Below are 57,671 nucleotides of genomic sequence, written 5' to 3' on the forward strand. Positions count from 1 at the left end.
TCAAAATCCAAATACTAAAAAATACAATTAATAGAAAATGAATATAATTTATATTAATGTTAGGTATTAATGTTGCTTTATGTGTACCTATTACGGTGTATATGGTTAAGATTCTCGATGTATTTTCCTTAATGATGTTTTATTTGTCTAAAGGAATATACCAGGTGGATGTATTATTTTATTATTATAATATTATTTAATAAAAATACTTTATAAGTATTAAGGGTAATTTTAACAGGAGATGTATAATCTAAATTCGTTTGAAGAATGTAATTTAAGGAGGTAGAGAATTATAATATAAAAAAGCCCAAATTGTTTTAACAATTTGGGCTTTTTAAATAGAGAATTTTAACTAATTAATCTCTAAGAATACTTCTGGAAATTACAATTTTCTGTATTTCACTGGTACCTTCATATATTTGAGTGATTTTTGCATCTCTCATTAAACGTTCTACGTGGTATTCTTTTACAAAACCATTACCACCATGAACCTGTACAGCTTCAACAGTAACATCCATTGCAGCCTGAGATGCTGCTAATTTTGCCATTGCGCCAGATAAATCATAGTTTTCATGATTGTCTTTGTCCATAGCAGCTTTATATACTAGCATTCTGGCAGATTCGATTTGAACATGCATATCTGCAAGCTTAAATGCAATTGCCTGATGGTTCATGATTTCTGTACCAAAGGCTTTACGAACTTTAGAATATTCTTTTGCCAATTCATAAGCTCCTTGAGCAATACCTAAAGCCTGCGCAGCAATACCAATACGACCACCAGCTAAAGTTTTCATAGCAAATTTGAATCCGAATCCATCTTCACCGATTCGATTTTTTTTAGGGACTTTTACGTCATTAAATATAAGGGAATGCGTATCACTACCTCTAATACCTAATTTGTCTTCTTTTGGACCAATTTCAAAACCTTCCCATCCTTTTTCAACAATGAAGGCATTGATACCTCTATGTTTCTTTTCTTTATCGGTTTGAGCAATGACTAGGTAATAATCAGAAGTACCTCCATTAGTAATCCAATTTTTAGTTCCATTTAAAATATAATGGTCTCCTTTATCAATTGCTGTTGTTTTTTGTGAAGTAGCATCACTTCCAGCTTCAGGTTCTGATAAACAGAAAGCTCCTATTGATTGTCCAGTAGTTAGTTTACTAAGATATTTTTCTTTTTGCTCTGGAGTGCCATAAGTATCAAGGCCCCAGCATACCAAAGAATTATTAACAGATACGATTACAGAGCAAGATGCATCTATTTTGGATAGCTCTTCCATTACGAGTACATATGAAAGTGTATCCATACCACCACCACCATATTCTGGTGATGCCATCATTCCTAAAAACCCAAGCTCTCCCATTTTTTTGACTTGTTCAGTAGGGAATTCTTGCTTGTTGTCTCTTTCAATGACTCCTGGTAATAACTCTGCTTTAGCAAAATCACGAGCAGCATCGCGTATCATTAATTGTTCTTCGGATAATTTAAAGTCCATATTTGATCCTTATTTACTGTGCGTGCATAACACGCGAATTCAACTTTTCGATGAAAATAAATCGAGATAAACTCGATATTTTTATTAATTCTACAAATATAAGTTATAATACACAAGTTTTGATGTTTTTTTCATTTTTTGGTAATTTCTTTTAGAGATTGATATTTAATAGTGTTTTTCATTTTAGATGTCTTATTTTTCTTGGAATATTTGTCTGTTAAGACAAGAAATAATTTTGGTTTATTATTTTTTTTAATTTAAGGTTTCTCCCTATTTAGTTTTTTATATTTGTGAAGTCACTTTTGGGTGATAATTATTCAATTTATTTAAAAACTTTTTATGAGACAGCACTAACTCCGTAATGGAGGGATTATTTAATTAGAAGTTAGGAAAGATAAAATCTTTAGTCAAAGTGCATTTGTATAAATTGAAGTTTTAAAAAATGAAAGAATTATTAAAAAAATACGAAAATAAAGCCCCTGAAATAGTTTTTAACTGGAAAGATTCTGAAACGGAAGCTGAAGGATGGACAGTTATTAATTCATTAAGAGGAGGAGCCGCTGGTGGTGGAACACGAATGAGATTAGGATTGGATATGAATGAGGTTCTTTCTTTGGCAAAAACCATGGAGGTTAAGTTTACAGTTTCAGGCCCAGAAATAGGAGGAGCTAAGTCAGGTATTAATTTTGATCCAACTGATCCAAGAAAAAAGGGAGTTTTAGAGAGATGGTATAAAGCAGTTTCTCCATTACTTAAGAGTTATTATGGAACAGGAGGGGACTTAAATGTTGATGAGATCCACGAAGTAATACCTATAACTGAGAACTGTGGAGTATGGCATCCACAAGAAGGAGTTTTTAACGGGCATTTTCAACCAACAGAAGCTGATAAGATAAATAGAATTGGACAATTACGCCAAGGAGTTATAAAAGTTTTGGAGAACACAACTTTTTCTCCTGATGTGTCAAGAAAATATACGGTAGCCGATATGATTACTGGATATGGAGTAGCGGAAGCAGTAAGACACTATTATGATATTTATAGTGGTACTGTAAAAGGTAAAAAGGCGGTTGTACAAGGTTTTGGAAATGTAGGGTCTGCAGCGGCATATTATCTTTCAGAAATGGGAGCTAAAGTTGTTGGAATTATTGATCATGCTGGTGGATTAATAAATGAAGATGGTTTTTCTTTTGAAGAAATAAAAGAACTTTATCTTAATAAAAAAGGAAATAAATTATATAGTGAAACACTAATTCCTTTTGAAGAATTAAATAATAAAATATGGTCTTTGCAAACGGAAATTTTTGCTCCTTGTGCTGCATCTAGATTAATTACAAAAGATCAGATTGCGCAAATGATAAATTCTGGTTTGGAAGTGATTTCTTGTGGAGCAAATGTACCTTTTGCAGATAAAGAAATATTTTTTGGTTCTATTATGGAGTACACGGATGAGCAAGTAAGCTTAATTCCTGATTTTATTTCTAATTGTGGAATGGCAAGGGTATTTGCTTATTTTATGGAGAGAAGAGTTTTGATGACAGATGAAGCAATTTTCAATGATACATCTCTAACAATAAGAGATGCGATACAAAGAATATTTGATAAAAATAATTCTAATAAGAATATAAGTAGAACAGCGTTTGAGATTGCTTTCAAACAGTTAGTTTAATTATTATACAAATTAATTACATATACTATGTTTAAATATTTTCTAGGTAATAGTCCTAAATGGTTTAAAACCGTAATGATAGGATTTCTAATCTTTAATGTGTTTTCGTTTTTTTTCCTCGGTAAGACAATTACGTCTTGGATATTTATTGCAGAATTCATTTTTACATTGGCGATGGCATTAAAATGTTATCCCTTGCAGTCAGGAGGACTATTAGCAATAGAAATTTTAGCACTTAACCTTACTACTCCAAAGAATGCCTATCACGAAGTGGATCAGAATTTAGAAGTAGTATTACTTTTGGTATTTATGGTGGCTGGAATTTATTTTATGAAGCCATTATTAATGTACATCTTTAGTAAAGTATTTACTAAAATAAAATCAAAAATGATATTGTCCATGCTGTTTGTTTTTCTAGCAGCAGTACTTTCAGCTTTTCTGGATGCATTAACCGTTACGGCGGTGTTAATTAGTGTTGCTGTTGGTTTTTATGGAGTGTATCATAAAATTCATTCTATGCCCGCTTCTGATTTTGATCAGGATGGATCACTGGATCGAAAAGAACTTAGCGGTGAAACATTGGAGGAGTTTAGAAGTTTTTTAAGGAGTTTAGTTATGCATGGTGTAGTGGGAACTGCTTTAGGAGGAGTATGTACTTTGGTAGGAGAACCTCAAAATCTGTTAATAGGAGAAAGAATGGGATGGGATTTTATAGAATTCTTCATTAAAATGGCTCCTATCACATTACCGGTATTAGCAGCAGGATTATTAACTACCGTAGTTCTAGAGTTAACTGCCTCGTTTGGATTTGGAGCTAAGTTACCAGAAGTGGCAAGAAGAATTATTGAGAATTATACTGATCAAGAAGATGCAAATAGATCAGATAAGGCAAAATATGGATTAATAGTACAAGGAGTGTCGGCTATACTTCTTATTATTGGTTTAGCATTGCATTTAGCACCTGTAGGATTTATTGGTTTGGCATTGATAATTATACAAACTGCCTTTATGGGAATTACAGAAGAACATCAATTAGGAAAAGCTTTTGAAGAGGCGCTTCCGTTTACAGGATTGTTGGTAGTTTTCTTCGTTATCGTAGCTATGATTCATGATCAACATCTTTTTTCACCTATAATTGATTGGGCATTATCTCTGGATCCATCTAAACAACCTTCTATGTTCTATGTGGCTAACGGATTGCTATCCATGATTAGTGATAATGTATTTGTTGCTACTGTATATATCGGAGAGGTAAAACAAGCATTTGATAATGGTGTTATAACAAGAGAACAATTCGAAAAATTAGCTATTGCTATAAATACAGGAACAAATTTACCTAGTGTTGCAACACCTAATGGTCAAGCGGCGTTCTTATTCTTACTTACTTCTTCTTTAGCTCCACTTATTGGTTTGTCTTATGGAAGAATGGTTAAAATGGCATTACCATATACTATCATACTTGGTGGTGTAGGTCTTTTAGGAATAATTTATGTATTATAACAATCATTAAAAATATACTTAACCTATAGAAATAACGTTAGTATACTAACACTAAATTAACAAGAACAAATATGACCCATTTATTGATGCTTGGTATGTTTGCCCAAAATACCAAAGAAATTGATCCGGAAGCAGAAGAAAAAACATTGTCCATTATCGATTTATTGCTTAGTGGAGGAACAGGAGGAGTAGTTATTATAGCTATACTTTTTGTTTTGTTATTTGTAGCAGTTTATATTTATTTCGAAAGAATTTTTGCAATTAAAGCAGCATCTAAATATGATGAAAGTTTTATGCATCAAATTAGAGATAATGTTGCAAGTGGTAAAATTGAAGCTGCAAAAATTTTATGTGCGCAGACTAATAATCCTGTTGCTAGGTTAACCGAAAAAGGAATTTCAAGAATAGGAAATCCTTTAGAAGATATTAATAAAGCAATAGAAAACGCAGGTCGACTAGAAGTTTATAAATTGGAGAAAAACGTAAGTATTTTAGCTACGGTTGCTGGTGCTGCTCCGATGATAGGATTTCTAGGTACTGTAATTGGTATGATTTTAGCATTTCATAATTTGGCATCAAGTTCAGGAAGTGCAGACATGGGATCGTTGGCAGAAGGTATTTATACCGCGATGACGACTACAGTTGCTGGATTAGTAGTTGGTATTGTTGCTTACATAGGATATAATCATTTAGTTGTAAGAACAGATAAGGTTATTCATCAAATGGAGGCAACTACAGTGGATTTCCTTGATTTATTAAACGAACCTGCTTAATATGAATTTAAGAGGAAGAAATAAAGTCAGTCCAGAATTCAGTATGTCGTCTATGACGGATATTGTGTTTTTGTTGCTGGTGTTCTTTTTACTAACATCTCCAACAATTACGCCTGAAGCGCTTGATTTAATATTGCCAAAGGCTAAAGGTAAGAGTTCTAACGTTCAAAATATATCAGTTAGTATTACTAATAAGTTACAGTACTATGTAGATAATGAACGAGTGAGTCAGAGTAGATTAGAATCTACTTTGTTAACTAAGTTGTCAGGTAAAAATGAGCCTACTATTATACTAAGAGCTGAGGAAGGAGTTCCTATTGAAAAAGCTGTTGGAGTAATGGATATAGCAAATAGAAATAAATTTAAAGTAATCTTAGCTGTAAAACCAGAATAATTTATGTTGAAACTAGATACAAAACATAAAAAAAAGTCTTTTATAATAACCATAATATTACATGTGGCTATTATCTTTTTATTGTTTTATCTAGGATTAAGCCAGTTAGATCCAGACCCTGAAGGCGGTATCGCTGTTAATTTTGGAACAACACTAACTGGATCAGGAGATATTCAGCCGACCGAGGCAATAAAATCATCTCCAAAACAAACAACTCCAGAATCTGCTTCGGATGTTCCCGAACCGGAACCTGAAACTCCTGAGATTACAGAAGAAGTGGTTACCCAGGATATTGATGATGCTCCTGTAGTAGAGGAAAAACCAAAAAAAGAACCTCAAAAAAAGGTAGAGAAACCGAAAGAAAAACCAAAAAATAAGCCAGCAGAAAAAAAAGTTGAAGAAAAGCCAGTAGAAAAAGTAGAGGAAAAGAAACCGGACCCTAAACCGGATAAATCGACTTTGGATATATTAGATAGCTTTTCTAATGGTCCTAAGAGTGATGGCAAAGCTAAAGGAGGAGAAGGAGATGACGGAAAGCCTGGAGATAAAGGTAATCCTAATGGGAATCCTTATGCTACTAGTTATTATGGACAACCAGGTCCCGGAGGTACAGGAGGCGTTGGATATGGTCTTAACGGGAGAGGAAGACCTACAAATTCTAAAGTAGTACAAGAGTGTAATGAAGCTGGACGAGTGGTAGTGAAAATTATCGTTAACAGATCAGGCAAAGTTGTTCAGGCTATTCCTGGAGTTAAGGGTACTACAAATAGTGCTAAGTGTCTTCTAGACCCTGCTAAGAAGACAGCGCTTACTTTTAAGTGGAAAGCTGATCCAAAAGCTCCAGTCAAGCAAATTGGTTTCGTAGAAGTGACTTTTGGGTTAGGTGAGTAACTACATTTATATTGATAATTTTAAACTTTTCTTCATATAAATAATAAGTTCTTTTTTTAACTTTAAAAATGGAACAAATTTTATAAATCAATAATTAAAGAATTTAATATCGACTATCAAGCAACTTTAGAGTGGATGTTTGCACAGTTACCAATGTATCAGCGTCAGGGTGCAAGCGCATATAAAATTGATTTAACAAATACAGTTAATTTAGTAACTTATCTTAAAAATCCTGAAAATAAATTCAGGAGTGTCCACGTAGCTGGAACTAATGGAAAAGGATCGACTAGTCATATGCTTGCTTCTGTTTTACAAGAATCAGGATATAAAGTCGGTTTGTATACTTCACCGCACCTTAAAGATTTTAGAGAACGAATTCGTGTTAATGGAAAAGTTATAAGCAAAGAGTATGTAGTGAATTTTGTTTCAAAGCATAGGTCGTATTTTGAAGCAAATCAATTATCATTCTTTGAAATGACCGTTGGCTTGGCTTTTCAATATTTTTCTGAATCCAATGTAGATATCGCAATAATCGAAGTCGGTTTAGGAGGTAGGTTGGATTCTACAAATATTATTATACCAGAGGTTTCTGTTATTACTAATATAGGATTAGATCATACGCAGTTTTTAGGAAATACATTAAGAGAAATTGCAAGAGAAAAGGCAGGAATTATTAAAAACAATGTGCCTATTGTTGTAGGTAGAACAACTGAAGAGACGAAGAGCGTATTTGAAGAAAAGGCTTTAGAGCACCATAGTGATATCTATTTTGCTTTTGATTACCAAGGTGTGGTTTTTAGTACGGATCTAAAAGGCAGGTATCAGGACGAAAATATGAAAACCGTATTGCAAACGATTCTTGTTCTAAAGGAAAAAGGATGGAGTATTAGTAATGAGAGTATGGAGAATGGGTTTGCAAATGTTGTAAAAAACACAAGTCTATTAGGTAGATGGCAAATATTAGGAGAAAAACCAAAAGTTATATGTGATACTGCACATAATGAAGATGGCTTAACTTATGTAATGAAACAGTTGTCAGAGGAAAAATATGATACTTTGCATATAGTTCTAGGTGTGGTTAACGATAAAGATTTACAAAGTGTTTTACCTTTATTTCCTGTAAACGCGATTTATTATTTTGCAAAACCTGATATAGGAAGAGGATTAAAAGCGAAAATATTACAGGAAGAAGCGTTAAATTTTAATTTGAAAGGAAAAGCTTATAGTTCTGTGTTGTTGGCTTATAAGACTGCTTTACAGGAGGCTAGCAATAAGGATTTGATCTATGTTGGAGGTAGTACATTCGTAGTTGGAGAAATAATTTAATTTTTCTTTCAAATTCTTTTGGTAGACTGTAAAACTGTGTTATATTTGCATCCGCAATCACGAATAAGGGTTGTGAAACATAAAAGGGCAATTAGCTCAGTTGGTTCAGAGCACCTCGTTTACACCGAGGGGGTCGGGGGTTCGAATCCCTCATTGCCCACCAAGAAAATCCATTCATTTCTGAATGGATTTTTTTATTTTTAAATTATCCTATGATAAATTGATTGAATTAAAAAATAGACTGATCTTAAGGTCTAAAATAGGATAAAGATTGTTGTACAAAACCTGAGTTAATCCTAAAGAAGTAGTCTTAAATTAGAAACTAATAGGGTGTAGTAGTATTATTTGATAAACAGTGTAATGAAAATGAAATCTTTGACGAGGTTATTTTTTTTCAATAAAAAACATTATGGGAATACACTTATTGTTAGGGTGTCTAAAAATTATCATTATAACAAAAAATTGATTATTTCGATTGATAATCTGGATGACCTGTTTGCCATAGTAAAAAAGTCATTATTTTTGATAATTCTGTACTTTGTTTATTAACAGAAGCTTCAAATCCATGGCCTCCTTCAAAATCAATATCCAATAAGACTGGATTATTAGAATTGCCTTCTTCCTGTAATTTTGCAGCAAATTTTGCAGGTTGCCAGGCTGGTACACGAGAATCGTTCATCCCAGCAGTGAGATAAATTGCCGGATATTGTATTCCTTTTTTAAGATGGTGATAGGCATCCATTTCTAATAACGCTTGAAACTCTATAGAATCTTTAACGGTACCAAATTCTTTTACGTTATTTTGTCCATTAGGGCCAAATTCGGAACGTAACATATTTAATGTTCCCACTCGAATCGCAGCGGCTTTATATAAGTCCGGACGTTCTGTAATTGCTCTACCAATCGTAATACCTCCTGCACTAGCTCCCCAAAGTGCTGTTTTATCTTTATTGGTATATTTATGATCGATTAGATAAGTTGTGCAAGCAATCAAATCTTTCCAAGAATTGGGTTTGGTAACTTTACGACCTCCTAAATGCCAATCATCACCTTTTTCTCCTCCTCCCCGAACATGAGCGGTTGCATAGATACCTCCTTCTTCTAACCAATGTAATAAATAGTTATATAAGAAGGGAGAATTAGACCATTTATAGGCACCATAGGCGTTAATGAGCATTCTATTTTGACCATCTAATTCCGTCCCTTTTTTATAGATAATAGATAAAGGAACCATTACCCCATCATGCGATGGAATTTCAATTTCTTCAACTATTACATTTTTTAAAAAATCGTATTGAGTCAATGAAGCTAAATCTCTTGATTCAAATTGCTTTGTTTCGTGATTTAGAATATACGTTTCTTTATAACTAGTCCAACCTTCTATTGTAATTCTTAGTTCAGAAAAATCGATTCCATGTGAAGACAAATTGATGTTACCAGAAGGTTTGGGAAGCTTAATTTCGGATTCTTTTGTAGTTAGATGATCTCGAAAAAATAATTTAGCTTCAACTCCATTTTTTGTTTTTACGTAATAAATTCCGTCTTTAGTTACTTCAAAATCTGATATTACGGAATAGCTTTGTTCTGGAACTAATAATGTGGGATTTTCAAAATTAGGTTTCTTTAAATTAGCTTTACAAATTTTGAAATTCGAGGCTCCTTTGGCTGTTCGATAATATAGTTCATTACCATAAAGGAAAAACTGTTTAATCTTTTCCTGTTTTCCATAAAGCTTTTTCCAATTTATCTTTTGTTGGGATATATTTTTTATTTCTTCGTAATAAGTATCTCTATAAGACGATACTCCAGCAATAGAAGCAAGAACATAATTATTTTTAGGGTTTGTGAAATAGATAATAGGAAAATCCTCTTGTTTGATATTAATTTTTGGGTTATTCTTTTTAGAAAATATAGTTTTAAGTTTATCTACTTTTTTATTTAAATAATAGATTTTAGCCTCAGCTAGAAAAGAATAATCTTTGTTTTTGGTATCTGTAATTGGAGTGTAGGTATAAATGAACCCTTCATTATTTGGTAGCCATTCGACTCCTCCTAAGGAATTCGGTAATGCATTAGGTAGCGTATCAGAAACTATTTTTTTTGTTTTTACATCCATCACAAAAAGTTGAGAAAACTCTTCATCATTTTTAGTTATACTAACAACTATCATATTTGAATCCCAGCTTGGCTGAATGTAATTAATCGAATAAGATTCCTCAGAAGACGGTTTAAAACTTTTGGGATCATATAAAAGTTCTTCAGATCCAAAAAAACCATTTCTTAGATACAACTTAGCTGTCGTTTCGTTTTTTAAGCGCTTTAAATAAAAATAAGTATCATTTTGACTAATTTTCAATTTAGAAATAATACTTTCATTATCGTTTCTCTTTTTTTCAATGGACTTTTGAATTTTAACTATTCCTGGATTATGACCAAAAGCTTTCTCAGTTTCTGTTTTTTGGTCTTTTAACCAACTTATAGTTACTGAATCATTTAAATTCTCTAGTCTTCGATATGTATCTTCAATTTTTTGCCCATAATACTCATCTACAATATTTGAATCTTTCAAAGCTTCAGTTTTTTCTTTTTCTTTACATTGAATTGCGACTACCAGAAGTAGAAATACATTTAATTTTCTTATCATACATTTACTAAAAAAAAAGCCATCTGATACTTATTAAGTAATCAGATGGTTTGATGTTGTTACCAAAATTAACATAATTGCTGGGTCAATTGAGTATTTTGACCGGAATCATCGTCATCAAGCAGCGCAGCAAATCCTCCTTTGATTGTTCTGGAGTTATTTAATTTTGAAATTTGAAATTTTTCGAAACTTAATTTGTTTTTTTTTCTGTCTTTTTTCATTGTGTGAATTTAAATAGGGTTAACTGATTTCTGTCACAAATGTAATGGGATTTTTAACTAAATTTTAAGCCTATATGCTTAAATTCATGAATTTCATCACCTATTTTCCGCTATTTTGTTCTTTAAATTCTTTAAAAAATAAGAAGGGTAGATCCCAGTGTTTTTGTGGAAAGCGGTAGTAAAAGATTGTGCCGTATTAAAACCAAATTCTTTGGCAATGGCCTTTATCGTATAAGATCTTAATTTAGAATCCTCGGTTAGTCTTGTTACTGCATAATCGATCCTGAGATTATTAATGTATTGAGAAAAAGAGGTCTTTTTCTTAGCGTTTATTATTTTTGATAAATAACCATTATTGGTATTTAATTCTTTGGCAAGTAAGCTTAAAGTGTATTGTTTTGTTACAAATTGATTGCTTCTTTCGAATTTGTCAAGCTTACTTAGAATCGTATCGACTACTTCAGATGGTAAATCAATATCTTCTCTTTGACTTTTCTCTTTAGGATGCGTACTATTTTTCTTTACTGCATGTTCATTCAGGTTTTCTAATAAGATTTTAAATCGTTTTTTGTTTATTAAATTTCTTCTACCAACATAAATAATAATCGCTGACAAAATCAAAACGAATAGAACTAAAAACCAATTTATCAATTTTTCTGTTTTTTTCTCCGTTTCAAGTTTTGTTATCAGTTTTTCTTTTTCCGAAATTAATTTTGGAGTATCATATTGTTCTGCTATCTGTTTACTTAGATTCGTAGGTCTAGTTTTAAGAATACTATCCACGGATAGTAATTTCTTTATGATTTCTAATTGTTTTTCCGCATTGTCTTCATATTTTTTGAATAAAGCTTCATAGGCATCTCGTGCTTGAAGAATTACTTGAGGACTTTTTTTATAGGTAGAATCAACTTTATCAAGATAATATATGGACTTTGTTTTATCATTAATCGAATCATAAATACTGCTAATATGTATGTAATTCATAGCAAGTGAAATTTTTTTGTCTTCTATTAATGAAGTCCCTTTAATCATACTGTCTAGGGCGATTTTGTATTCCTTTTGTATCAATTTAGCACTTCCATACGATAATAAAAAAAGTGGATACAAATATTTATCCTCAGTATCCGAGCTTACTTGTATCCCTTTCTTGCTATAGAATTGAGCAGAATCTGCCCTTTTATTAAGTATGTAAGCATTAGAAATAGCGAATAAAGATTTTAAATACTGTTTTTTATGTTTTTCTTGATGCTCTAGCTTTTTAAAAAAAGACATATTTTCCTTAAAAATATTAAAGGCCTCATTGTTTTCATGAATCTTACTTTTAAGTAATCCTATGTAATGTCTTATAATTAACTGTTTGAATTCATCTTTTTGCTCACTATAATATTCATTCGCTTTTAGATAATTTTTTAATGCTTCGTTATATTCTACTACATAATAAAGCTGTATTCCTTTTTGTAAATAACCTTTAGCCAGATAAGCTTTGTCTTTAAGGTTTTGTGACACTTGGATGATACTATCAGAATATTTAACGGCATCCTCAGAATGACTAAATATTTCAGAAAGCGTGTAATAAGCCTCTGCAAGCTCAGCAACATTATTATTTTGTTTGACCAAATTTAGGTATTGATTCGCTAGTGATTTTTTGCGAAATTCATTGCTTTCACTCTTTATTTTATTGGAGTATAAGATTGATAATGAATCTTGTTTTTGTATTTGATTTGCACATAAAATATTAACAAAAAATAATAGTAGTATTAAAAAAGAAAACTCATTTCTCATACATTCAATTTCGATATAAAATTTTAGGTTTAAAGGTAAAAATAGAATGGTTATTGAGAATTAAAGAAAAGTTAAATTCGTGTTTTTATCCATTTTTTAGCCTGTATACTTATTACAAAAATAATTAAAGTCTTTATTAATGTCTTTTTTTTCTGTAAAGTTTTGATATACAGGTTTTTTTAAGTTGAAAATATGAATTGAAATTCATGAATTTCAAGCTTATATTCATGAATTTCAGTTGTATCTATTTTCATATTCCACATAATATATAGACTTTTGAATTATTAACGATTTATTAATGATTTTAAAAAGGAATCATTTCAAATGTTTCTTGAAATTTGTTGAACAGCTAGGTTGATTTATGTTTTACATTAATAATATAAATTAACACTTATGATCGGAAAATAAATTGTTTTATTTGAAATTATAAAATTTTAGAATAGGTTATCCTATTCATGAAATAATCTTTGGAAGTATTTTTTTGAATAGAAAAATTATATAATCCGAAGATTATAATATAACAAATTTTGATATAAAATAGCTCAACTTTAAAAGGATACAGCATTACAAATTCTGTTGAAAGTTAAGTTGTGAAGAAGACATAGTTTTTCGAAATAATCCCATTTTTTGGAAAAGTCACGCATATGTCACTTTTAAAAATTTCTAGAAATAGAGATTTTGGGAGTGCAGGAGGCGAAGCCATATCAAAACCTCATTTTAATATACATTTTTTTAAGTTTTACATTCTTGTTGACACAGGAGTGTATGTAAATATCTCACATATAAATCATTAACTCATGTCAAAAACTTTTAAAACCGGTTGGTATGTCCTGTATGTTAAATCATGTCAGGAGAAAAAAGTTCACGATCTTTTACAAGAAGATCAATTAGAATCTTTTTTACCCGTAGTAAAAACTATTAGAAAATGGAGTGATAGAAAAAAGATTGCTTTTAAACCTCTTTTTACTTCTTATGTATTTGTAAAGATTAATTCACCTTTAGATTTTCATAAAGCACTTTCCGTAAATGGCGCTTGTGCTTATATCCGATTTGGGAGTGAATATGCAATAGTAAAGGATCAAGAGATTTTAAACATTAAATTATTTTTAGGATCTAACGAAATTTCTAATGTAGAAACTTCTAATAGAACATTTAAAATAGGTGAAATCAAGAAAATTAACTACGGATCACTAAGTGGCCTGGAGTGTGAGATCTTAAAAGTTAACAATACCAATAAACTTATCGTAAGGATAGATTCATTGCAACAGAGTATTATAGCTACAATTCCTTCTTGCCATATTGTAGATATTCATAAGGTAGCATAATATTAATCAAGCTATTTAAACTACAAATCTACTTACATTAAATTCCTGAAAAAATCAAGTTTATATCATCTAAGTAAATTATATAGATGATATAAACCTAGTAAAATATTATGTTCGATTGAGTTTCCAATTGATATGATAATAGTTTAATTTTTGGAGCGTACTAAATAATTAGAATGGATATGATTCAGAAAAAAATTACAACAAAATATTGGGTTAATAAACTGGAAGGTTTTTCTTCTGACCATTTAAATACTTCTATGGAGTTAATTTCATCTGAAGATAGTATTTCAATAAAAGCAGAGGATTTATCCTATTTTTATAAATTAACCTCAGATAATCATATTGCTGAATTTACGATTCTTTTAACCGTTTTCAATACGCTTTTACAACGTTATTTTGGGGAATGTTATATGATTTTCTCGGATGATTTGATTCCCGATGAAGATATTTCATTGTTATATCGTTTTTCAGCTATAAACAATAAAATATTTAAACAGTTTCTTCAAGAAGTTAAGGAAGAAGTTCAGGATGTATACAAGCATAAGGGTTATGATTTAGATACGTTTGAAGGAAAAGAATTTGTAAAATATACGCCATATGGATTTTCTTATAATAGCGATAAAAATAGTTCTTCTTCATTTTCATTAAACGTAACTAAACAAGAAAATAAGGACATCATAATTTCTATCCTTTTTTCAGAAAATTTTGTAAAGAAGGAACTTGCAAATCATTTCCTGAATAGATTTAGTATTTGGATTAAGAGATTAGAAGAAAACATAGAAAAGCAGGTTTCTCAAATTGAAATCATATCCGAAGAAGAAAAAGAAAAACTTATATATGTAGGAGATACTTATGGTAATATGGATTCTTTGTCTGATACAATTATTTCATTATTTCAATCACAAGTTGCCAAAACTCCTAATGACATTGCTCTTGAATATGAAGGAAAGGAATTCACTTATAAAGAAATTGATGACCAATCTAATCAATTAGCTCATTATTTGGTAGAAAAAATAGGTGTTTCTTCTGGTGATTTTGTTGGAGTGAAATTAGTAAGGACTGAAAAATTATTAATTTCACTTTTGGCTGTACTTAAAACAGGAGCTACGTATGTGCCTATTGATGTAACTTATCCTGAAGAGAGAATTGCTTACATAGAAAGTGATAGTAATTGTAAATTGGTCATTGACCAGCAACAAATAAATCAGTTTGAGAAAGATCGACTTAAGTATTCAAAACAGAATATAAAAACTGATACTAAATCGAGTGATTTAGCCTATATCATTTATACTTCAGGAACTACTGGAAATCCTAAAGGTGTAATGATTACCCATCAGAATGCGGTTGCTTTAATTAATTGGGCAAAGGATGAATTTAAAAACACTGATTTTGAAGTAGTATATGCAGCTACATCACATTGTTTTGATCTCTCTGTTTTTGAATTCTTTTATACGGTATCAGTAGGGAAGAAAATAAAACTATTGGATAATGCACTAGAAATAGGAGAGCATTTAGAAAACGATAGCAAGGTGTTATTAAATACAGTTCCTTCCAGTATTCGAAACGTACTAGAAGAAGCTTATGACCTATCAAGCGTAAGTGCTGTGAACTTAGCTGGAGAACCTTTTCCTGTAGATATAGCTCAAAAACTTTTAACTACAAAAGCAGAGATTAGAAATCTTTATGGTCCATCAGAAGACACTACTTATAGTACATGCTATAAATTATCAAATACAGAAGTATATAAATCGATTCCTATAGGAAAACCTATAACCAATACTCAAGCATATATTCTGGATGAACATCTACAGTTGTTACCATCTGGTGCGATTGGAAAATTATATGTTTCTGGAATCGGAGTAACAAAAGGGTATTTGAATCGTCCAGAATTAACCGCTGAAAAGTTTATAGAAAATCCCTATTGTTCTGGAGAACGAATTTACGACACTGGAGATTTAGCAAGGTGGCTTCCAGATGGAAACATTGAATTTTTAGGACGAAAAGATCATCAAGTAAAGCTGAGAGGATATCGTATAGAATTAGGCGAGATCGAAAATTCGATATCAGAGTTTTCCGAAGATATTTTACAAGCTGTTGTAGCGGTTAAAAAAGTTAAGGAAAAAGAAATTTTAGTTGGTTACTATGTCGAGAATAGTGTTATTGATAAATCTCAATTAAGAGATTATTTAAGCAGCCGATTACCATCGTATATGGTTCCCACTTATTTTATTGCAATAGATTCCGTTCCTCTTACCCCAAATGGAAAAGTAAATAAAAAAGCACTTTCCGAAATTACTACGGTAGATATCGTTAAAAAGGATTATGTAGCACCCAGAGATAAAACAGAGCAAGATTTAGTGAATATATGGGAAGAGGTGTTAGGAATAAAAAACATTGGTGTTAAGGATAATTTTTTTGAATTGGGAGGTCATAGTCTTATGATTTCACAAATTATAAATAAAGCTTATAAGGTTATGGGCGCCAATATTCCTTTTAAGTCTTTTTACACTAATCCGACAATTGAAGATATAAGGAAAACTTTAAAAAATGATACGTTTATTTCTATAGAAACAGCACCTATTTCGGATTCATATCCAATTACGTCATCACAACATCGTTTATGGTTGTTAAGTCAAATAGAAGAGAGTACACAAGCATATCATATTAGAGGCGCTGTATCTTTAGAAGGAAATGTGGATATAGAAAAATTTGAAGAGGCATTTCATTATGTAATTGGTCGTCATGAAATACTACGTACATATTTTGAAACTAATGAAGAGGGTATCCTAAGACAGTACGTATTATCAAAAGCAGATTTTGATTTTGAATTAATAATAAAGGATTTTTCTAAATCGGATCTGCCTTACGAAAAAGTTGAGAATTATATAAAAGAGGAAAAAGATAAAGGATATGATTTGTCTAAAACTCCTTTATTTGATGCCTCATTATTAAAAATTAATGATGACAACTTTGTGTTTTTCTTATCAATGCATCATATTATTAGTGATGGTTGGTCATTAGAGATTTTAACTTCGGAGATTGTAGAAAGCTATAAACAACTACAGTCAGAAAATTCTTTAAAACTACCTGATTTACCAATACAGTTTAAAGATTATGCAGTTTGGTTGGAAGAAACAAATACTGAGAATGCGTTAAAGAAAGCAAAGGAATATTGGTTAAATGTTTTTCAAGGAGAATTACCAGTGCTGTATTTACCTACTTATGAAAATCGTCCACTTGTAAAGACATATACAGGTAAAGAGCTGAACTATCATTTTTCGAAAGAAATGTTGTCTAATCTAAAGGTATTTTCACAAAAACACCATGTTACCTTGTTTATGACTTTGATGTCTGGAATTAAAACCTTGCTTTCAAAGTATAGTAATCAGGAGGATTTTATCATAGGTACACCTATCGCTGGAAGAGAACATCCTGATCTTGAACCACAAGTAGGTCTGTATTTAAATACACTAGCAATAAGAACTCAGTTAAATAAAGAGGATAGTTTTTTAGATGTACTTCAAAAAGAAAAACAACAATTGTTAGGAGCATATTCACATCAGAAATATCCTTTCGATAAACTAGTAGAAGAGCTTGGGGTAGCAAGAGATCCTTCCAGATCACCATTATTTGATGTAATGGTCATATTACAAAACCAAAAACAATTATCAGATTTCCAAAATAGAGAAGATCTTCAGGAATTAGTGGTAAGCCCGTTTAATATAACGCGTGAGACTTCTCAATTTGATCTTTCTTTTGCCTTTATAGAGAAAGAAGATTTGTCACTTCATATAACGTATAATACAGATATTTATGAAGAGTCTTTTGTAACAGAAATCTTTTCTCATTTAGAAAATTTATTTGAACAAATATTAGTTTCTGATCATGTTAGGCTAGAAGATATAGATGTACAAACAACCATAGAAAAGCATAAAATATTAGTAGATTTTAACAATACTAAAATAACTTATCCAAAGGATAAAACTACTGTAGATCTATTTAATGATCAAGTTAAAAAAACACCTGATCAAGTAGCTATAATTTTTGAAGAAAAAGAGGTCACATATGGGGAACTTGATAAGTTGTCTAGTCAATTAGGTAATTATCTAATAGCTAATTACAAAATAGATGTTGAGGACTTAGTAGCAGTACAATTAGATAGAAGCGAATGGCTTGTAATTTCATTGCTTGCTGTATTAAAAACAGGAGGAGCTTATGTGCCAATTGATCCTACTAGTGATGCTTATGAACGTTCGTCATTTATTGAAAATGATAGTAATTGTAAAGCTGTAATTAATAATGAATTACTAACCCATTTTAAATCTCAGCAAAACAATCATGACGAGAGATTACCAGAAGTACCTTTGAAACCGGAGCATCTTATGTATGTAATTTATACCTCAGGTTCAACAGGTAGACCAAAAGGTGTAATGGTTGAGCATAAGAGTTTGGTGAATTATATAAAAAATCAGTCTTTAGAATTTGATTTTGATAGTACAGAGCGTGTTTTATTATTTTCTAATCCAGCATTTGATGCATCCATAGAACAATTGTTTTTAACCTTATTGAATGGAGCATCATTAATCATAATATCAAAAGATTATATCATTGACCCTTCAATGTTTGTAAAAGCTTTAAACGAATATGAGATAACACATTTTCATTCTACACCAACTTATTTACAACATTTAAATGATCTTAAATTTTGTAAGAGCATAAAAAGAATTGTCTCTGGAGGTGAAGCATGCTCAAGAGATCTAATTATGAAAATGAGTAATGTTTCAGATTTTTATAACAAGTATGGACCTACAGAAACAACGATTAGTTCTACACTTTGTAAGATTAATAAAAATCAATTTGAAGGAAACATCGTATCTATTGGAAGTCCAATAGCAAATACTCAAATATATATATTATCAGAAGGTCTTGGATTGTTACCTGTTGGAGTAGTAGGAGAAATATGTATTTCAGGAGAAGGACTATCAAGGGGATATTTAAATCAGCCAGAGTTAACAGCTACAAAGTTTGTGGAAAACCCTTATTTATTAGGGGGAAAAATATATAAAACAGGTGATTTAGGTCGTTGGTTGCCAGATGGAACAATAGAATTCATCGGAAGAAAAGATGATCAAGTTAAAATTAGAGGGTATCGTATAGAATTAGGAGAGATTGAGAATGTTATGTTATCTCAAAATTTTATAAATCAGTGTTCTGTTGTAACACAGAAAATTGAAGGTGAAGAGGTAATTGTAGCTTATTTGGTAGCCGAAAAACCGTTGGATAAAAAAGATTTACGTTTATCTCTAAGTAAAGAATTACCTGATTATATGTTACCGAGTTATTATGTAGAGATAGATGCTATTCCATTGACACCAAACGGTAAAGTAGATAAAAAAGCATTACCTCTAGTAGGGAATCAGGATGTAGCCCTTCAAGAATATGTAGCTCCTACCAATGATTTACAAGTAAAGTTAGTGTCTATTTGGGAAAATGTGTTAGGCGTAGAAGGTATTGGTATCACTGATAACTTCTTTGAATTGGGAGGGCATAGCTTAAAAATAACGCTGCTGGTTAATAAAATCAAACAACATTTAGATTTAGAAATATCCGTAAGAGACATGTTTCTAAATCCTACAATTGAAGGAGTAGTTTCCAAATTAGAAGCGAGTATTTACCATAGTATTCCAAAAGCATCTCAGAAAGAAAGTTATAGTTTAACATCTTCTCAGAGACGTATATGGGTTATGAGTCAATTTGAGGAAGGAAATGTAGCATATAACATACCTAGTGCATTTAAACTAAAAGGTAGATTTCATCCAGATAAGTTATTTCAGGCTTTTACTAAGATAGTTGATAGACATGAAGTACTACGTACCGTTTTCAGGGAAAATGATCAAGAAGAGGTAAGGCAGCATATTTTAGATGCTAACTCAATGGATATAACATTAGAATTTGTGGATATAAGTTCAGAATCAGATTCTTCTGCACTATTAGAAGATTTAGTTGTTTCAAATCAAAACCATGGTTTTGATTTATATAATGGTCCATTATTCAAAGGAATGGTTATTAAGTTAACTCCAGAGAATCATGTACTGCTGCTAAATATGCATCATATTATTGGAGATGGTTGGTCGATGGAGATATTGAGCAAAGAATTTATAACAGTCTACAACAGCTTAGTTACCAGTCAAGAAGTAGATCTTTGCGAATTATCTATACAATATAAAGACTATGCTGAATGGCAAACAAGTAAAGAACAACTTCAACAATTAGATAAAGAAAAAGAATATTGGCATAAGAAATTATCTGGTAATTTACCTGTATTAGAGCTTCAAGTAAATAAGATGAGGCCGAAAATGAAGACATATAATGGAGATTCATTTTCTTATAGTTTTTCTAAGGATTTAAGTACATCTATACAATTGTTTAGTAAGAAACGTGGAGCAAGTTTATTTATGACTTTGATGTCAGGAATTAACGGCTTGTTATCACGATATGTTAATACAGGTGACATTATTATTGGTACACCAGTAGCTGGACGAAATCATTTAGATTTAGAACAACAAATAGGACTGTATTTGAATACTTTAGCTATTCGTACTCAATTTGATAAGAATGCAAGCTTTGAAGATTTGTTGTCAATTCAAAAATCTACACTATTAGATGCCTATTCCAATCAAAAATACCCGTTCGATACTTTGGTTGATGAATTGGCTACTAATAGAGATACCGGAAGATCAGCACTATTTGATGTTATGGTGGTCTTACAAAATCAACATAATTTACTAGGTTCTTCAGATCTAGGATTAGAAGAATTATCATTAGAGCCTTATTTAGATATTCAAAGGAAAGTAACTCCGTTTGATCTTAGTTTCATTTTCTCCGAGCAAGAAGGAAAAATTTCTTTACATCTGGAATATAATACTGATATTTATGATGCTGTGTTTATTGAAAAACTTGTATGTCATTTAGAAAGTTTCTTAGAAAATGCTATTGATGATCCAGGTCTTAGCATTGTAGATATTAATTTCTTGAAAACTCAAGAAGAACATCAGTTGTTACATGAATTCAACAATACAGATGTTATATATCCAAAGGATAAGACAGTTGTAGATATATTTATTGATCAAGCGATCAAAACTCCAAATTCAACTGCTATCTTTTTCGAAGGAAAAAAAACTACATATAAAGAATTAGATGAATTGTCAAATGAATTGGCAAATTATTTGAAATCAAATTATACTCTTGATATTGAAGACCTTATCAGTGTAAAATTAGAAAGGAGTGATTCGTTGATAATTAGCTTACTAGCAATTTTGAAATTAGGATGTGCTTATGTTCCTATTGATCCAAATTATCCAGAACAACGAATATCGTTTGTTGAAAAAGATAGCAATTGTAAGTTAACTATAGACATCGATTTACTAAAATTATTTAGATCTTCAGAACCTCAATCAAAAGAGCTTCCAATAGTATCAATAAAACCAACAAATTTAGCTTATATAATTTATACATCAGGTTCCACAGGAAAGCCTAAAGGAGTTATGATAGAACATGGTAGTTTGTTGAATCTGTGTTTCTGGCATATGGATGCCTATGACTTGAACATCTCAAGTAGAGGAACTTTATTTGCAGGATCTGGATTTGACGCTTCTGTTTGGGAGATTTATCCATACTTGTTATCAGGTGGTTCATTATACCCTATTGCTAGTAAAGGAGTTAGGTATGATGTTAACTTGCTTAAAGATTTTTTAGACCAACATGAAATCACACATTCATATTTGCCAACAAGGATTTGCGAAGAGTTAGTATTAGAAAGTTTGGAATTAGAACACACAAAAATTTTGACTGGAGGTGAAGCACTTAAGTTGCCTGAGGGAATTAAAAACTTAAAGATCTATAATAATTACGGGCCTTCAGAAAATACTGTTGTTACTACTAGTTTTGATTTAAAAGATCATTTAGAAGATGCAATACCTATTGGTCGTCCTATTTCAAATACCAAGGTGTATATTTTATCCGATTCATTGAGATTACAACCGGTTGGAGTAGTTGGAGAGTTATGTGTTTCTGGAGCAGGTTTGTCTAGAGGTTATCTTAATCACAAGGAGATGACATCCGAAAAATTTATAAGTCATCCTTTTATGGCTGGTGAACGATTATATAAGACAGGAGACTTAGCTCGTTGGTTGCCTAATGGTACTATTGAGTATATCGGTAGAAAAGATGATCAGATAAAAATAAGAGGTTATCGAATAGAACTTGGAGAAATTGAAAATGTAATAGCTTCTCGACCTGGAATAGAACAAGTTTTAGTACAAGTAGATATGCAAAACGGAGATCAAGTGCTTGTAGCTTATATTGTATCTAAAGAAGGATTTGATAAACAATCATTACGAGCCTCATTAAGTCAAGAATTACCAGATTATATGATACCTAGTTATTATGTGAGTTTGGATATTATTCCTTTGACAGCAAATGGAAAAGTAGATAAACATGCACTGCCATCAGTTGGAATAAAAGATCTTATTCAACGAGAATATGTAGCTCCTACAAATGAGATAGAAGAACATTTAGTATCTATATGGAAAGATGTTTTAGGAATAGAAAAGATTGGAATTACTGATAACTTTTTTGAATTAGGAGGGAATAGCCTAAAAGCAACAATTCTGGTAAATAGAATAAATAAGGCTTTTGATACAAGGTTCTCGATTCAAGATTTATACGATACTCAGGAAATAATTGGGGTATCTACAAAGCTAAAATTCATTGTTTTTCAAAATCAATTAAAATCCGATAGTATTGACGATTTTGATGAAGTAATAATATAAAATACCTACTGGTTTATTGTCTAACCAGAACTTACTTGCACTAATTTATACCGAGATCAAAACAAGATCAATATTCAATTTATTTGACTTAAAGTCATTGTAATATCTGTGTACTGATATTTGAAATTTAACTTCAGATATATCAGTATAATCTTAAAAAATATATTGTGATAGAAAATTTAATTCATACGCTGGAGTCCTTAAGCATTGGTGTTAAAGTACAAGATGGAGATATAAAAATTAGTGCTCCAAAAGGTATTTTAACCAATGAAATTGTGAACGATATCAAAACTCATAAAGAGCAGTTGATTAGTTTACTTTCTTCATATGAGCCTATACCAAGTTCTATTGAAAAGGAGTACTATAATGTAACTTCTTCTCAAAGACGTTTATGGACATTAAGTCAGTTCGATGAAGGTAGTATGGCTTATAATATATTTGGAGCATTTGAACTTCATGGAATATTAGATCTTGATAAACTATCATTGGCATTCAACCATTTAATAAATAGACATGAAAGTTTACGCACGGTTTTTAAAGAAAATAAAAGTGGAGATTTAGGACAATATATAATTCCGATAGAAGAATACTCATCAATATTAAAACTTATTGATATCGGTGAGAATATTACAGAAGAAATTATAGCAAATCACGTTAAATCGTTTCAGAAACATATTTTCGATTTAGAAAACGGACCACTATTTATTGGGGAAATTATAAGAGTTTCTCCTGATCGATATGTATTGGTATTTAATATGCATCATATTATTGGAGATGGATGGTCTATGGCTGTGTTAAAGAAAGAGTTTATGCTTATTTATAACACTCTAGTATCTGGGAATAGCCTAGAATTACCCAAGTTGAATATTCAATATAAAGACTATTCTGAATGGCAGAATAGTAAAGTTCAACAGGAGAATTTAAAAAAATCAAAGTTATTTTGGCAGGATACATTCAAAGGGGATTTACCAATATTGGAATTACCTGTTCAGAAAGCTAGGCCAAAGCTTAAAACCTATAACGGTTCTAACGTTAGACATTCGTTTTCTAAAGCATTTACTTCCCAGCTTAATACATATACTCAACAAAATGAGGTAACGCTGTTTATGGTCTTAATGGCAGCCCTTAATGGTCTATTTTCGAGATATGTAAATACAGGGGATATTGTATTGGGAACTCCTGTGGCAGGAAGAGAACATCCAGACTTAGAAGAGCAAGTTGGTTTGTATTTGAATACTTTGGCTATTCGAACTCAATTCGAAAAATCTACTAGTTTTAAAGAGTTACTGGCAATTCAAAAATCAACTTTATTGGATGCTTATTCACATCAAAATTATCCTTTTGATGAATTGGTTGATGAATTGCAACTGAAGAGAGATATTAGTCGATCGGCTTTATTTGATATCATGGTAGTCTTTCAAAATCAGCAAGAGGTAATTGATCCAGAAGGATTGCTTTTTAACGAAGTTCAATTAGTACCATATCAAAATACAGAGAAGTCATTTAGCAAATTTGATATTACACTTGTTTTTTCCGAACAAGACTCACAGTTAAATTTAGATTTAGAATTCAATACAGATATTTATGAAGCTGTTTTTATAGAAAAAATAGCGCTGCATTTAGAAAATTTCTTACAAGAATGTATCGCCAATTCTGATAAAAGAATTACTAAAATCAATTATTTAAGTGAATTAGAGGAGAAACAAATAATATATGATTTTAATGACACCTTAATTCCATACCCAAGTAGTAAAACAATTGTAGATCTGTTTGTTGAACAAGCTATAAATACTCCTGATGCAATTGCAATAACATTTGAAGAAAAAGAGCTAACCTATAAAGAATTGGATGAGCTATCCAACCAATTGGCAAATTACTTAATAAGTAATTATGATATTGAAATTGAAGATTTAGTTGGTGTTAAACTAGATCGCAGCGAATGGTTAATAATTACTTTGTTAGCTGTTTTAAAAACGGGTGGCGCCTATGTCCCTATTGATCCAAATTATCCGGAACAACGTATCGCATATATCGAAAAGGACAGCAAATGTAAGTTTACTATTGATGAAAGTTTATTAGAGTCATTTGGGAATTCTGAAACTTTATTAAAATCACTACCAAAAGTAAAAACTAAAGAGAATCATCTTGCATATGTGATGTATACTTCGGGATCGACAGGAACTCCTAAAGGTGTATTAATTGAGCAACAAAGTATTATTCGGTTGGTAAAATCATCAAACTACTATCAGTTTTCGCCATCAGATGTATTGTTAACCACAGGAGCATTTTCATTTGATGCTACCACATTTGAGTATTGGGGAACTTTATTAAATGGATCGAAGTTAGTTATCTGCACTAAAGATGTATTGCTAGATAGTACATTATTGAATAAACAAATTAAAGATGCTACAGTTAACGTAATGTGGTTTACCTCTGGATGGTTCAATCAACTGGTTGATAATGATATGGGGATATTTGAATCGTTAGAAACAGTTCTGGTAGGAGGAGATAAATTATCAGCTGGACATATTAGTACTATAAAGGAAGTTTTTCCAAATCTGGAATTAATTAATGGTTATGGCCCAACGGAGAATACCACATTTTCTTTGACTCACAATATAACTGAAGTAGAAAATGAAATACCTATTGGATCTCCAATAAGTAATAGCACAGTATATATCTTAAATGATGATTTGCAAGTTCAACCAATTGGGGTAGTTGGGGAAATCTGTTTAGGAGGCGACGGTTTAGCAAGGGGATATTTGAATGATCCTAATCTTACTTCGGATAGATTTATAACACATCCTTTTTTGAATAATAACCGATTATATAAGACAGGTGATTTAGGTCGTTGGTTAGCTGATGGTACTGTAGAGTTTATGGGGCGAAAAGATGATCAAGTAAAGATTAGAGGATACCGCATCGAACCGGGAGAAATAGAAAATGTAATTCTAAGAAAAAAATCGATTGAGCAATGTGTGGTTATAGTTGATAAAGTTCAAGGAGAAAGTGCAATTATATCTTATCTGGTTAGTACAGAAACTATAGATAAAAAAGAATTGAGATCTGATCTAAGTAAAGAATTGCCAGATTATATGTTACCTAGTTATTATGTTTCCTTAGATAAAATACCACTAACTCCCAACGGTAAGGTAGATAAGAAAGCATTATCAAAGATTGGAAAGGAAGACTTGATTCAAAAAGAATATGTAGCACCTAAGAATGAGTTAGAAGAACAGTTAGTATCGATCTGGGAAGATGTATTGGGAGCCAAAGGTATAGGAGTCACAGATAACTTTTTTGAATTAGGAGGGCATAGTCTAAAGGTAACTTTGGTATGTAATAAAATAAAGCAAATATTGGGTCTCGAGTTAGGAATAAAAGATATGTTTCTAGATCCTACTATTACTGGGATAGCTTTGAGATTGCAAAAGAATACACAATCGGATATTCCTAAAGCAGAAGAAAAAGAAAATTACCCGTTGACTTTTTCTCAAAAAAGACTCTGGATTTTAAGTCAGTTTGAAGAAGGTAGTATTGCCTATAATATTCCAGGAGCTTATGAATTGGAAGGTGTAGTAGCTATTGGTAAACTAAAAAAAGCACTTATCGCTATTATAGAAAGACATGAAAGTCTAAGAACAGTTTTTTTAACCGATAATCATGGAGATGTACGACAGTACATAAAAAGTATTGATGAGATTGATGTAATAATTGATCAAAAAGATTTAAGTAATGTAATCGATCAATCTTTTGCAGTTGCATCAATTATCGAAAATAGCAACAAACATCGTTTTGATCTCAGTGAAGCACCACTTTTAAAATTACAGTTAGTTACATTATCTCAAAGAAAGCATTTATTACTATTTAATATGCATCATATCATCAGTGATGGATGGTCAATGGAGATACTTAGTAAAGAATTTGCAGTAATATATGGTAGTCTGTTAAATAATAAGAATATTATTTTACCCACACTATCACTTCAGTATAAGGACTATGCAGAGTGGTTAACAGGAGAATTACAACAATCTAAATTACAAGAATCCAAAGATTTTTGGTTGGATAAATTTAAAGGTGATTTGCCAGTTGTAGAACTTCCAACGTATCAATCTAGACCTAAAATTAAGACATACAAAGGGAACTCATTGACATACACTTTTTCAAAAGATTTTAGTCATCGTTTACAAGTGTTTTCAGAAAAAAGAGGAGCAAGTTTATTTATGACTGTAATGGCAGGTATAAATGGTTTGTTTTCGAGATATACAGGATTGAGTGATATAGTATTGGGAACTCCAATAGCAGGAAGAAATCATCCAGATCTAGAAGGACAGATAGGCTTATATCTAAACACATTGGCCATCCGCACTCAATTTCAGAAATCAGACAGTTTTGATGACCTTTTAGAGATACAAAAAAGCACATTATTAGATGCATATTCGCATCAAGATTATCCTTTTGATGATTTGGTAAATACTTTAGATCTACATCGTGATACGAGTCGCTCTGCTCTATTTGATGTAATGGTAGTGTTTCAAAACCAAAGAGGATTACTAGAATCGGATGATTCTTCTATAGAAGGACTAACATTTAATGAATACAAGAATAATCATAGAAAAGTAAGTCAATTTGATATTAGTTTTATCTTTTCTCTAAAGGAAGATTGTTTGCATTTATATTTAGAATATAATACCGATTTATATAAGTCGTCATTTATAGAAAAACTATTCAAACATCTCGAAGGTTTTTTAAATGGATGTATTTCAAAACCTCTACAAAGTATACAAACTATTGATTATTTAACGCAATCAGAGCGAACCCAATTATTAGATGATTTTAATACAACAGAGGCTTCCTTTCCAGAAAATGAAACAATTGTAGATTTATTTTTAGGACAAGTAAAAAAGACACCAAAAGCTACTGCAGTTGTATATGAAGAAAAAGAATTTACCTATCAAGAATTAGATGAGCTTTCAAATGAATTATCTCATTTTTTGTCAAAAAAATACACTCTTAATTTAGAAGACTTAATAGGAGTTAAACTAAATAGAGATGAATGGTTAGTAGTATCATTATTAGCAATATTAAAACTTGGTTGTGCTTATGTACCAATAGACCCAAAATATCCAAAACAGAGAATAACATATATTGAAAAAGATAGTAATTGTAAAGTTATAATAGATGATAATTTATTATCAACTTTTAAAGAAGAAAAGAATACCTCAAAAGAGCCTGTTGATGTACAAATTAGCTCGTCTAATGTTGCTTATATAATTTACACATCAGGTTCTACAGGAATACCAAAAGGAGTAATGATAAAGCATAGTAATGCGGTGTCAATGCTCAACTGGAGTAAACTTGAATTTTCATCTACTAATTTTGAAATGTTGTATGCGGTAACTTCTCATTGTTTTGATTTATCAGTTTTTGAAATTTTTTATCCTTTAACTATTGGTAAGAAAATTAGAGTAATAGATAACGGCTTATCAATTACCAAATACCTTTCAAAAGATAAGCAGATATTAATAAACACTGTTCCTTCTGTAGTAGATAGCTTATTAGAACATAATATACTTTTTGACAATATTGTGGGTATTAATATGGCAGGAGAACCGATTCCTATTTCTTTAAGTAATGCATTATTGAAATATGATGTAGAGTTAAGAAATTTATATGGTCCTTCTGAAGATACAACGTATAGTAGCTGTTATCGTATAAATAAATCTCATAAGCAATCATTACCGATAGGAAAACCAATATCAAACACTCAGTTTTATATCCTGTCAAATGAACTTTTATTACAACCTATTGGAGTAGTGGGAGAGATCTGTATATCAGGTGAAGGATTATCATCAGGATATCTAAACAAAGTTGAACTCACGAATGAGAAATTTGTACCAAATCCATATGAACCTGGAGAATTAATGTATAGAACTGGTGATTTAGGAAAATGGTTAGCTAATGGTACAATAGGTTTTATAGGTAGACAAGATGATCAGGTTAAGATTCGTGGACATCGAATTGAACTGGGAGAAATTGAACACGCATTGACTAAAGAAGAATCGGTAATAAATTCTGTTGTACTAACAAAAGATTACAAAGGAGAAAAAAACATTGTAGCTTACTTAGTAGGAGACAATCTGGATCAACACAAATTACGAGAATCTCTTTTGGAACAGCTACCGATTTATATGCTTCCATCATATTATAAATTTTTGGAAGAGATCCCATTAACGCCCAATGGTAAAATTGATAAAAAAGCTTTATTAGAATTAGAAGATTTAGAATCTAGTAGTCAGGAATATGTTGCACCTAGAAATAAGTTAGAAATAGAATTAGTAGAAGAATGGAAAGATCTATTAGAAATAGACCAAGTTGGAATAAGAGATAATTTTTTTGAGTTAGGAGGACATAGTTTAACCGTTAATGCGCTTCTAAATCGTATAAATGTCAACTACAAAACAGTAATCAAAATAGAACAATTCTTTAGTTCACCTACCATTGAGTTCCTGTCATTACATATTGAAAATGTACAATGGCAAAACGAAGAAGTAAAACAAATCGAGAAGAAAAAAATTATTATATAAAATGGAAGTAGCATCTTTAATAAAGAAAATCCGAGATAACGGCTTAGGAATAAAATTATTAGAAGGGAATCTGGAACTTGTTTTTTATAGGGATGATGTAGATGATTCTCTTATAGAACTTGTTAAAGATAACAAGGAGAATATTATAGAATATTTGAATTCTATTTCTGTTGAAAAGAATCAGATAAAGATCCCGATGTCTCCGAATATGGAAACATACGCTATAACTTCTTCACAGTTTAGGTTTTGGATCTTGTGTCAGATGCCAGAGATTAATGCTGCCTATAACATACCTTTTGTTTTGAAGATGGAAGGAGATCTAGACATCGATATCCTGAACACAACTTTCAAAAGGTTAATGGAACGCCATGAAATTTTGAGAAGCAAATTTGTGGAATCCGAAAATGGTGATGTAAGACAAAAAATAATTAATGTCGAGGAGGTTGGTTTTGAAGTAAATGAACATGAAGTTTTAGATAGTCAGTTTATTGGAAAGGAGATTACCAGACTTGCGAGCAGTCCATTTGACTTGAAAGGAGATTCATTATTTAAAGTTGATCTTATACATAGTGTAAGTAATATTTATTATTTGTGTTTCAATATTCATCATATTATTAGTGATGCAAGATCAATTGAAATCATCATTAAAGAATTAGGAGAGATATACAATTCATTGATTTCAGGTAAAAAGGTTGAATTATCAGAACTTAGTATACAATTTAAAGATTATAGTGAATGGAGTAATAACACAAACAATTTTGATAAGGAAGAAAAGTATTGGTTAGAAAAATTCAAAGGAGAACTTCCGGTAATTAATTTACCTACCTACCAGCTACGACCTGCGGTTAAAACCTATGTAGGAACAAGTTTTGTGAGTAATCTTGACCAAGAATTGTTAAAAGAGCTTAAATCATTTTCTAGAAAAAATAAAGGAACTCTTTTTATGACGTTAATGGCAGCTCTCAATGGACTGCTGTACAGATATTCTTCGCAAACGGATATCATTTTAGGGACACCTGTTTCTGGAAGAAATAATTCTCAATTGCAAAATCAAATAGGTTTATACATCAATACATTACCTATTCGGACACAATTTGAAGCGACAACTTCTTTTTTCAATTTGTTCCAACTACTAAAGGAAAATCTGGAATCGGCATATGCTAATTCTAATTATTCATTTGGAGATTTAGTCGACAAACTGAATCTAAAAAGAGATGTAAGTCGTACACCTTTATTTGACATTCTGGTAACGCATCAACAAAAGAATGATACTTCTGTAAAGACAGAAGACGGCTTTACAAATTTAAAATGTTCTTTTTACAACGATTTTGAAAATACAGTTAGTAAATATGATATTACTTTTAATTTCGTAGAAGATGATAATGATTTAAGTCTTTTTATAGAATACAATACCGATATTTTTGAAGAAGAGTTTATAAAGAATTTAGCGTTCAATTTTGAAGAATTTTTGAAGACTTCTATTGATAAACCTAATTTAGAAATTCAAAAAATATCACTGGTAAATGATGAAGAGAAAAGTAGGTTATTGAATTTATTTAATGATACTAAAGTCTCATATAACCCTGAAAAAACAGTAGTCGAAGACTTTTTAGATCAGGCCTCTAGCACTCCAAAAAAAATAGCGCTGGCTTACCAAAATGAAGAAATAACATATGCAGAATTAAATGGGAGATCAAATCAATTAGCCCACTATTTATTAGCTTCGGGAATCCAGGAAAATTCAGTTATTGCATTATGTATAGACCGCTCTATTGAAATGATGATTGGAATACTTGCAATCTTAAAAAGTGGAGCTACTTATTTGCCATTAGATCCATCATATCCAATAGATCGTATTGATTATATGGTCGAAGATAGTAAGGCTCAGTTTTTAATTACAAAAGAAGAAATTGCAGGGCTTTTACCAAAAAATGCTAGTATCATTTCTTTTGAAGAGGAATCTATTTGGGAAAGTTCAAAGGAAAACTTAGAATTCTTACCAACTTTTTCAAATGTAGCATACGTCATTTATACTTCCGGTACTACTGGAAAACCAAAAGGAGTACTAGTAACACATAAAAACTTATCCAATTTCTTTGCGGGATTGAATAATAGATTTGGTCAGCTAGAAAAAGATGAGAATTGGCTTGCTGTTACAAGTATAAATTTTGACATCTCATTTTTAGAAATTATTTGGACACTTACCAGAGGTAGTAAAATTGTATTACAACCGGATAGGCCTGTTATGCTAACAGATAATACATCAGCTATGGATTTTAGTTTATTGTATTTTGCGGCTCAGGAAGAAATAACAGTTGAAAATAAGTACAAATTATTATTGGAAGGTGCCAAATTCGCTGATAAAAATGGATTCGAAGCGATTTGGATTCCAGAGAGACATTTCCATAGTTTTGGAGATCAATTTCCGAACCCTTCTGTAGCAGCAGCAGCAGTATCCACAATTACAAATAATGTTACTATACGATCAGGAAGTGTTGTGTTGCCATTACACGATCCTGTAAGAGTGGCAGAAGAATGGTCTATGGTAGATAATTTATCGAATGGAAGAGTAGAAATGTCCATAGCATCTGGTTGGCATCCAAATGATTTTGTTTTGGCTCCAGATGACTACCATACACGTCATCAAAAGATGCAGGATAAATTAAATACGGTAGTTGAATTATGGGAAGGAGGAACACTAACACGAAAAAATGGAGTTGGTAAGGATACCACTTTCAGAATACATCCAAAGCCAATTCAGAGTAAATTACCTATTTGGATTACTTCTGGTGGAAATGTGAAAACATTTGAATATGCAGGATCTATAGGAGCTAATGTATTAACGCATTTACTTGGGCAAAGTATAGAAGATCTTGAATTTAAAATCGACAGCTATAGAAAAGCCCTGAAAGAAAATGGATTTGATCCCGAAAAAGGAAAGGTTTCATTGATGCTACACACTTTTGTTAGTAACGATCTTTCTTTTGTAAAAGAAACTGTAGAAGAACCATTTAAAAATTATTTACGTCATTCAGCAAACCTGATGAAATCTATCGCTGATGATAAGGGGCTTGATTTAGAGAAAGACCTTGATGTATTGATTGAAATGGGATTCCAACGTTTTTATAAAACAAGCGGTTTATTTGGAACTCCAGAAACCTGTATGAAACGGATTCAGGAATTGTATAAAGTTGGAGTAAATGAAATCGCGTGCTTAATAGACTATGGAATTGATACAGACATTGTTTTATCAAATTTAGAGCACTTGAAAGGATTACAGGATTTGATATCACGATCAAAAACTCAAAATCAGTTCTTAAAAAAACGAATGGAGTTAGACTGGTCTACTTCTAGTTTGATAAAAGAAAATCAGATAACACACCTGCAATCAACTCCTTCTTTTATTCAAGAGTTGTTAATAGATAAAGAAGGTAGAGATGCTTTAGAACAGATTGAAACCTTATTAATTGGAGGTGAGGCGCTGCCTTTGTCTTTGTCCAGACAATTAGGAGAGCTTAGAAAAAAACCACTTTTTAATATGTATGGCCCAACCGAAACTACTATTTGGTCCACTATTAAAGAAATATATGAAGATCGTAATATAAGTATTGGAAAACCAATAGCTAACACCCAGATTTATATACTAAATAGTTCTAATCAACTATGTCCTACTGGAGTAATAGGTGAATTGTGTATAGGAGGAGATGGAGTTTCTAAAGGATATTTGGGTAGACAAGATTTGACTGATGAAAAATTTATAACTAACAATTTTTCTGGAAAAGGTAAAATCTATAAAACCGGTGATTTAGCACGTTGGTTGCCTAATGGAGAATTAGAATGTCTGGGAAGAATAGATAATCAGGTAAAAATTAATGGGCATAGGATTGAGCTTGGTGAAATCGAAAATAGTATTGAAGAATTCCCTGGAGTTATAAAAAGTGTAGTGAATTCCGTTGATAATAATGGAACTAAAAGCCTAGCAGCATATTTAACAATAAATGAAGCGCACAATGCTAATGATTTATTAGAATACCTCAATCTAAAATTACCTAAGTATATGGTTCCGTCATTTTTGATGGTATTAGATGAGTTCCCAATGACCCTAAATGGTAAAATAGATAGAAAATCTCTTCCAGAACCAAATGTTTCCAATATAAGTAAAAGCAAGTATGTAGCTCCAAAAAATGATTCAGAAAGAAAATTGGTTGAGATCTGGGAAAAAGTTCTAAAAACTGAAAATATCGGGACTGAAGAAAACTTTTTTGAATTAGGAGGGAATTCACTTTTGGTGATGCGTATGCTAACACATATTCGAAATGAATTTAAGGTAGAAATATCAATTGTAGAATTTTTCACCACAAAAAACATTCAGGATCTTTCAGGTTTAATTGCAGAAAAAGAAAATACAGATAGTATTACCGAAATTAAATTTGTAGAAAACAAACCACAATATCCCCAATTATCTTTTTCACAAGAAAGACTTTGGTTCCTTGATAAATTAAGTGGAAGTACTCATTACCATATGCCTCTAATTTTTGATTTAGATGGTCAGGTGGATTTTGAAATCTTAGAAAAAGCCTTTAAAACGATAATCGAAAGACATAAAGTTTTGCGAACCATATATCTCCAAAACAAAGGAGAAGCGTATCAGAAAGTCATTCCATTTGATCAATGGAAAATGAATTTGGTTCGTGACTTTGAGAATATGGGTGATAAAAGTATCGAACAATTAATAATTAGTGAAATTCATAAACCTTTTGATCTTGAAAAAGACTATATGCTAAAAGCAAGTGTTTTTTCTGAAAGTGATGAAACATCAAAATTATTGATTTTGATGCATCATATCGCTTCAGATGGGTGGTCAGTTTCATTGTTGTTAAAAGAACTTGAACTTCTTTATAACGGATTAATAAATGACCCTACTTTTAAGCTAAAACCATTAGGTATACAATATGTTGACTACAGTATTTGGCAAAGAGAACAAATTAAAGGTGATTTTATCGATAAACAATTATCATATTGGAAAGCGCATTTAAAAGATTTAGAGCCATTAAACCTTCCAATCGACTTCCCTAGAAAGGCCCAACAAAGTTTTCAAGGAGATCATTATCATTTTACTATAGATACAGATACTTCAAAAAGAGTATACGATTATTCAGAGAAAGAAGGCACGACGCTTTTTATGACATTATTAACTACGTTCAAAGTACTATTGAGTAGGTATAGTAATCAAACTGATATTTGTATAGGAACACCTATTGCCAATAGAGAACAAGAAGAAGTGGATAAGTTAATTGGCTTTTTTATCAATACCTTGGCATTACGCAGTAACCTTGATGGAAATCCTAAATTTAATGATTTATTAAAAACGATAAAGGAAAATACATTAAATGCTTACGCTCATAAGCACGCACCATTTGAACAAGTAGTAAACCAGACAGTGAAAACAAGAGATTTGAGCAGAAGTCCTTTGTTTCAAGTAATGTTTGTTCTTCAAAATAAAGAAGAAAATCCAGAATATAAATTAGGAGATGTTACTCTTAAATCTGGTCCTTATACTTACGAAAAATCTCAGTTTGAATTAATTTTTAGTGTCACAGAAACACCAAAAGGACTAAGTGTGGGGGTTAAGTATTGTAGCGACTTATTTAAAGAAGAAACAATAGTACAATTGGCGCAACACTATAAAAATCTAATACATTCAGTACTGGATAATCCAAACCAGAATATTAATAATCTGGAATTTTTGGATACAGATGAAAGACAAGAGCTATTAGAACATTATAATAATACCTCTGTTACCTATCAAAATGAATTAGTGATTAATTCATTATTTAATCAAAAAGTAATTCAATCACCAGATAATGTAGCGATTAAATATAAGCAGAAGTCATTAAGTTATTTGGAGTTAGATCAGATTTCCAATCAGTTAGCCAGATATCTACAAGCTACCTATTCTATTGATAGAGGAGATATCATAGGTGTAGAATTGGAAAGATCAGAATGGCTTATTGTAACAATGCTAGCAGTATTTAAATTAGGTTGTACTTATTTGCCAATAGATCCAAGTTTTCCTGAAGTTAGAAAAGAATATATCATTAATGATAGTAACTGTAAAAGGATAATTAAATCCACTTTGATAGATGAATTTGATAACTGTAAACAAGATTTTGACGAAAAAGGATTAGATGTAAAGGTTGAACCAGGTAATTTAGCTTATATCATATATACTTCTGGTACTACAGGTAAGCCTAAAGGAGTAATGATTACGCATCAAGCGATTTTGAACACCATTTTATCTCAAATAGATGCTTTTAAAATTAATTCCTTTGAGAATTGTTTACAATTTTCAAATCAATGTTTCGATTCCTCAATCTTTGAAATATTGATCAGTCTATTAGGAGGAGCTACATTGGTGATTTTGGAAGAATCAATGAAATTAGACATACCAGCTTTTATCAATTATATTGAAAAGCATCAAGTTACATTGGCAATATTGCCTCCGTCATTCGTAACGCTCTTAGACGTAGATAAACTATCAACGATAAAACGACTTGTTACGGCAGGAGAGGAAGCACCAATACAAAAAGCCAAAGAGTTTTCTGAAATAGGGATCTATACGAATGGATATGGTCCAACAGAAAGCAGCGTATGTACGCTCACGTATCAAGGAGAAATAGGAGACAAAATTCCAGTAGGAAAACCAATAGCAAATACCAAGGTTTATATTTTATCCGAAGATCTCGAATTACAACCAAAAGGAGTCATGGGTGAGTTATGTATAGCAGGTGCCGGATTATCCATAGGATATTTAAATCGCCCGGAATTGACTAAAGAAAAATTTGTAGATAATCCTTTTGTTGTTGGAGAAAAGTTATACCGTACCGGAGATTTGGCTAGATGGTTACCTAATGGAAATATTGACTTTTTAGGTAGGAAGGATTCACAAGTGAAAATTAGAGGATATAGAATAGAGTTGGGAGAAGTCGAGTATGTTCTATTAGAACAAAAGAACTTGGTTAAGCAGGCAATTGCAGCGATAACAGAAAAAAACGGGATGCCTATACTAGTATCATATATTGTTCCTGGCGATGAGTATAATAAAGAAGAGTTAAAGACTATTCTTAGGAGAAACTTGCCGGACTATATGATCCCAAGCTTTTTCATCGAAATTGATGAAGTAGCAGTAACTTCTAATGGTAAAATAGATAAAGCAAAGTTACCTGATATAGATCAGCAGAGCCTTGTAAAACAGGAGTATGTTGCCGCAGAAAATGATATTGAAGATAAAATAGTACAAATAATATCAGATGAATTTGATATTCCAATAGGAAGAATCGGAGTAAATGATAACTTTTTCGATTTAGGAGGTAATTCTATCAATATGGTTAAGGTTTTATCAGTTTTGAATGCTGAGTTTATAGAAGAAATAAAGATTGTTCACCTTTTTCAATATCCTACAGTACGTAGCCTTACAAAGGCATTTTTTAATAAGAATGATAGTATCATTGAAGAAGAAACTAGTGAAGAGTTAGAGGAAGATTTTGATTTTGATGAGGAACTAAATGAGTTTACAAATTTAATAGATTAAAGAGATGAATAAAGGTCAAAATAAAACAGACATTGCAATTATAGGGATGTCTTGTAAATTCCCAAAGTCTAATGATGCTAAGGAATTTTGGACTAATGTAAGTGAAGGTAATGAACTATTTGGATTTTATTCAGATGAAGAGTTATTGAAACATGGATATTCAGAAGATAAAATTTCGAAATCAAATTTTGTAAAGAGCAAGATAGAAATACCAGATGTAGAAAGTTTTGATTATCGTTTTTTTAATTATACTAAAGCCGAAGCGGAAATGATGGATCCGCAATCTAGGATATTACATGAGCAAGTATGGTTAGCTCTGGAAGACGCTTCGTGTGATATTTCTAATTATAAGAAAAAAATAGGTTTATTTTTGACAGCCTCTAATAATGAGTTATGGTTGGCTCATTCTAAAATAAATCCTAATGATAAAGTAAATCCTTTTTATATATCTCAATTAGCAGATAATAAATTTTCAAATACACTAATTTCATATAAATTAAACCTTAAAGGTCCTAGTTATTATATCAATACGGCTTGCTCAAGTTCACTTACAGCTGTTCATTTAGCATGTAGAAACTTACTCTTAAAAGAATGTTCCATAGCGGTTGCAGGAGGGGCAAAGATTGTTTCTAATGTGAATAAAGGATATACTTTTCAAGAGGGAATGATATTTTCAAAGGATGGATATTGTAAAGCATTTGATGAAGATTCATCAGGAACCATTTCAGGTGAAGGATCTGGAGTAGTTGTTTTAAAGAGGTTAGATGATGCAATCAATGATGGAGATCAAATATATGCAGTTATTAAAAGTTCTGCTGTTAATAATGATGGCGGAAATAAAGTAGGATATACAGCTCCGAGTATAGATGGTCAATCAAACTGCATAAAATTAGCACATAAAATAGCAAAAATAGATCCGAATACAATTACTTATGTAGAAGCTCATGGAACTGGAACAAAGTTAGGTGACCCTATAGAGATTGGAGCATTAAATAAAGCTTTTAATTATGATAAAAATCATAAATGTTATATTGGTTCAGTAAAAACAAATCTTGGACATTTAGACACTGCTGCAGGCATTACCGGATTAATAAAAACTGCCTTAGCCATTAAGAACAAATTAATTCCTCCCTCTTTAAATTTTACAAGGCCAAATCCTGAAATTAATTTTGGAGAAGGCCCTTTTCAAGTTGTTACAGAATTAAAGCAATGGCGGACTTCTGCAGAAAATCCAATTAGAGCAGGAGTGAGTAGTTTTGGAATAGGAGGAACCAATGCGCATGTGATTTTGGAAGAAGCACCGTTTAGAAAGACTACAAGTCGTTCTAGACCGTATCAGTTACTTACTTACTCTGCAAATACCTTTAATTCTTTAACCAATTATTCTAAAAGCTTAAGTAAGTTCCTAGAAAGTGAAAAAGAGATGAATTTAGCTGATGTGGCTTATTCTTTAAATACAGGTAGGAAATCATTTAAATACAGAAATTATATCGTCTCTGAAAACGATATGAAGGCATTACAAAACTCAAAGTTTTCTAATAATAGTACAGGAAATGAATCTAGTGCATTAAAAAAGAATTTAGTTTTTCTTTTCTCAGGCCAAGGCAGTCAATATTTTAAGATGGGAAAAGATCTGTATGAACAGGAAACATACTTCAAAAATTTAATGGATAGTGGTTTCGATATCTTGAAAAGTATTACAAATTTAAATTTTAAAAAAATAATTGGATATACTGAAGAATACGAGGTTGATGAGACGTTGATAAATGAAACACAATATACACAGCCACTGTTATTTTTAATTGAATATAGTATTGCAAAACTACTTTTACATTGGGGAGTTTCTCCAAAACATATGATTGGCCATAGTCTTGGGGAGTATGTTGTAGCCTGTATAAGTGGAGTTTTTTCTTTTGAGGATGGATTAGAACTTGTTGTAAGAAGAGGCGAGTTGATGAGTAAAACATCTGAAGGCGCAATGTTATATGTTGATTTATCGAGAGATAAAGTAGAAAGATTTTTGAATGAAGATCTTTCAATTGCAGCAATTAATACTCCAGATACTGTTGTTATATCCGGTAAAAAGAAAGCTATAGAAAATCTGATTTCTAGGCTAGAAAAAGAGGAAATAACTACTATTAAACTTAAAACTTCGCATGCCTTTCATTCTATTCTAATGGATGAAATTATCGAAGATTTTAAGAAAGTGTTAGAGGAAATTAGCTTTAACGAGCCTAAAATGAGTTTCATATCCAATTTATATGGCAAAGAAATTTCGGATAATATTTCACCAGAATATTGGATAAATCATTTAAGAAATACAGTAAGGTTTTCAGATGGAATTAACTCTATTTCAGAAGCAGAGAATCTACTATTTGTTGAAATAGGACCAGGGAATACTTTATTAAATTTTTGTAAGAAAAACATAAAGTCAAGTGAAATTTTTCAGACAATTCGTCACCCTAAAGAAATGGTAGACGATAATCAAAAACTTACCATTTTTCTTGGAGAATTATATACTAAAGGGGTAGATCTTAATTGGGAAAATTATTACGAAAAAGAGGTTAGAAATAAAGTTTCAATTCCTAAGTATTGTTTTGATAAATATGTATTGGATGTTAAAGTAGATCCATTTGAAAATATATCAGACTTAAATATAAAGTATTCATTGAAGTCAATATCTGATTGGTTTTATGAACCGTCATGGAAAAGAAAAAATAGACTGAACAATGTTGGTTATAAGGAAGATGAAATATTTTTAATTTTTGAAGATTCTATAGGATACAGTAAGTTACTAGTTGAGAAATTTAGAAATAAGAATAATTTTTTCGTTATTAAAAAATCAAAAGAATTTTTAAGTCACGACAATAATCATTTTGAATTAGATACCGAAAATGAAAATCATTTAAAATTATTATTTAAAGAATTGTCCTTAGAAGACTCAAAAACTTTGAATGTAATTCAGATGAACTCACTTGGAAAGGAAGAGTACAAAGAAAGCTTATCTGAATTTAATACCACAGTAAGTATCGTTCAAAGTATTAAATCTTGCTATCAAAGAAATAAAATCAACCTGTATATTTTAACCAATAATGTTAACAATGTTATAGGAAATGAAGAGATTAATCTTAATAATTCAATCAATTCAGGAATACCAGTTATAATATCCCAAGAGAATAATAATATTAATTGTTGTTGTATAGATCTAGCTTTGGATGATAATAAAAATGATGTGATATCAAATGTTTTTAAAGAAATTAATTCAAATATCTCTGACAACTACATAGCTTATAGAAATAAATATAGATGGGTAAAAAGTTTTAATCCTGTAAAAATTGAAAAAACTAAAGAATCCACAAGAATTAGAGAAAAAGGAACTTATTTAATTACAGGTGGCTTAGGTAATTTAGGTTATTTACACGCTAAACATTTGTTAGAAAATTACAATGCTTCGGTAATTATTTTAGGAAGGAGTGAAATTGAAAATAATTTTGATAATAATAAGAAAGCATTAAGATTTGAAGAGTTAAGTCAAATAGGTAATGCAAAATACTATAATGTTGATTTAAAGGATGTGAGTTCTTTGCAAAAAATAGTAGATAATATTGAAGATATTATAGGGGAAATAAATGGTGTTTTTCATTTTGAAGGCACTATTTCGGGTAATTCTATAAAAGTTATGGATTTCTTAGATAAAGGAGACCTAGATGAGCAATTTGAAGCTAAAGTTTTGAGTACAATTACCTTGGGAAAAATATTTTATAATAAACAACTAGATTTTTGTTTATTATCTTCTTCATTGTCAACTATAATTGGAGGTAAGGAGTCGATTGCTTATTTAGCTGCTAACTCCTTTTTAGATTCATTTTGTAACTCAGAGGTCATTAAAAACTGTATAACCATTAATTATGATGGATTTAGTTTTAATAACCAATCCGGTAATAATGGTATTAATTCGGATAATGTAATTGATATTTTAAATAGAGTTCTGTCGTTAAACGATATTAATCAAATAGTTGTTTCAACCAGGGATATAGACTACGAATTGTCCAAGTGGATTACTAGTAATAAGGGAAATAACAGAGAAAATACTATAAATGATACTTTAGGAAAAAGCAAAATAGACGAAATCGATGTTGATCGATCACTTTTATCTTCTAATTATATTGAGCCTACTTCCCCAATTGAAATGAAACTGATTGATTTATTTCAAAACCTTTTCGATTTAAATAAGATAGGAATAGAAGATAATTTTTTGGAATTAGGAGGGAATTCTTTACTAGCGACTCAGCTAATTAATAAAATTAATAAGGAGTTAGAAATAGAGATATCAATTTCTGAAGTCCTAACCAATAACACTATTAAAGATTTAGCACTGTTAGTTGAAGAAAGACAATGGTTACAAGATGAAAGAGAGTTATCTAATGAAATCATATTATAATCTTCTTTGGTGTAATAGGATCAAACATAAATTCACAGATGAGAAATTTGCTTAAAGAATTACGAGAGCGCAATATTTACGTTTCATTACAAGGGGAAGAACTTAAATTGAAATTTAATGGAGAAAAGCTTCCTGACGATTTAATTTCGAGAATTAAAGAATATAAACAGGAAATAATAAAGCACTTAAAACAAGGGAGTCAACAAAATAATTCTAAGGAAAAAATTCCAAATATACCTTTGTCCGAAGAAGGTTATATGTTATCAAATTCACAAAATAGATTATGGATTTTGGATCAGGCAGAAGGAGGGTTACCGGCATATAATATTAGTAATCAAACTATTTTAGATGGTAATTATAATATTGATCTTTTTAAAGAAGCGATTTTTCTATTGCTAGATCGTCATGAAATACTAAGAACTGTTTTTAGAAAGAACAATGGGGGAGAACCGCGACAATTTGTATTATCCAGCGAGGAAATTAATTTTAAGATAGATTATGTAGATTTAAGAGGAGAAGAAGAGCAAAATGAAGCCATTATCAACTTTATAAAAAAAGATACGTACAGAGTGTTTTCTATTGAAAAAGGGCCTCTATTATCAGCAGCATTGATTCATTTGGAAAACGAAAAATATATATTCCATTATAATATGCACCATATAATAAGTGATGGATGGTCTTTAAAAATACTAGCCAATGAGGTAATAAAAATATATAATAATTTGTGTTCTGATGAAATCGGAACTTTAAGACCATTAAGGATTCAATATAAAGATTTTGCTGCTTGGCAAAGTGCCAAAATTAAAAATGGGAATTATTCGGCGCATCAAAACTTTTGGAACAAACACCTTTCGGGGAAATTACCTCGACTGAATTTACCTTCAAATAAACAAAGGCCTTCGATAAAGACCAATAAAGGAGAACTACTAGAAATGTATTTACCTAGTAAAGTAGTTTCAGGTTTACATTCATTTGCCAAACAAAATAATGGCTCTTTATTTATTAGTATACTATCCATTTGGAATATATTAATGCATAAATATAGTGGAGAAAAAGATATTATTATCGGAACTCCCGTGGCTGGACGTGAACATATAGATTTAGAAAATCAAATAGGCTTTTATGTAAATACACTCGCGCTAAGAAATAATGTAGATCCAGATAATACTTTTATTGAACATTACAATTATACTAAAGAGAGAGTTCTGTCAGCACTCTCTTATCAGACATATCCTTTTGATCTCTTAGTTAACGAATTAAATATTCAAAGAGATTCAAGTAGAAATGTTGTGTTTGACATTATGTTGGCTTTACAGAATACAGAAAAAATATCTAAATCCAATAATCATGAAATAACTCCAGGCGAAGTTTATTCTAAAGGCGAGTCTAGAACTAAATTCGACATCGGAATAACTTTTTTTGAAGTAGAATCTTTATTAAAGTTTCAGATCAATTTTAATACAGCTATTTATGACAAAGAAATGATTACCCAAATGATGCATCATTTTAAACTATTGTCTGAGGCATGTATTACTTCTTATAAATTGAAGATTTGTGATATTGATTTTTTATCCGAAAAAGAAAAACAAAAACAACTTTTTGATTTTAATTCTTTTAATCTAGGAGATAATGAGGGAAAAACATTTCTTGAATATTTTAATGAGCAAGTCAAGCAGTTTCCACAATATGTTGCAATTCAAACAGAGAATAGAAAAATAAATTACATCCAATTAGATAATGATTCAAATCAAATAGCCAAATTTTTGATTAAAAGTGGAATTAGAAAGGGAGATTTTGTGCCATTCTCTCTAGCTGATAAAGCTGATGCAATTACAATGATGTTGGGAATTATGAAAGTTGGAGCAGCTTATGTACCTATATATGATAGATTTATAAAAGGTGAGGTAAATAATATTCTTAATGATATAGAGGCAAAGCTATTTATTACGGATTTATCAATTAAACAAGAAAGAGGTAATATTGATGATGTCTCTTTGGTAAGTTATGAAGATATGCTTTCAGGTTCTTTTGAATCTGAAATAATCGAGCCTGTTAAAATAGATAAGGATGATATTGTATACGTTATTTATACATCGGGAACAACTGGTAAACCTAAAGGAGTATTGGTAACCCATGGTAATTTGGGTGATTATTTATTAGGGTTGATACAAAAACTTAATATCGAAAAGAAAAGCCATTATGGATTAATGTCAACTTTAGGTGCAGATTTAGGTTATACATTTCTTTATGGAGCATTAGCAACAGCAGGTACATTACACGTTTTTTCAGACGAAATGCTTAAGGACAGCCCTAAGTTAATCTCATATTTTAAAAACAATATCATTGATTATATTAAAATTGTTCCTGAACATTGGAACTCTATTTATTATGATGGGACATATCTTATCCCTCAAAAAGCTATCGTTTTTGGAGGAAGTGTTTTAAATATGAGCGTAATTGAAAATTTAAACAGAAGTAGAGCTAAAATAGATATTTATAATCATTATGGACCAACAGAAACCACAATTGGTAAATTAATGCATAAAGTAGATCTTTCGTACCGATATAACAGTGTATATATAGGAAAACCTTTTTCGAATACAAAAATATATGTTTTAGGACCTAATTTAGAGTTATTACCTATTGGATGTGAAGGAGAATTATGTATTGGAGGTGATGGAGTGTCTAAGGGGTATTTGAAGAGAAACAATCTTACTGATGAAAAATACATATCAAATCCTTACTGTAAGAGTGAAAAGTTATATAGAACAGGGGATATTGTAAAGTGGACGTCAGATGGAAAAATTGTTTTTCTTGGAAGAAAAGATGATCAATTAAAAATTAGAGGTTATCGCGTTGAACCGAATGAAATTGTTAATAATTTAATCAGTTTTGAAGAAATAAAAGAAGTAATTGTTGTATTAAAAAATGAGAATTCAGAAGATTATTTATGTGCCTATTTGGTTATTAATTCTGATACAATTGATCTTCGTCAGGTGCGTGAAAAATTAGAAGATATTTTGCCTTTATATATGATTCCAAACTTTTTTATAGAAGTGGATAGTATACCTTTGACATCAAACGGGAAAATAAATAAAGATGCATTACCCTCACCTTTATCAAAAGGTGTTCTTCAACAAAAAGAATATATAGCGCCCAGAAATGAAATGGAAATTAAGTTGGTAGAGGTTTGGAAAGAACTTCTAGGAATTGAAAGAATTGGTATTAATGAAAACTTTTTTGAATTAGGAGGCCATAGTTTAAAATTAATAAAACTTGTAAATGCCTACCATAAAATTTTCAATGTAGAAATAAAATTAAAAGATTTATTCGTTTTTAAGACCATTGAAAAACATGCAGAATTAATAGAAGTTCAAAGCTTAATTAATAATCAAAATAATACATCAAAAAAAGATGAGGAAACGATATCTTTTTAAATAGAAGCCGTCAAATTTTTGATTTTAGAAAAATACTATAGCCTTAGCTATATAAGGTTAGTTTTTTAGAATATAGAGAAGATAAGGTTCACTATAAAATTTAAAAATGAACATTATGAATAGTGATATTTTAAATTTATTGAAAGAATTAAAAAAACTCGAAGCAAGATTATATGTTGAAAGTGGAGTTTTAAAACTAGATATACAAAAAGAATTACTTACAGATACTCTAAAAAATGAAATTAAAAAAAATAAAGAAACCTTAATAGATTTATTAAGCGTTAAAAGAAATAATGAATATGAAGCTATAGAGAAATCAGAAAGAAAATTATCGTATCCGTTAAGTGAACAGCAAGAACAAATTTGGCTAGCTTGTCAAATGAAAAATGGATCGCGGGCATTTAATATGCCTACTTATATCGAATTTGGGAATGATTTTGAAATAGATAGATTTAAGAAAGCGATATATGAGGTTATTAAAAGATACGATATTCTTCGAACAATTTTTGTAAATGAAGATGGTATAGTAAGACAAAAAGTTATTTCCTATAAGGAGTTTAATTTTAAAATTTTAGAGAAAAACCTTGAAGTTGAGAATGATTATAATTTGGTAGAGAAACATATTATTGAAGATACATCAAAAGAATTTGATTTAACTCAATATCCTCTGTTTAAAATTCATTTACTAAAGTTATCTAATAATAAGTTTGTAGTATACTATAATCTTCATCATATAATATGTGATGGATGGTCATCAGAAATTTTGAGAAATGAAATTTTTAACTGCTATAAATCAGATGATATTAGTAATGTGTATTCAGAATTGGATACTCAGTATTCAGATTATGCAGTATGGCAAAAAGGAAATAGGGATAAGGTGTATTTCAAAAATAAAGATTTTTGGAAATCAAAACTAGATAAAGGAATGGTTCCTTTAGATTTAAATTTTGCAAACCCCAGACCTAAAAGTAAGAAATATGAAGGTAGATCAGAGTCAGTTATTTTTCCTAAAGAGTATTTATATAAATTAGAAAGTATAGGGAAGAAAGAGCATATAACACTTTACATGCATTTACTTGCTATTTCCTCTTTACTGCTTTATAAGTTTTCATATCAAAAAAACTTAGTAATTGGTACAGCAATGTCAGGTAGAACACATCCTGATTTAGAAAATCAATTAGGGTGTTTTGTGAGATCCGTTCCATTATTTTTTAATATTAACCAAGAATTAGACTATTCAAACTATATAAAAGAAACCCAAAAAACTGTTCTAGAGGCTAGGGATAATCAAGATTTTTCTTTTCATAAATTATTAAAAGAATTAAATTATAGAGTGGTTCCTTCAAGAGGGTTATTATTTGATGTAGTGGTTGTAATTGACCAAAATTTATCAGATGTGGCCAACAGTAAGAGTCAAGTAAATCCTTTAAGATTAGAAGTAAATAACAGTAAACATGATCTTACATTTTACTTTGGTTATTATGGTGATACAGTAAGTTTATCTGTCGTTTATAATACCATCTTATTTGAAGAAAAAGATATTAAATCTTTTGTGAATAGTTTTCTTGATTTGACAAGATCCATAAGTGAAGATTCGACTATAAAAATAGAAACTCTAATGTCAAGTTTATCGGATGTTGAAGAAGATAAAGAATATAAGACTTTTCTGGATCTGGTAACAGATGAAATTAGCGATGATTTTTAAGTTTAATCGTTATTCAAATAAAGTGTTTTTTGATACCATTTCAGTAAAAGTTAAGATGAAAATAGAACTCTTCATTAATGACTATCTACAGAAATCTATTAAAACGACCTCGTCTTAAACTGTAAATATTTAATACAGTTTTTAAAAACTCACTTAATTAAGAAAGTAACTTTTTTCCTGTTAACTCCATGTTATTTAGGTATGTCTATATAAGAATAGGCATGGTTTTAAAATGTATTGGGTGTAATACAGAATTTGGGTTATCAATTTTCTAATTACCATATAAATACAATAATAAGTTGAAAAAAAAGATTGGAATTATTTCCGGTATGGGAACAAGAGCTGGGTTGTATTTTGTCAATAAATTGATTGATCAAATACATGCGCCTAAGGATCAGGATTTTCCGGAGTTTATATTACATAACAATAGTAGTGTTCCAGATAGGACTTTAGCTATAGTATATGGAAAAAAATCTCCAGAAAGAGAACTGTTAAGGTCCATAAAGATGATGAACGAGTTACAAGTTGATTACATTGTTTTAACCTGTATAACCTCGTATCATTTTGTTAATATGTTGGATAAAGAGTTGCTTAAGAATATTTTAAACCCAGTAGAACTAACTATAAATGTATTATTACAAAAAGGCTACAGAAGAATTGGTCTTATGGCTACAACAGGGACAATAAAGTCGAAGCTTTTTCATAAACACTCTGAAGAAATAGATTTGATTACACTGAATGAAAAAGAACAGGAAGAACTTTTTATGAAGTCTATTTATATGGATGGTGGTTTAAAATCCTCCGAAATTAAGGAAGAAGCATATTATCTTTTCGAAAAAGCATTTGATACTCTTAAAGAGTATGAAGTAGATGTTATGGTTGGGGGATGCTCCGAAGTCCAGATTGGATATGAGAATATTACAACCGAAATCCCATACATTGATACAATGTCGGTCCTAGTTGATGAAGTTATAAAAGTAATGAATCTAAAGAAAACTACTAATGAACAAGAAGCTGATACATTCCTTGTTTGAAGGTAAAGTTGAGCAGTATAAAACCAATGTGGCAATAGAATCTGCTTTAGGAAACTTTACATACGATCAATTAAATAATATTACCAATAAGATAGCTTTTTTATTACGTAATTATAGTAACAAGCAAGATTGTGTTGCAACATATTTCAATCAGGAGCTATTCTATATATTTTCAATAATAGGGGTTTTTAAATCGGGAGGAATATATGTTCCTGTTGATAAAAAATATAAGAGAAATCATTGGAGAGAATTATTTGAAACTGTTCAACCTCAGGTTATTTTAACTAGTAAAGAACATATAACAGATATTGAAACTTTTAGTGAGATTTTTAATTATAAAGTTCCTAACATTATCTTATTTGACTGGAAAGAGAATTCATTAGATTTCTGGTATTATAAGAAGGAAGAAGAAAAAAAGATAGATGTAGCCGCTTTTAATAAAAATATAACCTTACCAGAGATGACAGGAGAAGAGGCTAATTATATCTTTTTTACTTCTGGTTCTACGGGATCACCAAAGATGGTATTAGGAAAGCATAAAAGCTTAAGTCATTTTATACATTGGGAGTCAGAGGCTTTTGAAGTTACTGAAAAAGATAGAGTAGGTCAATTCACATCATTTTCTTTTGACGCATCATTAAGAGATGTATTTCTACCCCTTGTTAATGGAGGAACTATATGTATACCTCCTCAAGAGATAAGAGCAAACATTGTAAAATTGTGTCAATGGATGAGGAAAAGTAAAATTACATTAATCCATACTGTCCCCACTTTTTTTCGATTACTTCTTTCCGAGGATAATACTACGGAAGAGTTCCATTTAAGACATGTATTTCTGGCCGGTGAAAAATTGTATAAAAGAGATGTAATCAACTGGCAAAACAAATACGGTAACAAAACGAAAATAACTAACTTTTATGGAGCTACAGAATCTACATTGATTAAAACTTTTTACACGGTAAAAGAAAAGATAACAGGAGATTTTTCAGACCCTTTATCTGTAGGTAAACCAATCTCTAAAACAGTAATTCTTATCCTAAATTCTAATAACAAATTATGTCGTATAGGAGAGAAAGGAGAGATATTTATAAAAACACCATTTCTATCCAAAGGATATTTTAAGAACCCTATAGAAACTTCAAAGCGTTTTCTTCAAAACCCATTATCTTCTACTCCAGATATAATATATAAAACAGGAGATTTTGGACAATACGATAAGGATAGAAATATTATAGTATTAGGGAGAAAAGATGCTATCGTAAAGCTTAATGGAGTAAGAATTGATCTTAATTCTATAGAACAAGTAATTTTATCCATAGAAGAAATTGCAGATGTTAAATGTATATTACACGACAGAGGTGAAGATTCTAATTTGGTTTGTTTTTATAAAGCAAATGTAAATTTGGACAAAGCTGTACAGGTACATTGTTCTGAGTTTTTATCTTTTTATGAAGTTCCATCCTTATACATCCATCTTGAAGATTTTCCAACTAATGCAAATGGGAAAGTTGATATTCAAGCACTAAAAAACAAGATCAAAGAACAAAGAACACAAAAAGTAAAAAGAACCAATTGGAGCAAAATACAAGAAGATATAGTAAACATTTGGCAATCGATCTTGAAAATAGATACCATAAGTATAGAAGACAATTTTTTTCTTATTGGTGGACAAAGTATTAATGCAATACAATTAATAGCGGCTTATCAGAAATTTTTCGAAGTAGAACTAAACTTAAATGACATTTTTGAGAACCCTGTTTTAGAATCACATGAATACTTGATATTAAAGTCAAAGAAAAAGGACTATATAGAAATCAAAAAAAATGAGATCGTAGATAAAATTCCATTGTCATTTTCTCAAAAAAGTATTTGGACTGCTTGTCAATTATTTGGTTCAGAGACCTATAATATGCCTAGTTATATAAAGTTGCCTTCTGATATTGATCAAGAGCTTTTTGAGAAAGCCGTTTATAAAACCATTGAACGACATGAAATTTTAAGGACTGTTTTTAAACAACATGGAGAAGAAACATATCAATCAGTGATATCTAATGAAGACTTTAATTTCAAAATAAAATATACAGATTTTTCTGAGAAATTAGATGCCGAAAAAAATGCAATGGTATATGTGAACAATGACTCTTACATACCATTTGATTTAGAAAAGGGGCCTCTAATAAGGGCAACGGTAATAAAAATAGATCAAAACTATTCACTTTTTTATTACAATATGCATCATTTAATATCAGATGCAGAATCTATTAAACTTTTGTCTTCGGATATAATGAGTTTTTACAATCTTCTTAATGGCACAAGGGTAGAGGCTATTCCCGAACTCAGAATTCAATACAAGGATTATGCAATTTGGCAAAATGAGACTATAAAAAATTATAACGATCAAGAAAAGTACTGGTTATCAATTTATAAAAATAATATACCCAAACTTACATTATCAATAGCTAAAAGTAATCATGTAGAAAAATACAAGGGAAAAATGCTTTATTCCCAAATTAACGAAGTGCTTTTTGATAAAATATCAGCATTTAACCAAGCGAATAGTCTTACCTTCTATATTCAATTTTATACTGCCTTAAGTATTTTGATATATAAATATTCGCATGAAAAAGACATCGTTATAGGTAGTCCTTTTAGCAGTAGATCTCACTGGGATCTAAAAGAGCAAATAGGATTACACCTTAATACACTTGCTATAAGAAGTAAAATTGATAAAAAACAATCTTTAATTCAGTATTTTGAAGATGTCAAGAAAAATGTACTTCGTGCTCAAGAAAATAAAGATTATCCTTTTGACTTATTAGTTCAAAATGTTAACACCAATAAGGGAAGCTTAACTAATCCTATTTTTAAAGTATTTCTCGTTGTAAATCATATAGATGTAGAAAGTAAATTAGAACTTGAACAAGAAGATCCAATAGTAGAAACAAAAACTAAGTTCGATATCTCTTTCCGATTTACGGTTTTAAAAAATAAAGTAAATTATTCATTAATCTTTAATAATTCAATTTTTGAAGAATCTGATATCGTAAACTTTAATAAAGATTTTTTGAAATTATTAGAGTATATAATTGATAATCCTCAAACTACCATTGCTGAGTCTGAAAACATCCTAAAAACTGAAATTGATCAGGAAGAACATGACTCCTTTAAAGAACAATTTGAAGCTCATTTTTCTGAGGATTTTTAACCTTATCTAGAATAATATATTTCTCATAGAAGACCACTTAAGATGTTTTACGGTTCTAATACTAAGCATTTCATAAGTTACACCTTTCACAAAGATTAATTTCTTTAAACAATTAAATAAAATTTCATTTTCACAAAATCATGAATAAAAAAGTAGTACATACTGTTTTTGAAACTGTCGTTGAAAAATTTCAAGATAAAATAGCTATTCAATCAGATAGTCAAAATATAACCTATTCAAAACTTAATACTTTTGCAAATAACATAGCCTCTGTATTGATAAATAATGATATTAATAAAGGAGATAAGGTGGCCACACTATTTTCTGATGAAATACTTAATATCATTTCTTTAATAGGTATTTTCAAATCCAACTCGATCTATATTCCGATTGACAGAAATTTTAAAGAAAACCATTGGAAAGAAATCTACACAGTAATTAAACCTAAAATTTTATTATTAGATAAAAAAGGTGTAGAGGAAATCGAAAAATATAATTCTCAATTCGAATATACGATTCCTCATATTATTGTTTTAAGTTTTGATAACAATGATTTGGGAATAAGTGGTTTAGGTGAAAATGATACAAAGGAGTTAATTGGAGTTACATCATCTGATATGAATCCAAATCTTGAGATTTCTGGAGAAGATTCAAGTTATATTTTCTTTACCTCAGGGTCTTCTGGAGCACCAAAAATGGTGCTGGGACAACATAAAAGTTTAAGCCATTATATACATTGGGAAGTTAATGAATTTAACATCTCTCAAGATGTTAGGCTAGGTTTTTTAGGCAGTATGTCATTTGATGCTTCACTGCGAGATGTTTTTGTGCCATTGATCAGTGGTGGTACGATTTGTATACCTCCCCAAAACGTTAAAAATAACTTTGTTCTACTATCAGATTGGATAAGAAATGAAAAAATCAGCTTAATTCATACGGTACCAACTATTTTTAGAACATTGTTGATAGAAGATACGAATTCTGATCCTTTTAAGGATTTGGAATTATTGTTCTTGGCAGGAGAAAAGTTATTCTATAAAGACATTATCAATTGGAGAGAACGATATGGAAACAACACTCTGATGGTTAATTTATATGGAGCTACAGAATCGACATTAGTTAAAACATTTTATAAGATAGAGGATAATATAAATAGTCCTTCTTCTGATGTCGTAAGTATTGGGAAAGCTATTTCTAATTCGGGGATCTTAATTCTGAACGAAGAAAATGAAGTCTGCGAAATTAATGAAGTAGGAAGGATTTTCATAAAAACACCTTTTTTGTCTAAAGGTTACTATAAGGATGAAAAACTTACAGCTAAGAAATTTATACAAAACCCACTTAATTTAGAAAAAGATATTATTTATGATAGTGGAGATTATGGTAAATATGATGCGCAAAGAAATGTAACAATAATTGGGAGAGAAGACGGGATTGTAAAGATTAATGGCGTAAGAGTTGATACCAACTATGTTGAACAGGTGATTATTGCTTCTGATAAGGTACGGATGACCAAATGTTTACTTTTAGAAGGTATTGAAAAGGAATATAATCTTTATTGTTTTTATCAGAGCTCCGATGATGGAATTGAAAACGATATTAAAAAGTATAGTCTATCAAAATTATCTACTTATGAAGTGCCTTCCTTTTTCATACCTCTTAAACAGATACCGTTTAATGTAAATAAGAAAATTGATGTTAAGGCTCTAAAAACTATAGCAAAGGAGTACTTGAATTCAAAAAAAGAACCGGAAGTATATAATGAGACAGAGGGGAAATTAAAACTAATATGGAAGGAACTTTTAGGTGTTGAGGCAATTTCTTTAGAAGATAATTTTTTATTTCTGGGAGGGAATAGTATAAAACTTATACGCCTTAATTCGAGAATTAGTAATACGTTTAACGTAGCACTTAATATTACAGAGTTATTTTCTAATTTAACTATAAAGTCGCAATCGAAGTTAATAAGAAGTAAAGAACAAAAAGTTGTTGAGTATATTGAAAAAACGGATGAAAAGGAAAACCACATAGTAACTCCATCACAGTATAGACTTTGGGTTATGTCCAAAATTCCGAAAAATTCGGTAGCATTTAATATGCCAAGACAAGTAAAGTTGGATGGTAATATTGAGATAAATCTTTTACAAAAAGCAATACTATCAGTAATCAAGAGACACGAAATGTTAAGAACTGTGTTTGTCTCTCCTAATGATGAAGAAGTTTTTCAAAAAGTGTTAGGTATTGATGATATTAGTTTTAGGGTAAATTTTAAAGATTTTGAAGACAAGACTTCAGAATTTGAAGATTATATTTCGAAAGATGCGAACGAGCCATTTGACCTCGAAAAAGGCCCTTTGTTTAGATGTTGTCTAATCAAAATTAATGGGGAATATATATTTTATACTAATATGCATCATATTATAAGTGATGGATGGTCCGAAGAGGTTTTAATTAAAGAAGTTAATCTCTTTTATGATGCATATCTTAAAGATGAAAAGCCTGTTCTTCCCGAACTAAAAATACAATACAAGGATTATTCAGCTTGGTTAAGCACGAGGTTTGATTCTAATACAATAGAAGGTCAAAAAGACTATTGGGCAAATAAATTGGAAGGAGAACTGCCAAGGATAGATTTTATAACAAATAAAAATCGCCCATCTATCAAAACTTTTAATGGTAGAAAACTTAGTACTTCTATAAATAAGGATGTAATAAAAGAACTTAATTCATTTTGTAATGAAAACGAAGGAAGTATTTTCATAGGAATATTATCTGCTATAAAAATTTTATTAAGCAAGTATACACATAATAACGATATAATCATTGGAGCACCAATTGCAGGAAGAGATGCGTTAGAACTGGAAAATTTAATTGGTTATTTTGGGAATATTCTTGTACTAAGAAATCAAATAGATCAAAAGAAAAGTTTCTTAGAAATTTTTAATAGTATCAAAAATAATACATTAGAGGCTTATGCAAATCAGCAGTATCCTTTTAATGATATTGTAAACGATTTGGGAATTAAAACGGATTTAAGTAGAAATCCCATTTTCGATATTTCGGTTACTTTTCATAATATTTCAAAGAAAGATATCTTAACCGAAGACAATTTTGAAGAAGGTTTAATCATAGATTCTGGAGCTTGTTTTAGTAAAAATGATATAGAATTTCATTTTGGGGAAACTAGGGATTCATTAGTAATGACTCTTAAGTTTAATGAAGATGTATATGGAAAAGATTTTATAGAAAATTTAATAAAACACTTCAAAAGTATTTTATCAAACCTTTTAAAAGAATCAAAAAAGAGTATTTCGGGAATTAATTATATCTCAAGTCAGGAACTTAAGATGCTAGTTGAGGATAACAATTCTACTCGTGTGAATTATTCTCCTACAAATCTTGTTTCAGGTTTCAAAGCTATTACAGATACCAACCCGGATACTTTGGCAATGTTTTTTGAAGGGACTGAACTTAGTTATAAGGAGTTAGATGAAATATCAAATCAATTTGCTAATTGCCTCAGGAATGATTATGGGATTAAGCCAGGAGATAGGGTTGGAGTTCATTTGTTACGTAGTGAAAAGGTTATCGTATCTATTTTAGGGATTTTAAAGGCAGGAGCGGTTTATGTTCCTATCGATCCAGATTTACCAGAGTATCGCAAATCTCATATTCTGGAAGATTCGTCTGTTAGTTTATTAATTACAGAGACGATGTTTATGTTTGATTTGGAGTATTATTCTGGGGATTTGTTAGCAGTTGATGTTGAGTTTGATGGATCTAATTATGCTTCAGATTCCTTGGATATCGTTATTGAAGATTCTATGTTGGCCTATATTATTTATACTTCAGGTTCAACTGGTTTGCCTAAAGGGGTGATGATTTCACACGGTAGTATTATCAATACTATCTTGTCTCAAATTTCAATTTTTAACCTGTCGGATTGTACAAGGAGTTTGCAATTTGCTTCCTATTCCTTTGATGCTTCTATATCAGAAATTTTTATCACTTTATTATCAGGAAGTAGTTTATATATAGTAGGGGATCGGGAGCGAAATGATCCTGAAGCTTTAACAGATTATCTTACAACTAATAAAATAGAAATAGCTACACTTCCCCCTGCGTATTTACGCTTGATGGATATAAAAAGTCTATCGAGTTTAAAATATTTAGTTACAGCAGGAGAATCTCCAGACTACGATGTAGTAAAAGCTTTTTTGAATTATGGTACTTATTTTAATGCTTATGGTCCTACAGAGACGAGTATTTGTGGTACGATACTTCGTATAGATCAAGGTACAGAATTATTTTCAGGTCCTATAAGTATTGGTAGTCCAATTTGGAATACGGAAGTTTATATTTTGGATACATATAATAATGTACAGCCAGAAGGTATTTCGGGAGAAATTTGCATAGGAGGTCAAGGATTGGCAGAAGGATATTTGAACCAAGAAGAACTAACACAAACTCGTTTTATTTCGCATCCGTTTAAGTCAGGAGAGAAGCTTTACAAAACAGGAGATTTAGGTAGATGGTTACCGGATGGTACGATAGAATATTTAGGTAGACAAGATGATCAGGTAAAAGTAAACGGTCATCGTATAGAGCTAGGAGAGATAGAGTTTCAACTACGAAGTAAACCTTCAATTAAGGAAGTGGCTGTTTTTGTACAAGAGGATAAAGGCCAGAAGAGTTTGGTTAGTTATTTGGTATCAGATCAAGAAGAAACAAGTGATAGTCTACGAACGTTTTTGAGGTCTAGACTACCAGAATATATGGTTCCTAATACCTATATTCAATTAGATCATATACCTATTACTAGTAATGGTAAAGTAGATAAGAAGTTGCTATCTAAAGAGGAATTTACAGAGATTTCTACAGGTATTGAATATGAAGCACCGGTTACAGAAGAACAAAAAGCTTTGGTACTCGTTTGTCAAGATGTTCTTAATAGGGAGCAGATAAGTATGCGAGATAATTTTTATAATCTTGGAGGAGATTCTATCAAATCGATTCAAGTAGTATCTCGTTTAAAACAACATGGATATCAATTAAAAGTAGAGGATATATTACGTTATCCTATACTTATAGAATTATCATCACATATTACAGGGGAGATTCGAGATATAGATCAAGCTACGGTAGAAGGAACTTTAGCCTTAACACCTATTCAGGAATTCTTTTTTAAAGATCTTGCGACGGAGAACCCTCATTATTATAATCAATCCTTGGTTTTAAGGAGTTCAGAAGATATAGATCAAGATTTGTTAGAAAAGAGTATAGCTGCATTATGTAGCCATCATGATGCTCTTCGTATGATTTATAATCGATCAGAAACAAGTTGGACTCAAACCAATAAAGGGAGTTCTGGTACTCATTATGAAATAAGCTACTATGATCTTCGGGGAGAAACAAATGCTAAGGATAAGCTTTATGAGTTAGGTTCTGCCTTACAATCTAGTATTAATATAGAGTCCGGCCCGTTGTTTAAGATAGGTCATTTCCGATTAGATGATGGAGACAGAATAGCTTTAATATTACATCATTTAGTAGTTGATGGAGTTTCTTGGCGTATTCTTTTAGAGGACCTAACTGCATTATATGAAGGATATCGATCCAATACTGCAGTATCATTACCATTGAAGACAGATTCTTTTAAATATTGGTCAGATGCATTACAGGAATATTCTAAGAGTGAAGCTTTAGAAGTGGAACAAGAGTATTGGCAATCTTTGCTAAAAGATCAAAGTTTGAAGGCATTACCCACAGATAAAAATCCAATAGGAGTAACAACAATTAACAGTAGGGAGAGTTTTGCGCTAAGCCCTGAGGTTACCAATTTGTTACAGACAAAGGTTCATGGGGTTTATAACACAGAAGTTAATGATGTTTTACTCACAGGGTTAGGTTTAGCTTTAAAAGAGGTTTTTGGTTTAGAGAAGAATTTGATTAAGTTAGAGGGACATGGTCGTGAGCAAATCAAGGAAGAGTTAGATATAAGTAGAACAGTAGGTTGGTTTACTACAACGTATCCATTGGTAATTGATATTTCAAAGGATAGTTTGTCATCAGCTTTGATAAATGTTAAAGAATCGATAAGAAAGGTTCCAAATAAAGGGATTGGTTATGGAATATTGAAGTATTTAACTCAAAGTATAAAAGAAGATATCGAACCTAGAATACTGTTTAATTACCTTGGAGATTTTGGTAATACAGCAGGTGTTAAAAAAGGAGGTGTTTTTGAATATTCTGGGGATAATATTGGAGCGTCTATAGATAAGAGAAATGGAGAAGATACAGTTTTAGATATTTCTGGTATTATGGCAGGTGAAGAGTTAAACATTTCTATCCGCTATTCCGATGAGGTATATAACTCAGAGACAATCGAACGATTATCAGAGTCATATCATAAGCACCTAAAAGGGTTGATAGAGGAATTATCAGCAAATGAGTTTAGTAAAATAACACCTTCAGATTTAACTTTTGAAGAGCTAACAGTAGAAGAGTTAGATGTCATCAATAGCAATAATGATATAGAGGATGTATATAAATTATCTCCTTTACAATTAGGAATATATTATCACTGGTTGTCTAGTAGCTCGAGCTTTATGTATTTAGAGCAAATTTCTTATAGAATTTTATCAAATAATGTTCAGGTTGATGTTTTAAAGGAAGCTTATGATAAATTGGTTCATAGACATGCAGCATTAAGAACTAGCTTTACTAATGCTTATGCCGGAACACCACTTCAGGTAGTACATAAATCAGTGCCTAGTAATTTTTCGTATGAAAAAGTACCTGATGGTTTAGGTA

At 30.8% G+C, this 57,671-nt stretch carries 21 protein-coding genes and 1 tRNA gene (1 of these 22 running past the window's edge); 18 read left to right on the forward strand and 4 right to left on the reverse strand.

From position 1 onward, the window contains the following. Positions 1 to 356: 356 nt before the first annotated feature. Positions 357 to 1,499, reverse strand: a complete 1,143-nt coding sequence (locus tag J8L88_RS10715) for an acyl-CoA dehydrogenase (protein ID WP_211060727.1) — start codon at positions 1,497 to 1,499, stop codon at positions 357 to 359. A gap of 442 nt (positions 1,500 to 1,941) precedes the next feature. On the opposite strand from J8L88_RS10715, the gene J8L88_RS10720 reads away from it, so the two are divergent. The 7 genes from J8L88_RS10720 (at position 1,942) to J8L88_RS10750 (ending at position 8,215) form a co-directional block, all read left to right on the forward strand. Beyond that, the gene (locus J8L88_RS10720) at positions 1,942 to 3,168 is read left to right on the forward strand and encodes a Glu/Leu/Phe/Val dehydrogenase dimerization domain-containing protein (protein WP_211060728.1); all 1,227 of its coding nucleotides are present in this window, start codon (positions 1,942 to 1,944) and stop codon (positions 3,166 to 3,168) included. Positions 3,169 to 3,195: 27 nt separating this feature from the next. Then, positions 3,196 to 4,668, forward strand: a complete 1,473-nt coding sequence (gene nhaB / locus J8L88_RS10725) for a sodium/proton antiporter NhaB (protein WP_027392693.1) — start codon at positions 3,196 to 3,198, stop codon at positions 4,666 to 4,668. A gap of 86 nt (positions 4,669 to 4,754) precedes the next feature. Further along, positions 4,755 to 5,441, forward strand: a complete 687-nt coding sequence (locus J8L88_RS10730) for a MotA/TolQ/ExbB proton channel family protein (RefSeq protein WP_027392692.1) — start codon at positions 4,755 to 4,757, stop codon at positions 5,439 to 5,441. A 1-nt stretch (position 5,442) separates the two neighbouring features. Next, entirely contained in the window at positions 5,443 to 5,835 is a 393-nt protein-coding gene (locus tag J8L88_RS10735) for a biopolymer transporter ExbD (RefSeq protein ID WP_027392691.1), read from the forward strand. Positions 5,836 to 5,838: 3 nt separating this feature from the next. Next, complete coding sequence (locus tag J8L88_RS10740; protein WP_211060729.1) at positions 5,839 to 6,726, forward strand: energy transducer TonB; 888 nt, start codon at positions 5,839 to 5,841, stop codon at positions 6,724 to 6,726. A 108-nt stretch (positions 6,727 to 6,834) separates the two neighbouring features. Then, positions 6,835 to 8,052, forward strand: coding sequence for a folylpolyglutamate synthase/dihydrofolate synthase family protein (locus J8L88_RS10745; protein ID WP_211060872.1), 1,218 nt, complete (start codon positions 6,835 to 6,837; stop codon positions 8,050 to 8,052). Positions 8,053 to 8,137: 85 nt separating this feature from the next. Further along, a tRNA-Val gene (locus tag J8L88_RS10750) sits at positions 8,138 to 8,215 on the forward strand. A gap of 303 nt (positions 8,216 to 8,518) precedes the next feature. Here the strand turns inward: J8L88_RS10750 and J8L88_RS10755 are convergent. From J8L88_RS10755 to J8L88_RS10765, 3 genes are all read right to left on the reverse strand, one after another. Further along, complete coding sequence (locus J8L88_RS10755) at positions 8,519 to 10,696, reverse strand: prolyl oligopeptidase family serine peptidase (RefSeq protein ID WP_211060730.1); 2,178 nt, start codon at positions 10,694 to 10,696, stop codon at positions 8,519 to 8,521. Positions 10,697 to 10,764: 68 nt separating this feature from the next. Beyond that, positions 10,765 to 10,917, reverse strand: coding sequence for a hypothetical protein (locus J8L88_RS10760; protein WP_211060731.1), 153 nt, complete (start codon positions 10,915 to 10,917; stop codon positions 10,765 to 10,767). A gap of 96 nt (positions 10,918 to 11,013) precedes the next feature. Continuing rightward, positions 11,014 to 12,699 carry an AraC family transcriptional regulator gene (locus J8L88_RS10765; RefSeq protein WP_211060732.1) on the reverse strand — a complete coding sequence of 562 codons (1,686 nt, stop codon included), beginning with the start codon at positions 12,697 to 12,699 and terminating at the stop codon, positions 11,014 to 11,016. Between the two features lie 644 nt (positions 12,700 to 13,343). Between J8L88_RS10765 and J8L88_RS10770 the strand changes: the two genes are divergently transcribed. From J8L88_RS10770 to J8L88_RS10820, 11 genes are all read left to right on the forward strand, one after another. After that, positions 13,344 to 13,493, forward strand: a complete 150-nt coding sequence (locus J8L88_RS10770) for a hypothetical protein (RefSeq protein ID WP_211060733.1) — start codon at positions 13,344 to 13,346, stop codon at positions 13,491 to 13,493. A 3-nt stretch (positions 13,494 to 13,496) separates the two neighbouring features. Further along, complete coding sequence (locus J8L88_RS10775; RefSeq protein ID WP_108802859.1) at positions 13,497 to 14,024, forward strand: UpxY family transcription antiterminator; 528 nt, start codon at positions 13,497 to 13,499, stop codon at positions 14,022 to 14,024. A gap of 182 nt (positions 14,025 to 14,206) precedes the next feature. Further along, positions 14,207 to 22,858, forward strand: a complete 8,652-nt coding sequence (locus J8L88_RS10780) for a non-ribosomal peptide synthetase (protein WP_211060734.1) — start codon at positions 14,207 to 14,209, stop codon at positions 22,856 to 22,858. Positions 22,859 to 23,025: 167 nt separating this feature from the next. Next, positions 23,026 to 29,445 carry an amino acid adenylation domain-containing protein gene (locus J8L88_RS23765; protein WP_371813648.1) on the forward strand — a complete coding sequence of 2,140 codons (6,420 nt, stop codon included), beginning with the start codon at positions 23,026 to 23,028 and terminating at the stop codon, positions 29,443 to 29,445. Position 29,446: 1 nt separating this feature from the next. After that, complete coding sequence (locus J8L88_RS10790) at positions 29,447 to 37,036, forward strand: non-ribosomal peptide synthetase (RefSeq protein WP_211060735.1); 7,590 nt, start codon at positions 29,447 to 29,449, stop codon at positions 37,034 to 37,036. 4 nt (positions 37,037 to 37,040) lie between these two features. Beyond that, positions 37,041 to 41,477, forward strand: a complete 4,437-nt coding sequence (locus tag J8L88_RS10795; RefSeq protein ID WP_211060736.1) for a type I polyketide synthase — start codon at positions 37,041 to 37,043, stop codon at positions 41,475 to 41,477. Positions 41,478 to 41,515: 38 nt separating this feature from the next. Next, positions 41,516 to 44,914 (forward strand): non-ribosomal peptide synthetase, encoded by a 3,399-nt coding sequence (locus J8L88_RS10800; protein ID WP_211060737.1) that lies wholly within the window; start codon positions 41,516 to 41,518, stop codon positions 44,912 to 44,914. 115 nt (positions 44,915 to 45,029) lie between these two features. Beyond that, complete coding sequence (locus tag J8L88_RS10805; RefSeq protein WP_211060738.1) at positions 45,030 to 46,619, forward strand: condensation domain-containing protein; 1,590 nt, start codon at positions 45,030 to 45,032, stop codon at positions 46,617 to 46,619. 299 nt (positions 46,620 to 46,918) lie between these two features. Beyond that, positions 46,919 to 47,653 carry an aspartate/glutamate racemase family protein gene (locus J8L88_RS10810; RefSeq protein ID WP_211060739.1) on the forward strand — a complete coding sequence of 245 codons (735 nt, stop codon included), beginning with the start codon at positions 46,919 to 46,921 and terminating at the stop codon, positions 47,651 to 47,653. Further along, a complete protein-coding gene (locus J8L88_RS10815; RefSeq protein ID WP_211060740.1) occupies positions 47,622 to 50,858 on the forward strand; it encodes a non-ribosomal peptide synthetase in 3,237 nt (1,078 codons plus the stop codon). The genes J8L88_RS10810 and J8L88_RS10815 overlap by 32 nt, the downstream gene beginning before the upstream one ends. 140 nt (positions 50,859 to 50,998) lie before the next feature. Next, positions 50,999 to 57,671, forward strand: partial view of a non-ribosomal peptide synthetase gene (locus tag J8L88_RS10820; RefSeq protein WP_211060741.1) — the 5' portion only. The gene runs 7,418 nt beyond the window's last position; 6,673 of the gene's 14,091 nt are visible here — the first part of the coding sequence; it begins with the start codon at positions 50,999 to 51,001; its stop codon lies beyond the right edge, outside the window.

It is taken from the genome of Aquimarina sp. MMG015, assembly GCF_018100855.1.
Taxonomy (GTDB): Bacteria; Bacteroidota; Bacteroidia; order Flavobacteriales; family Flavobacteriaceae; genus Aquimarina; species Aquimarina latercula.

Bases quoted from the DNA above. Each gene is read 5' to 3' on its own strand.
- J8L88_RS10715 (WP_211060727.1), bottom strand. From the start codon at position 1,499: ATGGACTTTAAATTATCCGAAGAACAATTAATGATACGCGATGCTGCT.
- J8L88_RS10720 (WP_211060728.1), top strand. From the start codon at position 1,942: ATGAAAGAATTATTAAAAAAATACGAAAATAAAGCCCCTGAAATAGTT.
- nhaB (WP_027392693.1), top strand. From the start codon at position 3,196: ATGTTTAAATATTTTCTAGGTAATAGTCCTAAATGGTTTAAAACCGTA.
- J8L88_RS10730 (WP_027392692.1), top strand. From the start codon at position 4,755: ATGCTTGGTATGTTTGCCCAAAATACCAAAGAAATTGATCCGGAAGCA.
- J8L88_RS10735 (WP_027392691.1), top strand. From the start codon at position 5,443: ATGAATTTAAGAGGAAGAAATAAAGTCAGTCCAGAATTCAGTATGTCG.
- J8L88_RS10740 (WP_211060729.1), top strand. From the start codon at position 5,839: ATGTTGAAACTAGATACAAAACATAAAAAAAAGTCTTTTATAATAACC.
- J8L88_RS10755 (WP_211060730.1), bottom strand. From the start codon at position 10,696: ATGATAAGAAAATTAAATGTATTTCTACTTCTGGTAGTCGCAATTCAA.
- J8L88_RS10760 (WP_211060731.1), bottom strand. From the start codon at position 10,917: ATGAAAAAAGACAGAAAAAAAAACAAATTAAGTTTCGAAAAATTTCAA.
- J8L88_RS10765 (WP_211060732.1), bottom strand. From the start codon at position 12,699: ATGAGAAATGAGTTTTCTTTTTTAATACTACTATTATTTTTTGTTAAT.
- J8L88_RS10770 (WP_211060733.1), top strand. From the start codon at position 13,344: ATGTCACTTTTAAAAATTTCTAGAAATAGAGATTTTGGGAGTGCAGGA.
- J8L88_RS10775 (WP_108802859.1), top strand. From the start codon at position 13,497: ATGTCAAAAACTTTTAAAACCGGTTGGTATGTCCTGTATGTTAAATCA.
- J8L88_RS10780 (WP_211060734.1), top strand. From the start codon at position 14,207: ATGATTCAGAAAAAAATTACAACAAAATATTGGGTTAATAAACTGGAA.
- J8L88_RS10790 (WP_211060735.1), top strand. From the start codon at position 29,447: ATGGAAGTAGCATCTTTAATAAAGAAAATCCGAGATAACGGCTTAGGA.
- J8L88_RS10795 (WP_211060736.1), top strand. From the start codon at position 37,041: ATGAATAAAGGTCAAAATAAAACAGACATTGCAATTATAGGGATGTCT.
- J8L88_RS10800 (WP_211060737.1), top strand. From the start codon at position 41,516: ATGAGAAATTTGCTTAAAGAATTACGAGAGCGCAATATTTACGTTTCA.
- J8L88_RS10805 (WP_211060738.1), top strand. From the start codon at position 45,030: ATGAATAGTGATATTTTAAATTTATTGAAAGAATTAAAAAAACTCGAA.
- J8L88_RS10815 (WP_211060740.1), top strand. From the start codon at position 47,622: ATGAACAAGAAGCTGATACATTCCTTGTTTGAAGGTAAAGTTGAGCAG.